The sequence below is a fragment of the Caballeronia sp. LZ024 genome (assembly GCF_031451455.1).
In the GTDB taxonomy this organism is placed as follows: Bacteria; Pseudomonadota; Gammaproteobacteria; order Burkholderiales; family Burkholderiaceae; genus Caballeronia; species Caballeronia telluris.
The window spans coordinates 565,396-623,066 of record NZ_JARUXL010000003.1 but is presented as its reverse complement, the minus strand read 5'-3'; the positions used below and the strand labels follow the sequence as shown (position 1 = coordinate 623,066).

Annotated in this window: 46 protein-coding genes and 1 pseudogene (1 of these 47 running past the window's edge); 22 read left to right on the top strand and 25 right to left on the bottom strand. The window is 64.7% G+C overall.

Annotated features, from left to right (window positions below; translation table 11 throughout):
* The 3 genes in view from QCE48_RS20350 to tauA are tightly spaced (at most 47 nt apart) and all read right to left on the bottom strand, a layout consistent with a single transcriptional unit that may run on beyond the window.
* Positions 1-719: the 5' portion of an ABC transporter permease subunit gene (locus tag QCE48_RS20350; protein WP_309784983.1), read on the bottom strand. Its footprint begins 193 nt before the window's first position; 719 of the gene's 912 nt are visible here — the first part of the coding sequence; its start codon is at positions 717-719; its stop codon lies beyond the left edge, outside the window.
* Complete coding sequence (locus tag QCE48_RS20345; protein WP_309784982.1) at positions 712-1,527, bottom strand: taurine ABC transporter ATP-binding protein; 816 nt, start codon at positions 1,525-1,527, stop codon at positions 712-714. The genes QCE48_RS20350 and QCE48_RS20345 overlap by 8 nt, the downstream gene beginning before the upstream one ends.
* A gap of 47 nt (positions 1,528-1,574) precedes the next feature.
* The gene (gene tauA, locus QCE48_RS20340) at positions 1,575-2,582 is read right to left on the bottom strand and encodes a taurine ABC transporter substrate-binding protein (RefSeq protein WP_404982634.1); all 1,008 of its coding nucleotides are present in this window, start codon (positions 2,580-2,582) and stop codon (positions 1,575-1,577) included.
* 277 nt (positions 2,583-2,859) lie between these two features.
* Between tauA and QCE48_RS20335 the strand changes: the two genes are divergently transcribed.
* The 4 genes from QCE48_RS20335 to QCE48_RS20320 all read left to right on the top strand — a co-directional run bounded on the left by QCE48_RS20335 (position 2,860) and on the right by QCE48_RS20320 (position 7,972).
* Positions 2,860-4,386 carry a PLP-dependent aminotransferase family protein gene (locus tag QCE48_RS20335; protein WP_309784980.1) on the top strand — a complete coding sequence of 509 codons (1,527 nt, stop codon included), beginning with the start codon at positions 2,860-2,862 and terminating at the stop codon, positions 4,384-4,386.
* Between the two features lie 148 nt (positions 4,387-4,534).
* Positions 4,535-4,960, top strand: coding sequence for a nuclear transport factor 2 family protein (locus tag QCE48_RS20330; protein ID WP_309784979.1), 426 nt, complete (start codon positions 4,535-4,537; stop codon positions 4,958-4,960).
* Between the two features lie 17 nt (positions 4,961-4,977).
* The gene (locus QCE48_RS20325) at positions 4,978-6,396 is read left to right on the top strand and encodes an FAD-binding oxidoreductase (protein WP_309784978.1); all 1,419 of its coding nucleotides are present in this window, start codon (positions 4,978-4,980) and stop codon (positions 6,394-6,396) included.
* A gap of 151 nt (positions 6,397-6,547) precedes the next feature.
* Positions 6,548-7,972, top strand: a complete 1,425-nt coding sequence (locus QCE48_RS20320) for an amino acid permease (protein ID WP_309784977.1) — start codon at positions 6,548-6,550, stop codon at positions 7,970-7,972.
* A 100-nt stretch (positions 7,973-8,072) separates the two neighbouring features.
* Here the strand turns inward: QCE48_RS20320 and QCE48_RS20315 are convergent, their stop codons facing one another.
* Positions 8,073-8,837, bottom strand: coding sequence for an IclR family transcriptional regulator (locus QCE48_RS20315; RefSeq protein WP_116561631.1), 765 nt, complete (start codon positions 8,835-8,837; stop codon positions 8,073-8,075).
* A gap of 244 nt (positions 8,838-9,081) precedes the next feature.
* On the opposite strand from QCE48_RS20315, the gene sauS reads away from it, so the two are divergent.
* From sauS to QCE48_RS20300, 3 genes are all read left to right on the top strand, one after another.
* The gene (gene sauS / locus QCE48_RS20310; RefSeq protein WP_309784975.1) at positions 9,082-10,515 is read left to right on the top strand and encodes an acylating sulfoacetaldehyde dehydrogenase; all 1,434 of its coding nucleotides are present in this window, start codon (positions 9,082-9,084) and stop codon (positions 10,513-10,515) included.
* Positions 10,512-12,098, top strand: coding sequence for an AMP-binding protein (locus QCE48_RS20305; protein ID WP_309784974.1), 1,587 nt, complete (start codon positions 10,512-10,514; stop codon positions 12,096-12,098). Before sauS ends, QCE48_RS20305 begins: the two co-directional genes overlap by 4 nt.
* Positions 12,099-12,224: 126 nt before the next feature.
* Entirely contained in the window at positions 12,225-13,601 is a 1,377-nt protein-coding gene (locus QCE48_RS20300; protein WP_309784973.1) for an MFS transporter, read from the top strand.
* Between the two features lie 60 nt (positions 13,602-13,661).
* On the opposite strand, the gene QCE48_RS20295 is transcribed toward QCE48_RS20300, so the two are convergent.
* Together QCE48_RS20295 and QCE48_RS20290 are read right to left on the bottom strand one after the other, a co-directional pair.
* On the bottom strand, positions 13,662-14,990 hold the full coding sequence (locus QCE48_RS20295) for an MFS transporter (protein ID WP_309784972.1): 1,329 nt from the start codon (positions 14,988-14,990) through the stop codon (positions 13,662-13,664).
* Between the two features lie 53 nt (positions 14,991-15,043).
* Entirely contained in the window at positions 15,044-16,675 is a 1,632-nt protein-coding gene (locus tag QCE48_RS20290; RefSeq protein WP_309784971.1) for a choline dehydrogenase, read from the bottom strand.
* Positions 16,676-17,054: 379 nt separating this feature from the next.
* Between QCE48_RS20290 and QCE48_RS20285 the strand changes: the two genes are divergently transcribed.
* A complete protein-coding gene (locus QCE48_RS20285; RefSeq protein WP_087633889.1) occupies positions 17,055-17,858 on the top strand; it encodes an IclR family transcriptional regulator in 804 nt (267 codons plus the stop codon).
* Positions 17,859-17,876: 18 nt separating this feature from the next.
* Here the strand turns inward: QCE48_RS20285 and QCE48_RS20280 are convergent, their stop codons facing one another.
* Complete coding sequence (locus QCE48_RS20280; RefSeq protein WP_309785090.1) at positions 17,877-18,629, bottom strand: IclR family transcriptional regulator; 753 nt, start codon at positions 18,627-18,629, stop codon at positions 17,877-17,879.
* A gap of 274 nt (positions 18,630-18,903) precedes the next feature.
* Entirely contained in the window at positions 18,904-20,733 is a 1,830-nt protein-coding gene (gene xsc, locus QCE48_RS20275) for a sulfoacetaldehyde acetyltransferase (RefSeq protein WP_309784967.1), read from the bottom strand.
* A 200-nt stretch (positions 20,734-20,933) separates the two neighbouring features.
* On the opposite strand from xsc (QCE48_RS20275), the gene QCE48_RS20270 reads away from it, so the two are divergent.
* A complete protein-coding gene (locus tag QCE48_RS20270; RefSeq protein WP_309784970.1) occupies positions 20,934-21,914 on the top strand; it encodes an AAA family ATPase in 981 nt (326 codons plus the stop codon).
* On the top strand, positions 21,914-23,653 hold the full coding sequence (locus QCE48_RS20265) for a cobaltochelatase CobT-related protein (protein ID WP_309784969.1): 1,740 nt from the start codon (positions 21,914-21,916) through the stop codon (positions 23,651-23,653). Before QCE48_RS20270 ends, QCE48_RS20265 begins: the two co-directional genes overlap by 1 nt.
* Before the next feature lie 15 nt (positions 23,654-23,668).
* Here QCE48_RS20265 and QCE48_RS20260 read toward each other — a convergent pair whose 3' ends face one another.
* The 3 genes from QCE48_RS20260 to xsc (QCE48_RS20250) form a co-directional block, all read right to left on the bottom strand.
* Positions 23,669-24,394, bottom strand: a complete 726-nt coding sequence (locus tag QCE48_RS20260) for a sulfite exporter TauE/SafE family protein (protein WP_309785089.1) — start codon at positions 24,392-24,394, stop codon at positions 23,669-23,671.
* A gap of 32 nt (positions 24,395-24,426) precedes the next feature.
* On the bottom strand, positions 24,427-25,488 hold the full coding sequence (pta, locus tag QCE48_RS20255; protein ID WP_309784968.1) for a phosphate acetyltransferase: 1,062 nt from the start codon (positions 25,486-25,488) through the stop codon (positions 24,427-24,429).
* A 72-nt stretch (positions 25,489-25,560) separates the two neighbouring features.
* On the bottom strand, positions 25,561-27,390 hold the full coding sequence (gene xsc, locus QCE48_RS20250) for a sulfoacetaldehyde acetyltransferase (RefSeq protein ID WP_309784967.1): 1,830 nt from the start codon (positions 27,388-27,390) through the stop codon (positions 25,561-25,563).
* Positions 27,391-27,635: 245 nt separating this feature from the next.
* On the opposite strand from xsc (QCE48_RS20250), the gene QCE48_RS20245 reads away from it, so the two are divergent.
* Positions 27,636-28,793 carry a 2-aminoethylphosphonate--pyruvate transaminase gene (locus QCE48_RS20245; protein WP_309784966.1) on the top strand — a complete coding sequence of 386 codons (1,158 nt, stop codon included), beginning with the start codon at positions 27,636-27,638 and terminating at the stop codon, positions 28,791-28,793.
* Between the two features lie 5 nt (positions 28,794-28,798).
* Here QCE48_RS20245 and QCE48_RS20240 read toward each other — a convergent pair whose 3' ends face one another.
* Positions 28,799-29,557: a GntR family transcriptional regulator gene (locus tag QCE48_RS20240; RefSeq protein ID WP_309784965.1), complete on the bottom strand. Its 759-nt coding sequence runs from the start codon at positions 29,555-29,557 to the stop codon at positions 28,799-28,801.
* A 268-nt stretch (positions 29,558-29,825) separates the two neighbouring features.
* Between QCE48_RS20240 and QCE48_RS20235 the strand changes: the two genes are divergently transcribed.
* The 4 genes from QCE48_RS20235 to QCE48_RS20220 all read left to right on the top strand — a co-directional run bounded on the left by QCE48_RS20235 (position 29,826) and on the right by QCE48_RS20220 (position 33,849).
* Entirely contained in the window at positions 29,826-30,095 is a 270-nt protein-coding gene (locus tag QCE48_RS20235) for a UxaA family hydrolase (protein ID WP_062635449.1), read from the top strand.
* A 68-nt stretch (positions 30,096-30,163) separates the two neighbouring features.
* Positions 30,164-31,339 (top strand): UxaA family hydrolase, encoded by a 1,176-nt coding sequence (locus QCE48_RS20230; RefSeq protein WP_116567091.1) that lies wholly within the window; start codon positions 30,164-30,166, stop codon positions 31,337-31,339.
* A 153-nt stretch (positions 31,340-31,492) separates the two neighbouring features.
* The gene (gene dctA, locus QCE48_RS20225; RefSeq protein ID WP_404982616.1) at positions 31,493-32,827 is read left to right on the top strand and encodes a C4-dicarboxylate transporter DctA; all 1,335 of its coding nucleotides are present in this window, start codon (positions 31,493-31,495) and stop codon (positions 32,825-32,827) included.
* Positions 32,824-33,849 carry an Ldh family oxidoreductase gene (locus QCE48_RS20220; RefSeq protein ID WP_309784964.1) on the top strand — a complete coding sequence of 342 codons (1,026 nt, stop codon included), beginning with the start codon at positions 32,824-32,826 and terminating at the stop codon, positions 33,847-33,849. The genes dctA and QCE48_RS20220 overlap by 4 nt, the downstream gene beginning before the upstream one ends.
* Here QCE48_RS20220 and QCE48_RS20215 read toward each other — a convergent pair.
* Positions 33,844-34,872, bottom strand: a complete 1,029-nt coding sequence (locus tag QCE48_RS20215; protein WP_309784963.1) for a LacI family DNA-binding transcriptional regulator — start codon at positions 34,870-34,872, stop codon at positions 33,844-33,846. The genes QCE48_RS20220 and QCE48_RS20215 overlap by 6 nt on opposite strands.
* Before the next feature lie 286 nt (positions 34,873-35,158).
* On the opposite strand from QCE48_RS20215, the gene hisD reads away from it, so the two are divergent.
* The 4 genes from hisD to QCE48_RS20195 all read left to right on the top strand — a co-directional run bounded on the left by hisD (position 35,159) and on the right by QCE48_RS20195 (position 40,095).
* Positions 35,159-36,472 (top strand): histidinol dehydrogenase, encoded by a 1,314-nt coding sequence (hisD, locus tag QCE48_RS20210; protein ID WP_309784962.1) that lies wholly within the window; start codon positions 35,159-35,161, stop codon positions 36,470-36,472.
* 50 nt (positions 36,473-36,522) lie between these two features.
* Positions 36,523-37,290, top strand: a complete 768-nt coding sequence (locus tag QCE48_RS20205; protein WP_309784961.1) for an SDR family oxidoreductase — start codon at positions 36,523-36,525, stop codon at positions 37,288-37,290.
* 64 nt (positions 37,291-37,354) lie between these two features.
* A complete protein-coding gene (locus QCE48_RS20200; RefSeq protein ID WP_404982615.1) occupies positions 37,355-38,722 on the top strand; it encodes an MFS transporter in 1,368 nt (455 codons plus the stop codon).
* Positions 38,723-39,087: 365 nt separating this feature from the next.
* The gene (locus QCE48_RS20195) at positions 39,088-40,095 is read left to right on the top strand and encodes a galactitol-1-phosphate 5-dehydrogenase (protein WP_309784960.1); all 1,008 of its coding nucleotides are present in this window, start codon (positions 39,088-39,090) and stop codon (positions 40,093-40,095) included.
* A gap of 52 nt (positions 40,096-40,147) precedes the next feature.
* On the opposite strand, the gene QCE48_RS20190 is transcribed toward QCE48_RS20195, so the two are convergent.
* The 5 genes from QCE48_RS20190 to QCE48_RS20170 form a co-directional block, all read right to left on the bottom strand.
* Complete coding sequence (locus QCE48_RS20190; RefSeq protein WP_309784959.1) at positions 40,148-41,107, bottom strand: DmsC/YnfH family molybdoenzyme membrane anchor subunit; 960 nt, start codon at positions 41,105-41,107, stop codon at positions 40,148-40,150.
* 21 nt (positions 41,108-41,128) lie between these two features.
* Positions 41,129-41,863, bottom strand: a complete 735-nt coding sequence (locus tag QCE48_RS20185) for a 4Fe-4S dicluster domain-containing protein (protein WP_309784958.1) — start codon at positions 41,861-41,863, stop codon at positions 41,129-41,131.
* 13 nt (positions 41,864-41,876) lie between these two features.
* Positions 41,877-44,798: a molybdopterin oxidoreductase family protein gene (locus QCE48_RS20180; RefSeq protein WP_309784957.1), complete on the bottom strand. Its 2,922-nt coding sequence runs from the start codon at positions 44,796-44,798 to the stop codon at positions 41,877-41,879.
* Between the two features lie 146 nt (positions 44,799-44,944).
* Positions 44,945-47,668: an MGH1-like glycoside hydrolase domain-containing protein gene (locus tag QCE48_RS20175; RefSeq protein ID WP_309784956.1), complete on the bottom strand. Its 2,724-nt coding sequence runs from the start codon at positions 47,666-47,668 to the stop codon at positions 44,945-44,947.
* 138 nt (positions 47,669-47,806) lie between these two features.
* Positions 47,807-48,391 (bottom strand): YSC84-related protein, encoded by a 585-nt coding sequence (locus tag QCE48_RS20170; RefSeq protein ID WP_309784955.1) that lies wholly within the window; start codon positions 48,389-48,391, stop codon positions 47,807-47,809.
* 377 nt (positions 48,392-48,768) lie between these two features.
* On the opposite strand from QCE48_RS20170, the gene QCE48_RS20165 reads away from it, so the two are divergent.
* Positions 48,769-49,515: a glucose 1-dehydrogenase gene (locus tag QCE48_RS20165; protein WP_309784954.1), complete on the top strand. Its 747-nt coding sequence runs from the start codon at positions 48,769-48,771 to the stop codon at positions 49,513-49,515.
* 82 nt (positions 49,516-49,597) lie between these two features.
* Positions 49,598-49,723 carry a hypothetical protein gene (locus QCE48_RS20160; RefSeq protein ID WP_309784953.1) on the top strand — a complete coding sequence of 42 codons (126 nt, stop codon included), beginning with the start codon at positions 49,598-49,600 and terminating at the stop codon, positions 49,721-49,723.
* Positions 49,724-50,168: 445 nt separating this feature from the next.
* Here the strand turns inward: QCE48_RS20160 and QCE48_RS20155 are convergent, their stop codons facing one another.
* The 7 genes from QCE48_RS20155 to tssC form a co-directional block, all read right to left on the bottom strand.
* A complete protein-coding gene (locus QCE48_RS20155) occupies positions 50,169-50,468 on the bottom strand; it encodes a hypothetical protein (RefSeq protein ID WP_309784952.1) in 300 nt (99 codons plus the stop codon).
* Between the two features lie 49 nt (positions 50,469-50,517).
* Positions 50,518-52,698, bottom strand: a complete 2,181-nt coding sequence (locus QCE48_RS20150; protein WP_309784951.1) for a hypothetical protein — start codon at positions 52,696-52,698, stop codon at positions 50,518-50,520.
* A 314-nt stretch (positions 52,699-53,012) separates the two neighbouring features.
* The gene (locus QCE48_RS20145) at positions 53,013-53,189 is read right to left on the bottom strand and encodes a hypothetical protein (protein ID WP_309784950.1); all 177 of its coding nucleotides are present in this window, start codon (positions 53,187-53,189) and stop codon (positions 53,013-53,015) included.
* 38 nt (positions 53,190-53,227) lie between these two features.
* Positions 53,228-53,659: a type VI secretion system baseplate subunit TssE gene (gene tssE / locus QCE48_RS20140; RefSeq protein ID WP_309784949.1), complete on the bottom strand. Its 432-nt coding sequence runs from the start codon at positions 53,657-53,659 to the stop codon at positions 53,228-53,230.
* A gap of 7 nt (positions 53,660-53,666) precedes the next feature.
* A complete protein-coding gene (locus QCE48_RS20135; RefSeq protein WP_309784948.1) occupies positions 53,667-54,329 on the bottom strand; it encodes a DotU/TssL family secretion system protein in 663 nt (220 codons plus the stop codon).
* Between the two features lie 20 nt (positions 54,330-54,349).
* Positions 54,350-55,699, bottom strand: coding sequence for a type VI secretion system baseplate subunit TssK (gene tssK, locus QCE48_RS20130; protein ID WP_309784947.1), 1,350 nt, complete (start codon positions 55,697-55,699; stop codon positions 54,350-54,352).
* Between the two features lie 43 nt (positions 55,700-55,742).
* A complete protein-coding gene (tssC, locus tag QCE48_RS20125) occupies positions 55,743-57,053 on the bottom strand; it encodes a type VI secretion system contractile sheath large subunit (RefSeq protein ID WP_404982633.1) in 1,311 nt (436 codons plus the stop codon).
* A 342-nt stretch (positions 57,054-57,395) separates the two neighbouring features.
* Here tssC and QCE48_RS20120 point away from each other — a divergent pair.
* Positions 57,396-57,671 (top strand): annotated as a pseudogene (locus QCE48_RS20120) (type VI secretion system tip protein VgrG); the annotation flags it as partial.

The following is a 57,671-nucleotide window of genomic DNA, read 5'->3' as shown; positions in this document are numbered from 1 at the left end:
CAGCCCACGCCGATGCCGATCCGCATGCCCGTGAAGATCTCCGGCAGCGCCGATTTCATGATGACGTGAAACACCACCTGCGTGCGCGACGCGCCCATCGAATAGGCGGCGTGGATCTGCTCGATGGATACCGAGCGCACCCCGGCGCGCGCGGCGATGGCGAGCGGCGCGAAGATCGCGAGATAGATCAGCAGCACCTTCGAGAATTCGCCGATGCCGAACCAGATGATGATGAGCGGCAGGTAAGCGAGCGGCGGCAGCGGACGATAGAACTCGATAGGCGGATCGAATGCGCCGCGTGCGAAGCGCGAGACGCCCATCATCACGCCGACCGGAATCGCGGTCGCGCACGCCAGCGCGAACGCGCCGAATACGCGTAGCAGGCTGATGCCGGTGTGCTGCGCGAGCGTCGAGTTGGCGAAGCCGTCGGTGGCGACGACGAGGAACTTCGCGTACACCGCCTGCGGCGAAGGCAGAAAGAGCGGCTTGATCAGATGCAGGTTCGTGACCGCGAACCACAGTCCGACGAACGCGACGATCGTGATGACGCTCGTCACGAGGCTGCTGCCCTGGCCCGGCACGCCGAACGAATCGCCGGGCTTGACCGGGCGCTTCGCCAGCACGCGCGGACGGCGGCGTTTGGGCGGCGTGTCCGGCGGCGCATCCGGCGGTTCGGCGGAGTGGTGAAAGATCGCGTGGATGGCTTTGGACTCAGACATGCGACACCTCTTCTCGTGCGCCATGCAGTTTTTCATCGCCGTAGATGATGCCGAGCACGCGCTCGCGCATCTCGATGAAATCGGGACTCGACTTGACCGCGCGCGCATCGCGCGTTTCCAGAAAGCGCCGGTTGAAGTCGAGTTCGTAGGTGTGCGTGATGCGCCCCGGGCGCGGCGACATCACGATCAGCCGGCTCGCCAGAAACAGCGCTTCCTCCACGCTGTGCGTGATGAAAAAGAACATCTTGTTCGTCTTCTTCCACACGTCGAGCAGCAGTTCCTGAATGGTCTCGCGCGTGAGGGCGTCGAGCGCGGCCATCGGCTCGTCCATCAGCAGCATCGCCGGGTCGCAGGTGAGCGCGCGGGCGATGCCCACGCGCTGCTGCATCCCGCCCGAGAGCTGATAGATCATGTGCTTGTGAAAGTCCTGCAGGCCGACGAGCGCGAGATTGCGCGCCGCGATCTCGCGGCGCCGCGCCTTCGCGACGCCCTGCAGCTTCAGCCCGAACTCGGCGTTGTCGATGACGTTGAGCCACGGCAGCAGCGCGTGCTTCTGGAACACGACGCCGCGATCCGCGCCCGGCCCCGCGACTGGCTCGCCGCCGAGCAGCAACTCGCCGCTCGTCGGCGCGATGAACCCGGCCATCAGCGAGAGCAGCGTGGTCTTGCCGCAGCCCGATGCGCCCAGCGCGACGACGAAGTCGCCGGAGTCGATCGTGAGATCGATGTTGTCGAGCGCGTGGACCTGCTCGCCCGGACGACGCCCGGGAAACACCACGCTCACGTTTCTGACCTGCATGCTTTCCATATGGCCTCCTTGTGGGCGCAACGCGGTTGCGCCCGGGCTTCAGACGATCACTTGAGCTTCATCGCCGCTTCGGCGTACACCGGCGTCACGAACTTCGAATAATCGGGCGCGAGCGCGCTGATGCGCTTTTGCTCCTTCAGGAACGCCGAAGTGTCCTTCAGCGCCGCCGCCGCGCGGCCCGACGAACCGCCGCCGAGCCATTGCGGCGACGCCTGTTCGGCAAGCGTCGGATATGCATAGAGCGACAGCGACTCGGGCACGTCCGCCGCGGTGCCGCCGATCATCTTCGCGATCGTCGCCGCCTGCGGGGACGTCGCGCTCCATTGCGACGGATTGCGGCGATACTGGTCGTCGGCGTCCGCGATCGCTTTTACGAGCTTCGCCATGAAGTCCTTGTGCTCCTCGCCCCACTTGCGATCGACCGCGATGCCGTCGAAGGTCGGCTTGCCGAGCTTCGAGAGGTCGCCCGAGGTGACGAGCACATGGCCGCTCTTCTTGAGTTCCGCGAGCGCCGGGTTCCAGACGTAGGCCGCGTCGATGTCGCCGCGCTCCCACGCCGCGACGATCTGGTTCGGCTGCATGTTGAGGATCTTCACGTCCTTCGGGTCGATGCCCCAGTGCTGGAGCGCGAACATCGTGTGATAGTGCGTGGTGGAGACGAAGGGCACGCCGATCGTCTTGCCCTTCAGGTCGGCGGGCTTCGACACGTTCGACGCGTTGCGCACGACCATCGCCTCGGCCTGGTTGATGTTGTCGAGAATCCAGAAGAGCTGCAGGTCGAGACCCTGGCTCACGGCGGCGGTGAGCGGGCTGGAGCCGATCACGCCGACCTTGACGTCGCCCGAGGCCATCGCGGTCGCGACCTTCGCGCCGGACTCGAACTGGCGCCAGTTGATCTTGTAGCCGGTCGCCTTTTCGATGGAACCGTTGGCGATCGCGACGACCCACGGATCGACGATCTGCTGGTACGCGATCGTCACTTCCTTGTCCTCCGCGTGAGCGGGCGCCACGACGAGCGGCACGAGCGCCGCCAGCGCGACGATGACGCGCTGCATCGAACCGATGAGCCGCAGGGGCAATTTTGGTCGCTTAAGGTTTTGCATTTCGGGTCTCCAGGGCAGGTTGCGTGACGGACGTGTGCTCGTCTTTCGAAAGGCGCCGGGCTTGTCCCGATCGCCGATGCACTGTCGATTCGAGTATCGTCAACTAAAAATCGGGCGAGTTAGTACCAGACGCCGGCGATCGTTGAGTCCACATTTCACCGGTCCACGCTTTGGGCGTGCACCGTCGTTGCGCATCGCAACACGAATCGAATCACTTCAAGGAGGAAGCATGGCAAGCCGGATGTCCTCGGCAATGTGGACGCAGCGGTTCCAGCGTCCGGCGGAATCGACTATCAGCCTTCAGGGCCAGATCCGGCAGATGCTCGTCGCCGCGATCCTCGACGGCCAGATTCCCGCCGACACCGCATTGCCGTCGAGCCGCGAACTGGCCGACCAGTTGAGCGTCGCGCGCAACACGGTGGTTCTCGCGTACCAGCAGCTGGTCGAGGAGGGCTATCTGATCTCGCGCGAGCGCAGCGGCCACTTCGTCAACCCGACGATGCTCGAAGGGCAGCACGGCTTCACGCCGCTCGTGACCGTGCCGCAGCACGCCGGCAACGAGGCGCTCGCGCGGCCGGACTGGAGCGCGCGCATGGGGCGCGTTCCGTCTGCGCAGCGCAATATCGTCAAGCCGGCGAGCTGGCAGAACTACGAGTTTCCGTTTATCTACGGCCAGTTCGACCAGGCGCTCTTTCCGACGAGCGACTGGCGCGAGTGCTGCATGAAGGCGCTCTCGGTGCTGGAGATCCGCAACTGGGCGCCCGATCTGATCGAACGCGACGACGACACGCTCGTCCAGCAGATTCGCACGCGCGTGCTGCCGCGCCGGGGCGTCTTCGCGATGCCCGACGAGATCGTCGTGACGATCGGTGCGCAGCAGGCGCTGTATCTGATCGCCGACCTGCTCGCGAACGAGCGCACGACCATCGGCTTCGAGAATCCCGGCTATCCGGACGCGCGCAACATCTTCGAGAACCGCGACGCGCCGCTGTTGCCGCTGCCTGTCGATGGCGGCGGCATGCGGCCGCTGGAAGACCGCGCGTTGCTCGCGCGCTGCGACTACGTCTACGTGACGCCGAGCCACCAGTGCCCGACATCCGTGACGATGCCGCTCGAACGCCGCCACGCGCTGCTGGCGATGGCGCAGGCGCACGATTTCGTCGTGATCGAGGACGACTACGAGAGCGAGAACAACTTCTCCGGCGCGCCGCATCCCGCGCTGAAGAGCCTCGATACGGCGGATCGCGTGATCTATGTCGGCAGTCTCTCGAAGAGCTTCGCGCCGGGCTTGCGGCTCGGCTATGTCGTCGGGCCGCGCGAACTGATCCGCGAATTGCGCGCGCTGCGGCGGCTGATGGTGCGCCATCCGGCGGCGTATATCCAGCGGGCGTTCGCGACGTTTCTCTCGCTCGGCCATCATGACGCGTTGCTCAGGCGCCTCGCCTACGCGTACAAGGAACGCGCCGAGGCGCTCATGACCGCACTCGATACGCATTTGCCCGAAGCGCGCCACGTGCCGATCACGGGCGGCGCCTCGTGCTGGGTCGAAGGGCCGCCGTGGCTCGATTCGCGGCGCCTCGCCGCCGACGCCGAGGCGCGCGGCATCCTGATCGAACTTGGCGATGTCTTCTTCATGACGGGCATGGCGCAACGCAACTGCTTCCGGATGGGTTTTTCGTCGATCCGGCTCGAAAAGATCGACGCAGGCGTGCGCTTGCTCGCGGAACTCGTGCGCGCGCAAAAGCCTGCCGCGTGAGGCGCGCGCGGCTGGCCCAAGCGAATGCCGGTATCTGGAACTACCGTCGGACGTAATGGCTGATTAACGTGTCAGTAACGATCCCGCATGCTCAGCGATGCATGCGGCTCACGATTCATCTGACACAGAAATCTGACCAGGAGACAGCATGTCCGACACGCTTTCGCAGACGCCCGCCGTCACGGCATCCACGCTCGCCGCGTTTTCCGACGCGTTCAACCGCCACGACGCCGACGCGCTCATGACGTTCATGACCGAGGACTGCGTCTTCGACGCCGCCGGCGGCAACGACATCCACGGCACGCGCTTCACGGGCCGCGCGGCAGTCAAGGCGGCGTTCGAGGCGGTCTTTCGCACGTTTCCCGATGCGCACTGGGGCCAGGGCCGGCATTACGTCGCGGGCGAGCGCGGCGTATCGGAATGGGTGTTCTCGGGGACGCACGCGGAAGGCTGGCGCATCGAGGCCGAAGGCTGCGACCTGTTCGAATTCCGCGACGGCCTGATCGCGGTCAAGCGCGCGTTCCGCAAGGAGCGCCCGAAGCAAAGCGCCGCCACGCAGGGCGCGGCCGCCTGATCCCGAGGAGAATCGCCATGAAAAACGGTGCGATCCACCTGGAAGCAGCGGGGCCGTTCGCCCGCGAGGCGGGCGCCGACACGCGCTACGACCCGACCTACGACCCGCTCGTCTCGCCCGGCCCCGGCCGCGGCAAGCAATATGCGCCGACCTACTGGGCGGCGACCGCGGGCACGCCCCCGCCCGACGACGGCCCCGTCACGCAGGATATGGACGTCGATGTCGCGATCATCGGGGGCGGCTTTACCGGACTCGCGGCGGCGCTCTTTCTCGCGCGCGAGCACGGCATCAAGGCCGTCGTGCTGGAGGCGAACAAGGTCAGCTGGGGCTGCACGAGCCGCAACGGCGGACAGGGGCAAAACGCGTCCGGCCGCCTGTCGCGCTCGCAATGGATCGAGCGCTGGGGCAAGGACGTCGCGCTCAAGATGCATCACGAGATCTACGAGGGCTTCGATACCTTCAAGTCGCTCGTCGCGCAGATCGACTGCGATCCGCAGCCGGGCGGCCATTTCCTGATCGCGCATCGTCCGCGCATCATGGAGAAGCTCGCCGCCGAAGCGAAGGTCTGGAAAGACGTGTTCGGCTATCCGTCCGAACTGCTCGATGCCGAAACGTTCCGCCGCGAATATTGCGGCGACGCGGAATCGTGCGGCGCGCTGCACGAGCCCGAAGGTGTCGGCGTGCATCCGCTCAAGCTCGCTTACGGCTACGCGAAGATCGCCCGGGAGCACGGCGCGAAGGTGCATCCGGGCAGCCCCGTGATTGGCTGGGAAACCATCAACGGCGTGCATCATCTGCGCACGCCGGGCGGTATCGTGCGCGCGCGCGCCGTCGGCATCGCGACGGGCGCCTATACCGCGCCCGGCCTGCATCCGACGCTCACGAGCCGCATCATGCCGATCCTGTCGAATTCGATGGTGACGCGCCCGCTCACGCCCGCCGAACTCGCCGCGTGCAACTTCCGCACGACGCAAGTGCTCACTGACACGCGCACGCTGCGCTTCTACTATCGACTGCTGCCGGACAACCGCGTGCAGATCGGCAGCCGCAGCGCGATCACCGGCGCCGATGCGCCGAACGAACGCCACTTCGAATTGCTGCGCAACGGGCTGTATCGCAAGTTTCCGGCGCTGCGCGGCATCCAGATCGATTATTCGTGGTGGGGCTGGGTCGATGTCAGCCACGACATGATGCCGCGCGTCTTCCAGCCCGATCCGAAGCAGACCGTGTTCTACGCGCTCGGCTACGGCGGCAACGGCGTATCGTATTCGTCACAGGCGGGAAGGCGGCTCGCGGAGCGCATCGCCGGACGGGGCGCGCACCAGACACTGCCCATCTTCACGTCGCCGCTGCCCGGCCACATGTTCGCGCCGTTCAGGCGTGTCGGACAGCGGATGCTCTATCACTGGTATTACATGCGCGACGAAAAGAACTAGGCGCGCGCAAGCAGTTCTTTCTTCTTAGATAAAAAACGGGCGGGGTGCGGGGCGCAAAACGTTTGCGTCCGCGCGCTCACGCCCGTACATGGACGGCGTCCGACGCACAACGCGTGAGGATGCCGTACCGGTCAGGATACGGAGGCGACACATGCAACAACCAGTCAACGGAAGTGAGCTGAAATGCGGGCTCAAGCAGCGGCACATGACGATGATCGCGCTTGGCGGCGTGATCGGCGCGGGACTCTTTGTCGGCAGCGGCGTGGTGATCAGGCAGGCGGGACCGGCTGCGATCATCTCGTTCCTGCTGACGGGCGGACTCGTCGTGCTCGTGATGCGCATGCTGGGCGAAATGGCGTCGGCGATGCCTGCCGTCGGATCGTTCTATGAATATGCTCGGCTCGCGTTCGGCGAGCGGCGCAAATCGGGTGAACTCGCCGGGTTCCTGACCGGCTGGATGTACTGGTACTTCTGGGTGATCGTCGTCGCGGTGGAAACCGTGGCGGGGTCGCATCTCGTGCAGTTCTGGCTACCGGACGTACCGGCGTGGCTGATCGGCCTCGTGCTGCTCGTCACGCTGACGATGACCAATCTCTTTTCCGTCGGCAGCTACGGTGAGTTCGAGTTCTGGTTCGCGTCGGTGAAGGTGGCGGCGATCATCGTGTTCCTGTTCCTTGGTGCGCTTTTCGTGTTCGGACTCTGGCCGGGCGCTGCCGGCCACGCGAGCCTGCCGATCGCCTCGATCGCGGCGCACGGCGGCTTCATGCCGAACGGCGTCGGGCCGGTGCTCGCGGGCGCGGTCGCGGCGACGGGCTTCTACTTCGGCGCGGAGATCGTGACGATCGCCGCTGCGGAGGCGCACGAGCCGGAGCGGGCGGTCGCCAAGGCGACCAATTCGGTGATCACGCGCGTGCTGGTGTTCTATGCGGGATCGATCCTGCTGGTGGTCGCGATCGTGCCGTGGAACTCGCCGGGCATGGCGACGCCGTATGTCAGCGCGCTCGAAGCGATGCGCATTCCGGCTGCCGCGCACGTCATGAACGCGATCATCTTGACGGCGGTGCTGTCCGCGCTGAATTCGGGGCTTTACGCTGCATCGCGGATGATGTTCGCGCTGACACGCCGTGGCGATGCACCGCGTGCGCTTGCCAAGGTCAGCCGGCGCGGTGTGCCGGTGCGCGCGATTCTGGTGGGCACGCTGTTCGGCTATGTATCGGTGGTGATGTCGTATGTATCGCCGGATACGGTGTTCGCGTTTCTCGTCAATTCGTATGGCACGGTGGCTATCTTCGTCTATCTGCTGATCGCGCTGTCGCAACTGAAACTGCGCGCGCGGCTCGAACGCGAGGCGCCGGGCGAACTGCGCGTGAAGATGTGGTGCTTTCCGTATCTCACGTGGGTCGCTATCGCGGGGATGGTGTCCATCATCGTTGCGATGGCGTTCATTCCGGATCAGCGCAAGCCGCTGTGGTTCGGGGTCGCGAGTCTTACGGTGCTGCTTGTGGTGTTCTGGCAGCGTGGACGCTGGCGCAAAGGCGGTGATGTCGAGTTTGAGGCGCAGCCTGCGCGGAGGTAATCGTGGGCGTTGGACGGGGCTGGTTGTTGGACACCGTCAGATGCGCTTGTGCTCCACAAGAGCCCAAGCGCACCAAACGAAGGCACGAACTCCCAGTCCCTCAAGTCTGAAACGTCTTGGCAGTCTCCTCGGCGGCATGCCTGAGATCGGGCACGAACGCGAGCAGATCGTCGAGCGTCACCCGTCCGACCGGCGCCTGCACCGCAATTGCCGCACAAGCCCGATTGCGGTCCAGCATCACGGGCACGGCAATCGCGATCAACCCCTGCAAATGCTCCTGATCGTTGATCGCGAGCAGCCTGCGCCGCGTCGCCGCCAGTTCGCGCCGCAACGCCTCGCGATCGGTGATGGTCCGCTCGGAGTAAGCACGCAACGGCAGCGTATCGATCATGCGCTCGCGACGCTCCTTCGGCATGAAACTGAGCAGCAGCTTGCCGCTCGCCGAGCAATGCAGCGGCACATGCGAGCCCGCCTGCAAATGCATGCGCAGCGGCCACTCCGTCTCCACGCGATCCACATAGACCACGTCGTTGCCGGCAAGCATCGTCAGATTGCAGGTTTCGCCGACCTTAGCGACAAGCTGTTCCAGCAGCGCATGACGCGCCGCAGCAGGTCCCGCGTGCATCAGCACGTTGACCGCGAGCGAACGCACGCGCGGCGAGCATTCGTAGAGCCGGTCGCCGGCGCCGCGCGTGACGAGCCAGGCATCCATCAACTGCACGAGAATGCGATGGACCGTCTGCTTGGGCAACCCGAGCGCGCCGACGAGTTCGGTCATGGATAACGGATGACCCGCCTCGGCAAGCGTTTCGAGCACGCGAAACGCGCGCACCGCGGCGGCATTGGACTGATTCGAAGCCGACATTCTGTCTCCTGAATATCGTGTGCCGTCTTCGGGTGGGTCGCGCGCATCGTCCGCGACGTATCGAGTGACGGCTTTCCTTTTGCATCGACTTTATCGTTTTTCGGGACTCGCACAAGTCCCGAAAATCGCAGTTTCCGCTGCTGCGTTTCGCAGAGCGATGGATTTCGAACAAAACGGGACCGCGTGGTTCGCGCCGCTGGCTAGATTGAAGCCATCTTCAATCCAGTCACGCGGAGTCAACCGTATGAACGTAAGAGCCACAGTGGCAGAAGTGACGAAGAGCGACGTCGAGCAGGTTGTCGCCGAGCTGGTCGCACGGGCGCGCGCCGCGCAACGCACCTTCGAATTCGCCGGCCAGGATGCACTCGATGCCGCCGCCAACGCCGCCGCGTGGGCGATCATGGAACCCGCGCGCAACCGTCGCCTGGCGGAACTCGCGGTCGCCGACACCGGTCTCGGCAACGCCGACGACAAGTTCCGCAAGAACTATCGCAAGACGCTCGGCCTTCTGCGCGATCTGCGCGACCAGAAGACCTGCGGCGTGATCGCGCGCGACGAGGCGAACGGCATCGTCGAGATCGCGCGGGCCGTCGGTGTGGTCGCGGCCGTGACGCCTTCGACCAACCCCGCCGCGACGCCCGCCAACAAGATCATCAACGCGCTGAAGTGCGGCAATGCGGTGATCGTGGCGCCGTCGCCGAAGGGATACACGTCGTGCGCGCTGCTCATCGGCTTCATTCACGAGCAACTTGCGAAGGCGGGTCTCTCGCCCGACCTCGTGCAGGTGCTGCCGCCGCCCATCAACAAGGCCGCGACCGCCGAACTCCTGCGTCAATGCGATCTCGTCGTCGCGACCGGATCGCAGGCGAACGTGCGCATGGCCTATGCGAGCGGCACGCCCGCGTTCGGCGTGGGGGCGGGCAACGTCGCGTCGATCGTCACGGCGTCCGCGCCGCTCGACGGAGCCGCGCGCAAGATCGCGCTCTCCAAGACCTTCGACAACGCGACGAGCTGTTCGTCCGAAAACAGCGTGGTGATCGAAGACGCCATCTATCAGCCGATGCTCGCCGCGCTTGCCGCGCACGGCGGCGTGCTGCTCACCGACGACGAGAAAGCGCGCCTGCAGGCCGCGATGTGGCACGACGGCAAGCTCGCGGCCGACTGCACGGCGAAGTCGGCAACGCAGATCGCGCGGCTTGCCGGCCTCGATGACGTCGCCGCGCGCGAGCCCGCGTTCCTGATGGTCGAGGAGACGGGTTTCGGCGCCGATCATCCGTTCTCGGGCGAGAAGCTCTCGCCGGTGCTCGCGGTCTACCGCGCGCGCGACTTCGACGATGCCGCCGGTATCGTAGGCTGCATCTACGGCTACATGGGCGCGGGTCATTCGGTCGGTCTGCATTCGAACGATCCGGAACAGGCCGTGCGACTCGGCACGAGCCTGCCGGTGGCGCGCGTGATCGCCAACCAGGCGCATTGCCTCGCGACCGGCGGCAACTTCGACAACGGGCTGCCGTTCTCGCTCTCGATGGGCTGCGGCACCTGGGGCCGCAACAACTTCTCCGCGAATCTGGGCTTCCGGCAATACCTGAACACGACGCGCGTCGCGTTTCCGGTCGAGGAGCGCGTCCCCGAACTCGACGACCTGCTCGGCGATTTCTTCGCGAGGTACGGCCGATGAACACGCCCGCCACGATCCGCGCGTTGATCGACGAACGCGCACGGCAGTTCCCGGACAAACCGTTCCTGCTCGCGCCCGTGGAAGACGGCGACGCGTCGGCCCGTCCGCGCGCGCTCACGTTCCGCGAACTGCGGGACGCGTGCATCGCGCTCGAAGCGAGTTTCGCCGAGGCGGGCCTTGTTCCCGGCGATGTCGTTTCCGTCTACATGGGCAACGGCCTCCAGACCGCGACGCTGCTGCTCGCCGCGATGTACGGCGGCTACGTCGCGAATCCGCTGAACCTGCTGTGCCAGCCGTCGCAGGTGCGATACATCGTCGAGCATTCGGACACGCGCGCGATCTTCGTGTCGCGCGATTCGCGCGAGGCGATCGAGACGGCGCTCGCCGAGCTTCGGGCGCAGGGCTTCGAGCGCGACATATTGCTGGTCCAGACGCAGGCCGACGCGGTCGAGACGCTGTCGTTCGCCAGGGCCGAACTGGCTTTTGCGGATGCGCCGGGCGCCGCTCCAGCGGAACACCGACACGCCGAGCCCCACGCCGACGTCGCGCTGTTGATGTACACCTCGGGCACGACCGGGGCGCCGAAAGGTGTGCTGCTCACGCATCGCAACCTGCTCGCGAATGCGCACAACATCACGGCCGAGCATCGCCTCGGATCGGGCGATCGCGTGCTCGCGTCGTTGCCGCTCTATCACATCAACGGGCTGGTCGTGACGCTGATCGCGCCGCTGTTTCACGGCGGTTCCGTCGTGATGGCCGAGCGCTTTTCGGCACGCACCTTCTGGCGCTACGCCGCGCGCTACGCCTGCACGTGGATCAACGTCGTGCCGACGATCGTCGCGTATCTGCTCAATCACGACGAAGAGCAGGCCTTCGATCTCTCCGCGCTCAAGTTCTGCCGCAGCGCCTCGGCGGCGTTGCCGGCGGAGCATCATCGCGCGTTCGAGGCGCGCTTCGGGATCGGCGTGATCGAAACGATGGGCATGACCGAGACCGCTGCGCCAGCCTTCAGTAATCCTTACGACGCGGCGCGGCGGCGCATCGGCAGTATCGGGCTGCCGTCGGGCGGCGAGGCGCGCGTGATCGACCCGGAAGGTCGCGACTGCGCGCCGAACGAATCCGGCGAACTCGTCCTGCGCGGCGAGCAGGTGATGAGCGGCTACTACAAGCGTCCCGACGAGACGCGCGCCGCGTTCACCGCCGAAGGATGGCTGCGCACCGGCGACCTCGGCTATCGCGACGCCGATGGCTACTACTACATCAACGGCCGCGCGAAGGAACTGATCATCAAGGGCGGCGAGAACATCGCGCCGCGCGAGATCGACGAGGCGTTGCTGCGCCATCCCGGCGTGCTGGAGGCGGCGGCGGTCGGCGTGCCGGATGCGGCCTACGGGCAGGAGATCGTGGCATTCGTGGTGGCGCGCGAAGCGGCTGGCCCCAACGCGCTCGACGCCGCCGGTCTGCGCGAACACTGTCTGCGCGAACTCGGCCGCTACAAGACGCCGAAGGAGTTCCGGCTCGTGACCGAACTGCCGCGCGGACCGTCGGGCAAGGTCCAGCGGCTGAAACTGCTGCAGACGTAAGGAGCACCGCCCGCCATCCTTCGAAGCGATCCGCTGAACCACCGAGACGGCCGTCGACGAACGCCGTCCAAACTTGGGACCGGAGCGAGCGCTGAAGCGCCAGATCTGGTCGACACAGGAGACAGCATGGAAAAGCGCACCCGGCGCGTGAAGACGCGCCATATCATCCTCGCAGTCATGTGCCTGATGTATTTCATCTCGTACATCGATCGCGTGAACATCGCGGTGGCCGGGCCGATCATCCGGCACGAGATGGGACTGACTTCCGGCCAGCTCGGCCTCGTGTTCTCGGCGTTCGCGTATCCCTACGCGGTGATGCAGATCGTCGGCGGCTGGCTCGCCGACAAATACGGGCCGAAGCGCGTACTCACGATTCTCTCGCTGATCTGGGGCGTCGCCACGCTCGCGACTGGATTTGCGGGCAGCGTCGCGATGCTGGTGGGCCTGCGCTTTCTGCTTGGCATCGGCGAGGGCGGCGCGTTCCCGACTGCGACGCGTGCGTTCACGTACTGGATGCCGGTGGCCGAACGCGGCTTTGCGCAGGGCATCACGCATAGCTTCGCGCGTCTCGGCGGCGCGGTGACGCCGCCGCTCGTGCTCGCGGTCGTCGCGATGGGCGGCTGGCGCGATGCGTTCCTGCTGCTCGGCGTCGCGAGTCTCGCGTGGACCGTGCTCTACATGTGCTGCTTCACGAATTCGCCGGAGCAGCACAAGCGCATCACGCCGGAGGAGACGGCGGAGATCGGTTATCGCAAAGGCGACTGCGATCGCGCGAAACACGCGGCCACGCCCTGGCGCAAGCTGATTCATCGCATGTGGCTCGTGACGGTCGTCGATTTCTGCTATGGCTGGCTCCTGTGGGTCTATCTGACGTGGCTGCCTTCGTACCTGAAGGAATCGCGCGGCTTCGATCTGAAGCAGCTTGCGCTCTTCACCGCGCTGCCGCTCTTGGCAGGCGTGGTCGGCGATACGCTGGGAGGCGTCGTTTCCGACAAGCTCTACAAGGCGACCGGACGTCTGCGGTTCGCGCGCTGTTCGGTGCTGGTGGTCGGCATGGGCGGGTCGCTCGCGTTCCTGCTGCCGATGCTCTCCGCCACCGACCCGATCGCGGCCGTGATGTTCCTGTCCGCGTCGTTCTTCTTCCTCGAGATCACGAATCCGGTGCTCTGGACGTTGCCGCTCGATATCGCGGGCAAGTACGCGGGCACGGCGGGCGGGATGATGAACACGGGCTTCGGCGTCGCGGGCATGGTGTCGCCGGTCGCGTTCGGATTTCTGATCGAATCGACTGGAAGCTATGACGTGCCGTTCACGATTTCGGCTTGTCTGCTTGGGGTGGGGATCGTGGCGGCGCTGTTCATCGATACGTCGAAGACCGTCGAAGCCGATGAGGACCGCGAGCGTCACGTTCTGATGGGCGGGGAGCCCGCGTTTGCGCATGCGGGGCAAGGCGTGGGTTTGCAGCGGCATCCGTTGCGCAGGCCGCTGCGGTGGAAGAAGTAGGACGGAGGTGGGTCGGGGGCGTTGAAGAACCACGCCCCCGACCTCCAGCGAAAAATCCCCTCACGAAGCCCACTCAACCTGACGCTTCGCCGCCCGAGCCCGGCGCCCGATCCACGCGGCCGACAGCGCGCTCACCAGCGCCGAGATCAGCACATAGATGCAGATGAGCCAAGGCTCGCCGTCACCCTTCTTGAGCAGGAAAGTCGCGATGATCGGCGTGATGCCGCTCGCGAAGATGCCCGAGAACTGGTAGACGAACGAGATCCCCGAATAGCGGACCTTGGCATCGAAGAGTTCGGCAAAAAGCGCCGCCTCCGGGCCGTACACCGACGCATAAAAGATGCCGAACGGAATCACGATCGCAATCCACACGAGCGCGATACTGCCGCCGCTGTGCTTCATCAGCCAGAAGCCCGCGAACGCCGACAACCCCGTCAGCAGCGAGCCCCAGAAGTAGGTTCGCGTGCGCCCGATGCGATCCGACAGCCGCCCGAAAAGCGGAATCGAAAACATCATCACGACAGCCGCGGCCATCACGCCGAGCAGCGCCTGCGTGCGCGGGACGTTGAGCGTCTGCGTCAGATAGACGATCGAAAAGACGCCGAACACGTTGAAGAAAACGCCGTCGATGAAACGCGCGCCCATGCCGGCGAGCACGTTGCCCGGATATTCGGCGAGCACTTCCTTGATCGGCAGCTTGATCTGTTCGCCCTTTTGCTTGACCTTCGCGAACTCGGGCGTCTCCATTACGTTCAGGCGGATATACATGCCGATCGCGACGAGCACGATCGAGAGCAGGAACGACAGGCGCCAGCCCCACGAAAGAAACTGCTCGTTGGTCAGGAACGACGACAGGATCGCCACCACGCCCGACGCGATGCACAGTCCGAGCGCAAGGCCGATCTGCGGAATGCTCGCGTAGAAACCGCGCTTGTTTTCAGGCGCATATTCGAATGCCATCAGCACGGCGCCGCCCCATTCGCCGCCAAGCCCGATGCCCTGCGCCACGCGCAGCAGAAGCAAGAGCGACGGCGCCCACAGCCCGATCTGGTCATAAGTGGGCACGAGGCCGATCAGCACGGTTGCGGCGCCCATGATCATCAGCGTCATCACGAGCATGCTCTTGCGGCCGAGCTTGTCGCCGAAGTGGCCGAAGATCACGCCGCCGAGCGGCCGGCTCAGGAAGCCCACGGCGAAGGTGCCGTAGGCGAGCATCGTCGAGACGAGCGGATCGCCGCTCGGAAAGTACAGCTTGTTGAACACGATCCCGGCGACCACGCCGTATAGAAAAAAGTCATACCACTCGATGGTCGCGCCGATCAGGCTTGCCGTCACTACGCGCCGGATCTGACGCGCATCGTTTCCTTGGGTCGCTGCAGTCTGCTGCATTTTCGTCTCCTGTAGGTGGCCGCGTGGTTTTCCACGTCGGCATCAAATCGCTATCAAACGGTTTCCTCTAGCACCGGAGCTTCAACCAGCCCCTTCCGGTCGGCCTTGATCATGTCGGCGGCTTTCTCCGCGATCATGATCACGGGCGCGTTCGTATTGCCCGACACGAGATCGGGCATCACCGACGCGTCGACCACCCGCAGCCGCGCGAGGCCGCGCACGCGCAGACGGTCGTCGACGACCGCCATCGCGTCGCTTCCCATGCGGCAGGTGCACGCCGGGTGATAGATCGACTGGCTGTAGCGACGGGCGGCGTCGAGCAGTTCGTCGTCGGACTGGAACTGCGCGCCCGGCACGAACTCGGAGAGGATGTGCGGCGCGAGCGAGGGCGCCTGTGCAATGCGCCGCGCGACCTTGATTCCGCCGATCACCACCGGATGATCGCGCGCGTCGGACAGATAGTTAGGCTGGATCGCCGGATACTGCAGCGGATGCGCCGACTTGATCTCGACGCTGCCGCTGCTGAAGGGCCGCAACTGGCACACCGACGCCGTGAACGCCGAGAACGGATGCGCGCCTTCGCCGGGCTTGTCGGCGCTCAGGGGCTGCATGTGGAACTGGATGTCGGGGCGATCGACGTCGGGACGCGAGCGCGTGAAGATCGCGACCTGGCTCGCCGCGAGCGTCAGCGGACCGGTTCGGCAGAGCGCGTATTGCAGCCCGATCAGGACCTTGCGAAGCGGGTTGTTCACTTCGTCGTTGAGCGTGCGTTCGCGTGTCTTGAAGACGAGCCGCACCTGAAGATGGTCCTTGAGGTTTCGGCCGACGCCCGGCAGTTCGTGATGCACGCGCACGCCGGCGCGGCCCAGTACATCGGACGGACCGACGCCCGAATTCTGCAGGATCTGCGGCGAGCCGATCGCGCCCGCCGCGAGGATGACTTCGGCGTTCGCGCGCGCGCGCTTCAGTTCGCCATCGCGCATGTACTCGACGCCGACCGCCTGCGCGCCGTCGAAGAGCACACGCGTGGTCTGCGCGTGCGTCTCGACGATCAGGTTCGGGCGGCTTTTCGCCGGTCGCAGGAACGCCTTCGCGGTGCTCCAGCGAAAGCCCTTGTGCGCGGTCTGCTGAAAATAGGCGACGCCTTCCTGCGTGGCGCCGTTGTAGTCGTCGTTGAACGGGATGCCGATGTCCTGCGCGCCTGCGATGAAGTGATCGGCGATCGGCCGGCGCAGCCGCAGGTCCGAGACTTTCAGCGGGCCGCCGACGCCGTGGTACGCGTTCGCGCCGCGTTCCTGGTCCTCGGACTTCCTGAAGTAGGGCAGGACGTCGGCGTAGCTCCAGCCGCGGTTGCCGAGCGAGGCCCAGTGATCGTAATCCTCGCGCTGGCCGCGCACGTAGAGCAGTCCGTTGAGCGAACTCGATCCGCCGAGCACCTTGCCGCGCGGCCATTGCAACTGCCGTCCGGCGATGCCTTTGTCGGGCTCGGTCTCGTAGCACCAGTCGAGTTGCGGGTCATGCATGGTCTTGAAGTAACCGACCGGGATGTGAATCCAAGGATTGCTGTCCGGGCCGCCCGCTTCGAGCAGCAGCACGCGGTTGTTCGGGTCCTCGCTCAGCCGGTTAGCGAGCACGCAGCCCGCCGATCCCGCGCCGACCACGATGTAGTCCACTTCAAACGACATGGTATTCGCGTCTCCTGAATGTGTCGGACAGCCGCTTCGTCGCGTGGTGCGCGATGCTGCGATTCGAAGCCCTGCCGATCAATTCGAAATTGTTGGAACACTTCGTTCCGTTTTGGTTAAATACAATTTCGTGCAGAATGTGATGAAAGCCAAGAAAAAGACGCGACGGAGGCGAAAACTGAAACGGAAACTGAAGATTTCGATTCAGAAAGGGCGCGTCGGAGGGTTTGCCAGCATGGGCCGCCGGGAAGCATGGCGTCTATGCTTCGGCGTTGCGCGAGATGTCGGGTGTGGAGGGCACGACGCGACGGCCGCTAACGTCCGCGAATCGCGAAAGTGATATATTTTGTTCTGATTTAAATACGGAGACCCGAGCCTGATGAACGACACGAATTCGTCCTCGACCGAAGACAGCCGCGCGCTGCGCGCTTTGTCGATTCTCGATCAATTGGCGGTCGCCGGGCAGCCGTTCACGCTTTCGCAACTCGCTGCGCGTCTGCATATTCCGAAGGCGACGCTTGCGCGGCTCATCGAGTCACTCGAAGCGCAGGGCTATGTGATGCATCTGCCGGACTCGCGCGGCACCGATCGCGGCATCACGCTCGGTCCGCGCGCCGCGCAACTCGCGCTCGCGACGCTCGGCAGCAGCAGCTTCACGCGCGCGTGCCGGTCGCTATTGCGCGCGGTCGTCGAAACGCTCGGCGAGACCTGCAACCTCACCGCGCTCGACGGCGACTCGGTGCTCTATATCGAGCGCGTCGAGACGACCGAACCACTGCGCCTGCACATGCATCCGGGCATGCGCGTGCCGCTGCACTGCACCGCGAGCGGCAAGCTTTTCCTTTCGCAGATGACGCGCGCCGAACGCAGCGCCGTGCTCGCGCGCCTGCCGCTCACGCGCATGACCTACCGCACGCTGACCGACGCGAGCCTGCTCGAAGCGGAACTCGACCGGCTGGCCGCGCGCGGCGTCGGCATCGACAACGAGGAATTCGTGCGGGGAATGGTGGCGGTCGCCGTGCCGGTGCGGGATGCGGAAGGCAAGCACGTGCTGGCGTCGCTCGCGGTGCATGCACCGACCGCGCGCGCGAGTCTGGAAGATCTGCTGAAGGCGGTGCCGAAGCTGAAGGAGGCGTCGCTGAGATTCGCGCCGCTTCTGCACAAGCCGGATGCCGCGCGCTAGGCGACGCGCGGCGGTGGCTCAAAATGTTTTCGCCAGCTCTTTCGCCGCATCCTGAAGGCGCGGCACGAATTCAAGCGCACGCGAAAGCGGCGCGCGCGAGACGGGCGCATGCACGGCGATGGCGGCGACGCACTGGTTCTGATCGTCGATGACAGGCGCCGCCACGCACACGATGCCGACGACGAACTCTTCGTTGTCGACCGCAATGCCCTTGTGCGCGACGCGGTCGAGTTCCGCTTCGAGCAGTTCGGGATCGGTGATGGTGTTGGGCGTGAAGCGCTCCAGTTGCAGCGCGCGCACGAGGATGGAGCGTTGCTGTGCGGGGAGCATCGCGAGCAACAGCTTGCCGCTCGCGCTGCAATACGCGGGAACGTGGGAGCCCGGCTTGAGGTCGAGCCGCAGCGGCCACGGCGCTTCCATGCGATCGAGATAGAGCACTTCCGTCTCGTGCAGCATCGTGAGATTGCAGGTCTCGCCGAGGTCGGACACGAGCCGCGAGAGAATGGCGTGCCTCAGACGCCGCGCGCCCGAATGCATCATCACGCCGAGACCGAGTTGCGCGAGACGCGGACCGATCACATAGGCATTCTTCTGGCCGGGCTCGCGGATCACGAGTCCGCCCGCCTCCAGCGAAGCGAGCATGCGATGCAGCGAAGCCTTCGGCGCGTCGACTTCGTGGGCGATGTCGGCGAGGGAAACGGGACCGTCCGCGGCGACGAGGTGCTCCAGCAGCGCGAACGCTCGCAGGGTCGGGGTATCCGCTTTTTGCATGTCTGCCGTTCCGGAAAATGGATCGGCATCATTGTACTCAAAGCGCTTGTAGAGCGGCGTTTCCGGGACGAAGCGTTCGGTTTTGGCGGCGGTTTCAGCCGCGCGCGGCTTCCGGTTTTCGGAACGCGGCGGGGTTTCGGGCGTGGCGTCCTGGTTCGCGGACGCCTCCGGGCTGTCGGCGGATAGCGGCAAGCCGGTTTCGAAGCTCATGGCGGACCTCTCGAACGGCGGGTGGCGGCGGGTCCCGGCGGAAGCCCGCCGGGACTTGCTTCGATCAGACGTAGTCCTTGTACTTGTCGAGCATGCGCACGGGTTTGGCGAGCGCATCGCGGCGGAACGGATCGCCGAGTTCGCGGGTGCACATGATCTCGATGATGGTCGTCTTGCCGTGGTTCATCTGCAAGTCGATCGCTTTTTTCAGCGCCGGGCCGACGTCTTCGAGCTTGTCCACGACGATGCCTTCGGCGCCCATCGCCTTGGCGATCTCGGCGAAGCTCTGGTTGTCGAGTTCGCCCGCGACGAAGCGGCGGTTGTAGAAATCGACCTGATTTTTCTTCTCCGCGCCCCACTGGCGATTGTGGAATACCACCGCCGTCACCGGGATGTTGTGGCGCACGCAGGTCATGGTTTCCATCAGGCTCATGCCCCAGGCACCGTCGCCGGCGTAGGAGACCGCCGGGCGGTGCGGTGCCGCGACCTTCGCGCCGATGATGGTCGGAAACGCGTAGCCGCAGTTGCCCCAGCTCATCGCCGCGAAGAAGCTGCGCGGTTTGTCGAAACGCAGATAGCTGTTCGCGACCGAGTTGATGTTGCCGATGTCGGTGGAGACCATCACATCTTCAGGCATCGCCTTTTCCAGTTCGCGCAGCACCTGTCGCGGATGCAGATAGGTGCCGCCGCTAAACGGCTGCTCGCTCTTTTGCTCCTCGATCATGTCGAGACTGTACGGATCGCGCTCGTGGGTCCAGTCGTCGAGTTCCTTCTCCCACGCGGCTTTCTCCGACTTGATCTGTGCGGCGCGGTCTTCGCGCGAGGCGTCGCAGGCGAGGGTGCGGCCCGTCAGACGCTGCGTGAGCGCGATCGCTGCGGCCTTCGCATCGCCGCAAATGCCGACCGTGATCTTCTTCACGAGCCCGAGCATCTTGTGATCGGCATCGATCTGGATGATCTTCGCGTTCTTCGGCCAGTAGTCCATGCCGTGCTGCGGGAGCGTGCCGAACGGTCCCAGACGCGAACCGAGCGCGATCACCACGTCGGCGCGAGACAGAAGCTTCATCGCCGCCTTCGAGCCTTGATAGCCGAGCGGGCCGCACCACAGCGGGTGACTGGCCGGGAACGAATCGTTGTGAAGGTAGCTGTTGACCACCGGCGCACCGAGCCGCTCGGCGAACGCCTTGCACTCTTCGATCGCATCGGCCATCACCACGCCGCCGCCCGAGATGATCACCGGGAACTTGGCCGTTGCCAGCAACTCGGCCGCTTCGTCGAGCCGTTGCTCGCCACCGGCACCGCGATCGAGCCGCTGCGGCTGCGGAATCTCCGCCTTGATCTGGCCGTAGAAATAATCGCGCGGGATATTGAGTTGCGTCGGACCCATTTCGGCCATCGCGCGATCGAAACAGCGGCCGGTGAATTCGGCCATGCGCGCCGGATGCGTCACGTGACCCTGATATTTGGTGAATTCCTGGAACATCGGCAATTGTTTGGCTTCCTGGAAGCCGCCGAGACCGATCCCCATCGTGCCCGCTTCCGGCGTGACGATCACCACCGGGCTGTGCGCCCAGTAAGCGGCCGCAATCGCCGTCACGCAGTTGCTGATACCGGGCCCGTTCTGGCCGATCACCACGCCGTGACGTCCTGAAACACGCGAATAGCCGTCGGCCATATGTCCGGCGCCTTGCTCGTGCACGACCGGAATCAGGCGGATGCCGGCGGGCGCGAAGATGTCCATCGCGTCCATGAACGCCGAGCCCATGATGCCGAACATGTCGGTGACGCCGTTGGCGGCGAGGGTTTCGACGAACGCCTCGGAGGGCGTCATGGCTTGCGGGCCGTCGGGGGCAGTGGAAGAGGCGGGGGCGCGGGTGGGGTCGAGTTCGCTCATGGTGTTGATGTCTCCGGTGTTTGAATAAAACGGAACGTATGGTTCCGAAAACAGCGTGTTGAATCAAATGTAGACGATCGACCCGACCAACGTCAACCGATAAAATCTATTATTCGGGATGATTTGTATCTAAAAAAGAATGCGTCTATGATGAGATATTGGACGAAAAAGCGTCGGCGAAAAGCGAAGGGAGACGAGAAGTGACAGATATCGTGAGTGGCAAGCCGGACCGGACGGTGTCGGTGCGCAGTGTTTTCGGCATCGATTCGGACTTGACCGTGCCTGCCTTCAGCGAACGCGACGACCACGTTCCGGAAATCGACGAGGCGTACCGCTTCAATCCCGAAGTCACGCTGGCGATCCTCGCGGGATTCACGCGCGATCGCCGCGTGATGGTTCAGGGCCTGCACGGCACCGGAAAATCGACCCACGTCGAGCAGGTCGCCGCGCGCCTGAACTGGCCTTGCGTGCGCGTGAATCTCGACGGGCACATCAGCCGGCTCGATCTCGTCGGCCGCGACGCGATCGTCGTGCGCGACGACCTCCAGGTGACCGAATTCCAGGAGGGCATCGTGCCGTGGGCGCTGCAACGGCCGGTCGCGCTGATCTTCGACGAATACGATGCCGGCCGTCCCGACGTCATGTTCGTGATCCAGCGCATCCTGGAACGCGACGGCAAGTTCACACTGCTCGACCAGAACCGCGTGATCGAGCCGCATCCGTCGTTTCGCATGTTCGCGACGACCAATACCATCGGCCTCGGCAACCTGAACGGGCTCTATCACGGCACGCAGGTGCTCAATCACGCGCAGATGGACCGCTGGAACGTCGTCGCGACGCTCAACTATCTGCCGCGCGAGGATGAGATCGGCATCGTGCTGGCTCGCGTCCCCGAACTCGCCGGCGATTCGGGGCGCGCACTGATCGAATCGATGCTGAGCGTGGCCGAACTCACGCGCAAGGGCTTCGCGGCAGGCGATCTATCGACGCTCATGTCGCCGCGCACGGTCATCAGCTGGGCCGAAAACTGCCAGATCTTCCGCGATCCGGCGATGGCGTTTCGTCTCACTTTCCTGAACAAGTGCGACGAAGCGGAACGTCCGGCCGTCGCGGAATATTTCCAGCGGTGTTTCGGCCGCGAGCTGGACGTCGAGCGCGAGCGCCGCGCTGCGCAAACCTGATGGCGTCGCCGACGCTGTCCGAGCGCCAGGCCGCACGCCGCGCGGACGAGCGCGAGCGCCTTTGCGCGGCGGCCGTGCGCGCGCTGACGGGCGACGCCGCGCTGCATTACCGCGACGGCCGTCTGTGTCGCGGCTATCGGCTGTTGCCGTTGCACGCGCCGCACTTGCGCACCGACCGCCATGCCGACGATCTCGCGTCGCTGCGCGGCGCCGCCGACGGCGCGGCCCTGCGCCTGATCCATTCCGATGCGGCCCTGCATCGCCGCCTGTGTCCCGTTGATCCGGTCGCGCGGCTCGTCTTCGAACTGCTCGAACAACTGCGCTGCGAGACGCTGACGCCGCCCGGCATGCCGGGCGTCGTGCAGAACCTGCATCTCCGATTCACGGCGTGGTCGCGCGCGTTTCATCGCTCGGGCTTGATAGACGGGCATCTTGGCTTGCTTGTCTACACCGTCGCGCAGATGAGCTGGTCGCGGCTGACGGGCGAGCCGGTGCTGGAGGAAACCGAGGGTCTGATCGAAGCGACGCGCGCGGGCATCGCGCCCGCGCTCGGCGTGCCGCTCGCCGGCCTGCGCCGGCATTGCGGCGATCAGTCGGCCTTTGCGCAGCATGCGCTCGACATCGCGCGGAGGGTCAGCGAGATGATCCGCGCGGCACGCGGCCAGCACGCCGATGACGCCGCCGACGACACCGACGACGAAGACGAAGCAGCCGCGCGCGCCGCGTTCACGCTCTGGCTCGGCTCGGACGACGACGAGCACAAGGAAATGGGCGTCGCGGCGACGGGCGAGAGCCGCGTGCTCGGCGCGTCGGGCACGGGCTACCGCATCCATACGACGCGCTACGACGAAGAGATCCGTCCCGCCGCGCGCGTGCGTCGCGAGTTGCTGCGCGAGTATCGCGAGCGGCTCGACGAACGCATCGCCGCGCTGGGCCTCAACGTGAGCCGGCTCGCGCACGCGCTGCGCGCGGCGCTCGCGAATCCCGAGCGCGACGGCTGGTCGTTCGGCGAGGAGCACGGACGCATCGACGGGCGCAGGCTCGCGCAACTCGTCTCGTCGCCCGACGAGCGGCGCATTTTCCGGCTCGAACGCCGCACGCCGATCGCCGACTGCGCGGTGAGTTTTCTGATCGACTGCTCGGGTTCGATGAAAGCGCACATCGAACCCGTCGCGACGATGATCGACGTGCTGACGCGCGCGCTCGACCAGGCGGGCGTGACGACCGAAGTGCTCGGCTTCACGACGGCCGCGTGGAACGGCGGACGCGCGCGGCTCGACTGGCTTGCGCGCGGCCGGCCGCGGCATCCGGGGCGTCTGAACGAAACGTCGCATCTGATCTTCAAGGACGCATCGACGAGCTGGCGGCGCGCCCGCACCGACATCGCCGCGTTCTTCAAGGCCGATCTCTTCCGCGAAGGCGTGGACGGCGAGGCGGTCGAATGGGCCTGTTCGCGACTGCTCGCGCGCGCCGAGCCGCGGCGCATGCTGATCGTCGTATCCGACGGCAGTCCGATGGACAGCGCGACCGCCCAGTCGAACGATGCGTTCTATCTCGACGGTCATCTGAAGGAAGTCGTCGCGCGCCACGAGGTCGCGGGCGATGTCGAGATCATGGGGCTCGGCGTCGGGCTCGACCTGAGCCCGTACTATCGGCGCTGCCTGGCGCTCGATCTCTCGACGCCGCCCGCCATGAACACGTTCGGCGAGATCGTTCGCTGGATCGGGGCGCGGCGCTAAAAGGCCGGTCTGTGGTCATCGGACCCAGACCAGCGCCGCGCTCACCATCAGATAGCAGCCGATCCCGACCAGCACGCCGAACGCGATGCGCCGCGTCGCCACGCCCGAGATCGGCGGCGGGTAGCGTCTCGCGGCGATCGTCGCGAGCGCCACGATCGGCACTGCGAGCGCGGACTGCACCCAGATCGCGCGATCCAGCTGGCCTTCCCATGCGCTGAAGACCGTGCGGATGACCGCCGTCGCCGCGAAGATCACGATCAGCGCGCAACGGATCTCGACGAGCGCCATCGGCTGGCGATAGAACTGGAACACGAGCGGCGGTCCGGAAATGCCGAACATGCCGGAGAGCAGGCCGCCCGAAACGCCGCTCAGGAAGAAGCCGCGATCGTCCGAGCGTCGTTCGAGCGGCTCCGGCCGCAGCGCGGCGCCGAGGCCGCCATAGAGAATCACGGCGCCGAGCAGGAATTGCAGGATGCCGGACGCGCCGCCGCTCAGATAGCCGAGCAGCAGGACGCCCGCGCCCACCGACGGCAAAAGCCCGAGCGTCGCGGCCCGCACCGCGCGCCAGTCGACGTGATGCAGCTTGCCGGGCAGCGCGATCGCGCTATTGGCGAGCGTCACGAGGCTCACGACCGCCGCGACGCTCGCCACCGGCGCGAGATTCAGGCCGCTCGCCGCGCCGATCACGATCATGCCGAGCCCGAAGCCGGTGACGGTCTGGAAGTAGCTCGCCGCGCCCATCAGCACGAGGAGCGCGAGCGCCTGCGCGACGCTCACGATGCATGCGCGGCCGGGCGAGCATCCTCTTGGCTGGCGGCGCCCGGAGGCGCGAGCGTCGGCGCGGCCTGCGCCTGCACGCTCGTGACGGCGATGACGTAATAGATGTCGTCGGCACTGCAGCCGCGCGACAGGTCGTTCGCCGGTTTCTGCAAACCCTGCAGGAGCGGGCCGATCGCCTTTGCGCCGCCGATGCGCTCCGCCAGCTTGTAGCCGATGTTGCCCGCTTCCAGGCCCGGGAAAATCAGCACGTTGGCGTGGCCGTCGACCTGCGAGTGCTCGACCTTGCGCCGCGCGATTTCCGCGACGATCGCGGCATCGAGCTGCACGTCGCCGTCGATGGCGAGCGACGGCCGCAGCGCCTTGACGCGCGCGGTGGCCGCGACCACCTTGTCGACGGCCGCATGACGCGCGCTGCCGCTCGTCGAAAACGAGAGCATCGCGACGCGCGGCTCGTCCATCAGGAGGCTCGTCGCGCTGTCGGCGGCGGCGAGGGCGATGTCGGCGAGTTCGTTCGCGTCCGGTTCCACGACGAGCGCGCAGTCGGAGAAGATCAGGCCGCCTTTCATCGTGTGGAACGGCTCGCAGAGCATCATCAGGAAGAAGCTCGACACGAGTTTGAAGCCGGCACGCACGCCGATGATCTGGATCGCGGCGCGCACGACGTCGGCGGTGGTGTTCACCGCGCCCGCGACCGAGCCGTCCGCGTGGCCGAGGCGCACCAGCAAATTGGCGAAACACAGCGGTTTCAGCACTTCGCGCTGCGCTTCTTCGCGTGTCATGCCTTTCTTGCCGCGCAGCGCGAAGAGTTCGTCCGCGCAGGCTGGCGCGAGCGGCGAGGTGGCCGGATCGATCAATTCCATGCCGGCGAGGTCGATCTGTTCGTGTTTGGCTGTGTCGTGTACGCGCGCCGCGTCGCCGATCAGCATGACGCGCGCGATCCCTTCGCGTGTGACGCGCGACGCCGCTTGCAGCACGCGCGGGTCTTCGGGCTCGCACAGGACGATGCGCATCGGCGTCGCGCGGGCCTGCTCGATGATGCGGTGGATGGCTTTCATGTTCTGGATCGCTTTATGTGGCAGGGAACGCGCGAGGCCGTGTGCGCTTTGGCACCCGGCCTCGCGCCGCGATCAGACGTAGTCCTTGTACTTGTCGAGCATGCGCACGGGTTTGGCGAGCGCATCGCGGCGGAACGGATCGCCGAGTTCGCGGGTGCACATGATCTCGATGATGGTCGTCTTGCCGTGGTTCATCTGCAAGTCGATCGCTTTTTTCAGCGCCGGGCCGACGTCTTCGAGCTTGTCCACGACGATGCCTTCGGCGCCCATCGCCTTGGCGATCTCGGCGAAGCTCTGGTTGTCGAGTTCGCCCGCGACGAAGCGGCGGTTGTAGAAATCGACCTGATTTTTCTTCTCCGCGCCCCACTGGCGATTGTGGAATACCACCGCCGTCACCGGGATGTTGTGGCGCACGCAGGTCATGGTTTCCATCAGGCTCATGCCCCAGGCACCGTCGCCGGCGTAGGAGACCGCCGGGCGGTGCGGTGCCGCGACCTTCGCGCCGATGATGGTCGGAAACGCGTAGCCGCAGTTGCCCCAGCTCATCGCCGCGAAGAAGCTGCGCGGTTTGTCGAAACGCAGATAGCTGTTCGCGACCGAGTTGATGTTGCCGATGTCGGTGGAGACCATCACATCTTCAGGCATCGCCTTTTCCAGTTCGCGCAGCACCTGTCGCGGATGCAGATAGGTGCCGCCGCTAAACGGCTGCTCGCTCTTTTGCTCCTCGATCATGTCGAGACTGTACGGATCGCGCTCGTGGGTCCAGTCGTCGAGTTCCTTCTCCCACGCGGCTTTCTCCGACTTGATCTGTGCGGCGCGGTCTTCGCGCGAGGCGTCGCAGGCGAGGGTGCGGCCCGTCAGACGCTGCGTGAGCGCGATCGCTGCGGCCTTCGCATCGCCGCAAATGCCGACCGTGATCTTCTTCACGAGCCCGAGCATCTTGTGATCGGCATCGATCTGGATGATCTTCGCGTTCTTCGGCCAGTAGTCCATGCCGTGCTGCGGGAGCGTGCCGAACGGTCCCAGACGCGAACCGAGCGCGATCACCACGTCGGCGCGAGACAGAAGCTTCATCGCCGCCTTCGAGCCTTGATAGCCGAGCGGGCCGCACCACAGCGGGTGACTGGCCGGGAACGAATCGTTGTGAAGGTAGCTGTTGACCACCGGCGCACCGAGCCGCTCGGCGAACGCCTTGCACTCTTCGATCGCATCGGCCATCACCACGCCGCCGCCCGAGATGATCACCGGGAACTTGGCCGTTGCCAGCAACTCGGCCGCTTCGTCGAGCCGTTGCTCGCCACCGGCACCGCGATCGAGCCGCTGCGGCTGCGGAATCTCCGCCTTGATCTGGCCGTAGAAATAATCGCGCGGGATATTGAGTTGCGTCGGACCCATTTCGGCCATCGCGCGATCGAAACAGCGGCCGGTGAATTCGGCCATGCGCGCCGGATGCGTCACGTGACCCTGATATTTGGTGAATTCCTGGAACATCGGCAATTGTTTGGCTTCCTGGAAGCCGCCGAGACCGATCCCCATCGTGCCCGCTTCCGGCGTGACGATCACCACCGGGCTGTGCGCCCAGTAAGCGGCCGCAATCGCCGTCACGCAGTTGCTGATACCGGGCCCGTTCTGGCCGATCACCACGCCGTGACGTCCTGAAACACGCGAATAGCCGTCGGCCATATGTCCGGCGCCTTGCTCGTGCACGACCGGAATCAGGCGGATGCCGGCGGGCGCGAAGATGTCCATCGCGTCCATGAACGCCGAGCCCATGATGCCGAACATGTCGGTGACGCCGTTGGCGGCGAGGGTTTCGACGAACGCCTCGGAGGGCGTCATGGCTTGCGGGCCGTCGGGGGCAGTGGAAGAGGCGGGGGCGCGGGTGGGGTCGAGTTCGCTCATGGTGTTGATGTCTCCGGTGTTTGAATAAAACGGAACGTATGGTTCCGAAAACAGCGTGTTGAATCAAATGTAGACGATCGACCCGACCAACGTCAACCGATAAAATCTATTATTCGGGATGATTTGTATCTAAAATAGAGACATGCGCCTGCGCCGCCCGCGACGCGTCGAGCCGACAAACCAGCGCAACCGGGCCGATGTCGTATACCCTGACGACCGATCTCGCCACGACTTCTGACGAAACCATGTCCCATTCCAAGCCAGTCACGCCTTTTGCTTCCGAAACCGGCGATCCGTTTCTCCTGACGCCGGGTCCGCTGACGACGTCGCGCACCGTGAAGGCCGCGATGCTGCACGACTGGGGTTCGCGCGATGCGAACTTCGTCGCGATCAACCAGTCCGTGCTTGCGCAGTTGCGCGACATCGCCAATGGCGGCGACGACTACGTGACGGTGCCCGTGCAGGGCTCCGGCACCTTTGCGGTCGAGGCGATGCTGACGAGCCTCGTCCCGCGCGACGGCAAGGTGCTCGTGCTGATCAACGGCGCGTATGGGCTGCGCGCCAAGCGCATTCTGGATATCGCCGGACGCAAGACCGTCGTTCATCAGACGGCCGAAGACGCGCCGCCCGACCTGAAGAAAGTCGAGTCGATCCTGAAGCGCACGCCGTCGATCACGCACGTGTTCGCGGTGCATTGCGAGACCACGTCGGGCATTCTCAATCCGGTCGCGGACATCGGCGCGCTCGCGGCGCGTTACGGCAAAGGCTTCCTGATCGATTCGATGAGCGCCTTCGGCGCCGTGTCGCTCGATGCTCGCGCGGTGGGCGCCGATGCGATCACGGCTTCGTCGAACAAGTGCATCGAGGGCGTGCCGGGGCTCGGGTTCGTGATCTGCCGACGCGCGGCGCTCGAAGCGTCGCAAGGCAATGCGACGACCCTCGTGCTCGACCTGCACGACCAATGGTCGAATTTCGAAAAGACCGGCCAGTACCGCTTTACGCCGCCGACGCATGTGATCGTCGCGCTGCATCAGGCGCTGCGTGAATTCGAGGACGAAGGCGGTGTGGCGGGGCGCGGCGAGCGTTATCGCGACAACTGCCGCGTGCTGATCGAAGGGATGACGGCGCTGGGGTTCAGGCCGCTCCTGAAGGAGGATTTGCAGGCGCCGATCATCGTGACGTTTCACATGCTCGACGATGCGCGTTTCGACTTTCAGCGCTTCTACGACGGTTTGAAGGAACGCGGCTTCGTGATTTACCCCGGCAAGCTGACGGTCGCGGATTCGTTTCGCATCGGCTGTATCGGCAGGATTGGGGAGCGGGAGATGCGCGCCGCGCTCGACGCCGTGCGCGAGATGCTGCAGTCGATGGGTGTCGCCGGTACGTCGGCGCAGGCCGCCTGAACGTTCTAGCTGCCGTCCGTCGGGCGCGCGTAGCTCGACACGTAGTCGTATTCGAGCGTGTTGACATGCGAGATCCGGTACTCGACCGGCTGATGGTGGTACGAGTACGCGACGCGCTCGACCTCGAGCACCGGCGCGCCGGTCGCGAGGCCGAGCAGTTTTCCTTCGAGTTCGTTCGCCTGCCCGACGCGCACGCGTTCATCTGTGCCGACCACATTGATGCCGAAGGCATCCTGATAGAAGTTGTAGAGCGTATTCGGGCGATCGCGCAGCGCGGCTTCCGTCAGTCCGGCAAAGCGCGTCTCGGGCAGCACGATGCTCTCGACGATCACGACAGCGTCGTGCAGCGAGAGCATGTTCGTGAACTGAAAGACGCGCGTACCTTCGGCAATCTGCAGCCGCGCCGCCACGTCGCGTGAGGCTTTCGCCCTGCGAAAATTCACGAGACTCACGACGGGGTAGGTCTTGTCCCCGTCGCGGCGCACGATGCGAAAGAAGCGAAAGAAGTGGCGATCGCGCTGATGCATCGCCACGAAGGTCCCGAGGCCTTGATGACGCACCAGGATGTTCTCCGCGCACAGTTCATCGATGGCCTTGCGCAGCGTGCCAATCGACACGCCGAAGCGTTCTGCCAGCCGCTTCTCGGAGGGAATGGCCTCGCCGCCTTTCCATTCCTGCGCCGCGAGCGCCCCCAGCACCGCGCTCTTTACTTCCTTGTACCGCGTGCCGCCGAGGGCTGTCGGCATCTCAGTCATCGTGCTCATGGCCTTCCCTGAAATCCTTTTAATGATGTGAACCGATTCTACGCCATCTTCAGATCATGTAACACATATAGATGAGTTAGTTGACATGGATGATATTGCCGCCTAAGATGATCTCACTGATGCGGCGACATGCCGTCGCCACCGGCGGGAAAGCCGGCCACGATTGAACTCAACCGAGGAGACGCAAATGAGTCAGGCAGCAGCAGGTACGAACGGCGCCGGAGTCGCGGCGGCAAAGGCAGCAGGCGAGCGCAAGACCATTCACATCGTGCTGCACGAGGCGAAGGACACCGTGGGTGTTGCCGTCGTCGAGGGCATCAAGGCGGGCACGCAACTGAACGCGTGGATCATGGACGAAGACGAAGTCGTAACCGTCGCCGCAAAGCAGGACATTCCCATCGGTCACAAGGTCGCTCTGAAGGACATGGCGGTCGGTGACACGGTGTTCAAATACGGCGTCGATATCGGCAAGGTCGTCGCGCCCATCACGGCGGGCGAGCATGCCCACGTGCACAACATCAAGACGAAGCGCTGGTAAGCCGCCCGCGCGGCAGCGACAAACCAGCGTAGCGACCCAGCTTCCCCATATCGAGAGAGACAAACATCATGAGCGTGATTGACCTGGACACCACTTTCCGCGGCTATCGTCGCGACAACGGTCGCGTCGGCGTGCGTAACCACGTGATCATCCTGCCCGTCGACGACCTGTCGAATGCGGCCGCACTGGCGGTCGAAAGCAACATCAAGGGCACGATGGCGCTGCCGCATCCCTACGGCCGCCTGCAGTTCGGCGCCGACCTCGACCTGCACTTCCGCACGCTGATCGGCGCGGGCAGCAATCCGAACGTGGCTGCTGTCGTCGTGATCGGCATCGAGGAGGGATGGACCAAGCGCGTCGTCGACGGTATCGCGAAGTCGGGCAAGCCGGTGATGGGCTTCGGCATCGAACTGCACGGCGATCACGATACGATCATGCGCGCCTCCAAAGCGGCCAAGGAGATGGTGCAGTACGCGACCTCGCTCGACCGCGAAGAATGTCCGCTGAGCGATCTGTGGGTCTCGACGAAATGCGGCGAGTCGGACACGACTTCCGGCTGCGGCGCGAACCCGACCGTCGGCAATGCGTTCGACAAGCTGTATGGGCATGGCACGACGCTCGTGTTCGGTGAGACGTCGGAACTTACGGGCGGCGAGCAGATCGTCGCGGCGCGCTGCGCGAACGACGCTGTGCGCGAGCGTTTCAACTTCATGTTCGACCGCTATCAGGACATGATCAACCGCTGGAAAACCGACGACCTGTCGGAATCGCAGCCGACCAAGGGCAACATCGCGGGCGGCCTGACGACGATCGAAGAGAAGGCACTCGGCAACATCCAGAAGATCGGCAAGAAATGCATGGTCGACGGCGTGCTCGATAAAGCCGAAACGCCGACGCACCCGGGCCTGTGGTTCATGGATTCGTCATCGGCAGCGGCCGAGATGGTCACGCTGTGCGCGGCATCGGGCTTCGCGGTGCACTTCTTCCCGACCGGACAGGGCAATGTGATCGGCAACGCGCTCGTGCCGGTCATCAAGATTTGCGCGAATCCGCGCACGGTGCGCACGATGAGCGAACATATCGACGTCGATGTCTCCGGCATCCTGCAGCGCGAACAGAATCTCGACCAGTCCGGCGATCGCCTGCTCGAATGCATGCTCGCCACCGCGAACGGCCGCTGGACCTCGGCGGAAACGCTCGGTCATCGCGAGTTCGTGCTCACGCGTCTGTTCGAAAGCGCCTGAACGAATCGCGCAACACCGCGTCATCGATAGAAGCAAGGCAATTGAAGTCCCCGTCCGGTGCGCGCGCCGGCACGACGCCCCTCAAAGAAGCGGCGCGTGCCGCGCAGCGCGCCCGCCCAACTTCTGGCAGCAGCGAGTGGAGGAGACACCATCTTGCGCGTGCTCAAGCATCTATACGTGCAGGTCCTGATCGGACTTGCGGCCGGCATTCTCGTCGGCTATATCGCGCCGTCGCTCGGCGTCCAGTTCAAGCCTCTCGGTGACACGTTCATCCGCCTGATCAAGATGCTGATCACGCTCTTGATCTTCTGCACGGTGTCGATCGGCATCGCGCGAATGGAGAGCCTGAAGCAGGTCGGACGCGTCGGCTTCAAGACCATCCTGTACTTCGAAGTGGTCACGACGATCGCGCTCCTGATCGGTCTCGTCATCGCGAACGTCGTGCATCCGGGCGCTGGCCTGAATATCGATCCGAAGACGCTCGATGCCGGCGCAGTTACGCACTTCGTGACCGAAGCTCACACGCAGGCGAAGGCGGGCCTTCTCGACCAGATCGTGCCGAACTCGGTCGTGGGTGCGTTTGCGCGCGGCGACCTGCTTCAGGTGCTGCTCTTTTCGGTGCTGTTCGGCATCGCGCTGTCGATCATGTCCGATCGCAGCAAGTTCCTGGCGCAAGGCATCGAGCAACTGGGCGACGTGCTGATGCGCATCGTCGAGATGATCATGCGGCTGGCACCGCTCGGTGCATTCGGCGCGATAGCCTTCACCGTCGGCAAGTACGGCATAGCAAGCCTGCAGCAGCTCGGCATGCTGATCCTGTGCTTCTACATCACAAGCATCCTGTTCGTCGCGATCGTGCTCGGCACTGCCTGTCGCTGGGCGGGTGTCGGTCTTTGGCCGCTCTTGCGCTACCTGCGCGAGGAATTGCTGATCGTACTCGGCACCTCGACGACCGAATCGGTATTGCCGCGCCTGATGGAGAAACTCGAACGGCTCGGCTGTCCGAAGTCGGTCGTCGGGCTGGTGCTGCCGACAGGTTATTCGTTCAACCTCGACGGCGCCGCGATCTATCTGACGATGACCTCGCTCTTCATCGCACAGGCGACCAACACGCATCTCACGCTGATGCAGCAGATCGGCCTCCTCGCGATCCTGATGGTGACATCGAAGGGCGGCGCGGGGGTGGCAGGCGCGGCGCTCGTCGCGCTGACGGCGACGCTCTCTTCGCACGACATCATTCCGGTTGCGGGCATCACGCTCATCATCGGCATCGACCGCGTGCTGAACGAAGTGCGCGCGCTCGTGAACATGATCGGCAACGCGGTGGCGACGCTCGTCGTCGCTCGCTGGGAGGGCGTGTTCGACGTGGAAACCGCGCGCGCGGTGCTGGCGGCGCCGCGTGAGCAGGAGCCGCGGGAGCGCTCGGGCGAAGCGGGCGGAATCATGCAACTTCCGCCGCATCAGGCGATGCAGGAAGGCCGAAAATGAGCGACGCGGGCCTTCGCACTTTCAGCGCCGCCGAATTGTCGACGCTCGCGCAGTCCGCGCTGCTCGCGACGGGAACCACGCGCGAGACCGCCGCCGCCGCGGCGCGCGCGCTCATCTACGCGGATCTGCACGGGCTCGCTTCGCACGGCGTCGCCCGGCTGCCGATGTATGTCGCGCAACTGCGCAACGGCCGTGTCGATCCGCTGGCGGTGCCGCGAATCGCGAAGGACAAAGGTGCCGCGTTTCTCGTCGATGCCGCCGACGGCCTCGCGTTCGCCGCCTGCGATCTGGCAATCGCGACGGGCATCGAGCGCGCGCAGCAGTTCGGCACAGCGACGGCGAGCATCGTGCGCAGTCATCACTTCGGTGCGGGCGCATATCACCTCGAAGCGGTTGGCGAGGCAGGGCTAGTCGCGCTGGCGTTCAGCAACGCGCCGGCGTCGATGCCCGCGTGGGGCGGCAAGACGCCCCTCTTCGGCACGAACCCGATCGCGGCCGTGTTTCCGCGTGCAAAGGGCCGGCCGCTCATGATCGACCTGTCTCTCTCGCAAGTCGCGCGCGGCAAGATCATGGTCGCGGCGCGCGACGGCAAGCCGATCCCCGAAGGCTGGGCGACGACCGCCGACGGCCAGCCGACGACCGATCCGCACGCCGCGCTCGCCGGCATGATGCTGCCCTTCGGCGGCGCGAAGGGCGCGATGCTCGCGCTGATGGTGGAGTTGCTGGCGGCGGCGCTGTCGGGCGCGCAGTTCGGCGCCGAAGCCGGTTCGTTCCTGACCGCCGAAGGCGCGCGTTCGCGCATCGGCCATCTGTTCTGGATCATCGATCCGGGCGCGCTCGCGGGCATGGATACTTATCGCGAGCGCATCGAGACCTTGATCGAACTGATGCTCGCGGATGAAGGCGTGCGCCTGCCCGGCTATCGGCGACACGAAGTGGCGGAACATGCGGCGCGCGACGGCATCGCGATTCCTTCAGCGCTCCATGCGCAACTGAAGCAGCTCGCCGCCGATGCGTCATGAGGGAGGCGGCCCGCTCGTGCCGCGCACGACGAGTTCGATGGGCAGGCATTCGCTTTCCGGCACGCGATCGAGCGTGAGCCAGTCGAGCAGCGCCGAGGCGACGCGCTGGCCCAGTTCGTATGTGGGCAGCAGCACGGTGGAGAGGCCCGGCGTGATCTGCGAGCAGATCGGCAGGTTGTCGCAACCGACGATCGAAAGCTGCCGTGGCACCGCGATGCCGAGCGACTGCGCTTCGAACAGGCAGCCGAGCGCGAGCACGTCGTTGCCGCAGAAGACGGCCGTCGGGCGCGGGTTGAGTTGCATCAAATGCTTGAGGCCGGCGCGTCCGCCGTCGAAGCCGAACGGTTCTTCGATGACGTTCGCCTCCGGCAGCCGGAAGCCAGCGCGCGACAGTTCGTCGCGAAAGCCTTCGATGCGCTGGCGTGCGCGGTCGTTGTGGCGAGCGAATCCGGAGATCATGCCGAAGTCGCGATGGTCGAGCGAGATGAAGTGCTGCGCCGCGAGCCGGCCGATCAGGCGATTGTCGAATCCGATCAGCGGTGCGAGTTCGCCCGTGCTGGAGGCAGTGTCGGTCCAGGTGACGAGTAGCGGGATGCGGCTTGTGCGCACGAGTTCCCAGGTCTCGCGCGAATGCTCGGCGCCGACCAGCACGAGGGCATCGACGGCGCGTTCCAGCAGCGCGCGCGCCGCCTCGGTCTCGGCGACGAGGTTGTACTCGTGCGCGGCGATCAGCAACTGATACCCCGCGCCCGCGAGCGTGCCCTGCAGGCCCTGCACGGCGCGCGCGAAGATCGCGTTGTCGAGCGTTGGCACGATCGCGCCGATCATGCGGGCCCGTCCGAGCGCAAGCGCGCGTGCCGCGCCATCGGGCACGTAACCGAGCCGCTCGACGGCTTGCAGGATGCGTTCGCGCGTGCGCATCTTGACCATTTCAGGATTGGAGAGCGCGCGCGAAACGGTAGCGGTGGAAACGCCGGCAAGCGCCGCGACATCGGCGATGCGCGGACGCGCAACAGTGGTCATGCGATGTGATCGGAGGCCCTTGAAGCCTTCATTGTAGATGCGCGGCAAGGTTCGGACCATCGCGGCATGCGCGAAGCGTAGGTGCAAGTCCCGATGTGATGCATGTCGCATCGATTTATAGTGAAATGCAAGCGGTTGCAGTCGGCTTGAAATAGCGAATCGACGCCATATTCAACCTAATTAATCGTCGGACAGGAACGAGCATCCGACACCGATTCGAACCGAAATGTAAGCGCTTGCATTCGAGCGCTTGACCAGTCCATCAGGCAAGTGACAGGAGCAGACAATGAGCGTGTTCTACGTAAAGAAGGCTACCAAGACGCCGGAGACAGAAACGGCGACGGCGCAGAAAGTCGTGGGCGAGATGCTGGCGGAGATCGAGGCGAACGGCGAGGCCGCCGTGCGGACCTACGCCGCGAAGCTGGACCGTTGGGAAGGCTCGATCATCGTCTCGCCCGAAGAAGTCGAGCGCCGCGCGAGCGAAGTGCCGCAGCACGTGCGCGACGATATCGACTTCGCGGTGAAGCAGGTGCACGACTTCGCGGCGGCACAGCGGCGTTCCATCGAAGACTTCTCGGTCGAACTGCATCCGGGCGTGATCGCGGGCCAGCGCGTCGTGCCGGTGAACGTGGTCGGCTGCTATGCGCCGGCCGGACGCTATGCGCACATCGCGTCGGCCTACATGGGCGTCGCGACGGCGAAGGCGGCGGGCGTCAAGACCGTCATCGCGTGTTCGAGCCCGTTTCGCGGCGGCGGCATGCACCCCTACGTGCTGTACGCGTTCAAGGCCGCCGGCGCCGATGTCATCATGACGCTCGGCGGCGTGCAGGCGATTGCATCGATGGCTTATGGTCTCTTCACCGGCAAGCCCGCGGACGTGGTGGTCGGGCCCGGAAACAAGTTCGTCGCAGAAGCGAAGCGCGCGCTCTTCGGCAAGGTCGGCATCGACGTGTTCGCGGGTCCTTCGGAAGTTGCCGTGATCGCAGACGGGACGGCCGATCCCGCTATCGTCGCAAGCGATCTGGTCGGGCAGGCCGAGCACGGACACGAATCGCCGGCGTGGCTTTTCACGACGTCGAAGGCGCTGGCGGCCGAAGTCATGGCGCTCGTGCCGCGCCTCATCGACGACCTGCCGCCGACCGCGCGCGATGCAGCCGCCGCCGCGTGGCGCGACTATGGCGAGGTGATCGTGTGCGACACGCGCGAGGAAATCGTCGAGGTGTCGGACCGCTATGCATCGGAACATCTGGAAGTGCAAGCCGCCGACCTCGACTGGTGGCTCAATAACCTGACGTGCTACGGCTCGCTCTTCCTCGGCGAGGAAACAACGGTCGCATTCGGCGACAAGACGAGCGGTCCGAACCATGTCCTGCCGACGAAGGGCGCGGCACGCTATTCGGGCGGACTCTCGGTGCACAAGTTCGTGAAGACGCTGACCTGGCAGCGCATGACGCGCGATGCCGCGAAGCGGATCGGCGAAGTGACGGCGCGCATTTCGCGTCTCGAAGGCATGGAGGCGCACGCGCGTACCGCCGACGACCGGCTGCGCAAATATTTCCCCGACGAGGTGTTCGAGCGAGGCGAATCCGTGCAGGTGTAGTCGCGCGACGGCGTTGGCAATCGCGTAGTACACAACAATCGGAGACGTCGATGGAAGCTTTGAAGATGTTCAGCCTCGCGGGCCGCACTGCGCTCGTGACGGGCGGCAACGCGGGCATCGGCCTCGCGATGGCGCGGGCGCTCGGACTTGCGGGGGCGCGTGTCGTGCTCGCGGCTCGGCGGGAGGATGCGCTGCGCGAAGCGGCGGCAAGCCTCGATCGCGATCGAATCGAAACGGGCTGGGTCGCGTGCGACCTCGTCGATGCGCATGCGGCAAAGGACTTCGCAAAGGAAGCGCTTCAAAAACACGAGCGGATCGACATCCTCGTGAACGCGGCGGGCGTGAACCTGCGCCAGCCGTTCGAGGAAATCACGCCCGAGGCGTGGCAGACGCAGCTCGCGCTGCATCTGGGTGCGCCGTTCTTTCTCACGCAGGCGCTCGCGCCGCAGATGAAGGCACGCGGCTGGGGACGGATCGTCAACATCGCTTCGCTGCAATCGTACCGCGCGTTTCCCGACAGCGCGCCGTACGGAGCGGGCAAGGGCGGCGTGGTCCAGCTGACGCGAGCGATCGCGCAGGCCTGGGGCCGCCACGGCATCACGTGCAACGCGATCGGCCCGGGCTTCTTCCCGACCGCGTTGACGGCCGCCGTGTTCGCCGACGAAGCGCTCGCAAGAAAACACGCCGAGCAGACCTGCATCGGACGCAACGGACGCCTTGACGACCTCGCCGGCCTCGCAGTATTCCTCGCGAGCGACGCGTCCGCCTATATCAGCGGTCAGACAATCATGGTCGACGGCGGATACACCGCGCGCTGACCCACGATGGGAGACAAGCATGCTAATTCAGGACAGTCAGGCCCGCGCTCGCGCGGAGCTCCAGGTGCCCGCGCATGACGCGGCGCGCGCGAGCGCGCACACATCGCAGGCCTCGCGCAATCTGCGGGCCGTTACCGTGTCGAGCGTGCTCGGCGCGATCATCGAGTGGTACGACTTCTTTCTGTATGGCGTCGTGGCGGGCGTGGTGCTGAACCGCCTGTACTTTCCACAGGCCGACCCGGTCGTCTCGACGATGCTCGCCTATGCGACCTTCGCGCTCGGCTTCGTCGCGCGGCCGGTGGGCGGCGTGATCTTCGGGCATTTCGGCGACCGCCTTGGCCGCAAGAAGATGCTGATGCTCACGCTGATGCTGATGGGCGGCGCGACGGTGCTGATCGGCTGCGTGCCGACGTATTCCAGCATCGGCGTGGCGGCGCCGCTCCTTTTGCTTGCGTGCCGGATCGTGCAGGGCATCGGACTCGGCGGCGAATGGGGCGGTGCCGTGCTGATGACCTACGAATCGGCGCCGCCCGAAAAGCGCGGCTTCTATGCGAGCCTGCCGCAGATCGGCATGTCGCTTGGGCTCGTGCTCGCGTCCGGCGTGATCGCGCTGCTGTCCTATCTGCTCGACGATGCGCAATTTCTCGCGTGGGGCTGGCGGCTCGCCTTCGTCGCGAGCGGCGTGCTCGTCGTGGTGACGTTCTACATGCGCAAGCATGTCGCCGAAACCGACGACTTCAGCAAGGTGAAAAAGCACGAGAAGCCCGCGAGCCTGCCGATCGCCGACGTGTTCAGGCGCTATCCGCGCACGGTGCTCGCCTGCATGGGAGCACGCGTGATCGACGGCGTGTTCTTCAACGTCTTCGGCGTCTTCTCGATCAACTATCTGACGCAGACGCTGCACTTCGCCCGCACGACCGCGCTTCTCGGTGTGGTGTTCGGCGCGCTGGTGATGACGTTCTTCATCCCGCTGTGGGGGCGTGTGTCGGATCGTGTCGGGCAGCCGGTGGTCTACGGTCTTGGGGCGCTGCTGGCTGGCCTGTCCGCGTTCCCCGCCTTCTCGATGATGCACGACGCGAACGGCGCGGCGTTGCCGGTCTGGATCGCGATCATCATTCCGTTCGGCGTCTTTCATGCGGCGGTGTTCGGCACGATGTCGTCGCTCTTCTCGGAGTGTTTCGAACCGGACGTGCGCTATAGCGGCATTTCGTTCGTGTATCAGTTCGCGGGCGTCTTCGCGGGCGGTCTCACGCCGGTCGTGGCGACCTGGCTCACCGGCATCCAGTCCGGCAAGCCGTGGATGCTCTGCGGCTATGTGCTCTTTGCAGGCGTGCTGAGCGCGGGTTGCGCGGCATGGCTTGCGCGTCATCGCCGCTCGCCGGATTGTGAACGCAAGCGTGCTGCCGAACTGGCGTCGGCCGGCGTGAGTTGAGTGCCGCAATCCATTTCGATCATGCGGCATGCCGGTGCCGCTTGAAGCAACTATCTTGCATGGACCGGAGTAAGGCACTGAAGTGCCAACTCCGGTCGACCGCAAAAGCATGGGACCGGAGTAAGGCACTAAAGTGCCAACTCCGGTCGACCGCAAAAGCATGGGACCGGAGTAAGGCACTAAAGTGCCAACTCCGGTCGACCGCCAAGCATGGGACCGGAGTAAGGCACTGAAGTGCCAACTCCGGTCGACCGCCAAGCATGGGATCGGAGTAAGGCACTGAAGTGCCAACTCCGGTCGACCGCCAAGCATGGGATCGGAGTAAGGCACTGAAGTGCCAACTCCGGTCGACAGGAGACAGACTGATGAAAGCGCTCGTCTATACCCAGCCCAACGAAATGCAACTGCTGGATCGCCCCGATCCCACGCCCGACGTCGGTGAGGTCGTCCTGAAGATCGATGCGGTCGGCATCTGCGGGTCCGACATGCATGCCTATCACGGCCATGATCCGCGCCGCAATCCAGGCCTCGTGCTCGGCCACGAGTTCGCGGGAACGATAACCGCAAGCCGTTCGTCACAGTGGCGCGAAGGTGCGCGCGTGACGGGCAATCCGCTCATCACGTGCGGTACCTGCGAGTTCTGCGTTCAGGGCCGCGACAACCTGTGCGCAAACCGGACGATGGTCGGCATGACGCGCCCCGGTGCATTCGCCGAGTACATGTCGATCCCGGCGGCAAGCCTCGTCGCGATTCCGCAAGACATGCCCGCGCGCCACGCAGCCGTAACGGAACCGGCGGCGACCGCGCTGCATGCGGTCAACCTGTCGATGCGCGGGCTCGCCCGTCCGCTCCCCGAATGCCGCGTGCTCGTGATCGGCGGCGGGGCGATCGGGCTGTTGTGCGCGCTCTTGCTGCGCGCCTACGGTTGCCGGGAGACCGTGCTGGCGGAAACCAACGCATCACGCCGGTTGTCGGCCAAGACGCACGCGGGATGCCGGACGATGAATCCGCTGGAGAGCGCGGTCGAGGCGGATCGCTATGACCTCGTGATCGACGCAGTCGGCGCGAAGGCCACGCGCGCGAGTGCGCTGGCGGGCGTGAAGCCGGGCGGCGTGGTGATGCACATCGGGCTGCAGGACTGGGCGAGCGAGATCGACATGCGCAAGCTGACGCTCGCGGAGATCACGCTGCTCGGTACCTATACGTACACGATGGCCGATCTGCGCGCGACCGTGAAAGCGCTGCATGAAGGCGCGTTCGGTTCGCTCGAATGGCTCGAAGAGCGGCCGATGTCCGAGGGTGCGAAGGCGTTTTCCGATCTGCATCAGGGGCTTGCGGCTTCGGCAAAGGTGCTGCTTGTTCCGGACGCCTAGATCCGAATGGTGCTGCCCGGTTATGTTGCATGCGACATAACCGGGCAATACATCACGAAGCGCGCGCGTAATAAATATTCTGCGGATGCCGCGCTTCGGCGAAGAAGAACCACCGCTCCGCGACGAGCCCCGAATACTGCGTCACACAGGCCGCGCAAAACAACGCGATGGACACCCCGACCGACGAAGCACCCGCCCCCAGCACCATCAGCACGAGCGGCAAAGCGAACGCACCGACGAGAAACGTCCACTTGATCCGCCGCAGCGCGCCGGGCGTCTGTCCATGAAAGAATTCGCGCAGGTTGAACGCGCCGGCAGTGAAGCCACGCGATTTCTGCACGACGTTCGCCCCCTTGATGCCCGTCGCACTTTGCACCGTCGACTTCGGACGCAGGCGCGCGTTGCGCCTCAATGACGCGATGCGGCTCGCGCAGCCCGCGAGCGTGAGCGTGCAGGCGCAGGCGGCGAGCGCGGCGGTGAGCGTCGGCGCGAGCCACGCGGCGCACGCGGTCGCGAGCGTGAAGCCCGACGCGCAGCCAAGCAACACGAAGTTGACCATCGTGAGCGGCGTCGCCCATTCCTGCAAAAAGCGCAGGCACGCATAGATCATCGCGGTGCAAACGAAGAGCGCGCCGCAAGCGATCACGCCGAGCACGCCGATCGCGAACGACCACGGCGAGCCGAACCAGTGCGCGACGCCATAAGCCGCCGCACACGCGAGGAACGCGGGCAGGCAGAGGCACTCGCGCGAGAGCCACGACGTGCGCCACATGGCGATCGCGCGCCAGGCGCGCTCGGGATGCCCGAGATGGAAGAACGACGCGAGCAGCCCAAGCCCGCCGAGCACGACCGCAATCGCCGCGCCGACGATGAAGAACACCTGCGACGACGCTGCGCTCGCGGACAGGAGACCCAGCCGGAGCGCGGCCTCCACGCCGACGAGCGCGATGAGCAAGCCTTGCGCGGCGCCGCTCAATGTCGTGAGGAACACGACGGAAAATGCGGGTTTCATGTGTTGCTCCGAAAAGAATGATCAGACGCGCACGGCCATCGATGCCAGGTTGATTTCACCGCGCTCCATCTGTGTGTCGAGCGGCATGGATTCGACGTTCTCCGGCTGGCACGAACAAGAACCGCCGCTGCTGCACGAATTCACCGGCTGGCGCGGCAGGTAGTGGTTGGCGGGCTTCGTGTCCCATTCGGGCATCAGCTGATAGCCGCCGCGCTCGCGAATCGCTTTCGATACGACCGACTCGGGATCGTGAATATCGCCGAAGAGCCGCGCCGACGTCGGGCAGGCCAGCACGCACGCGGGCTTGCGATCGCGCTCGGGAAGCGCCTCGTTATAGATGCGATCCGCGCAAAGCGTGCACTTGGTCATCTCCTTGCGCTCTTCGTCGAGTTCGCGCGCGCCGTATGGGCACGCCCACGCGCAGTACTTGCAGCCGATGCACTTGTCGAAATCGACCAGCACGAGGCCGTCCTCCTTGCGCTTGTAGCTCGCGCCGGTCGGGCAGACCGGCACGCACGGCGGGTCCTCGCAGTGCAGACACGACTTCGGAAAATGGATCGTGTCGGCGAGCGGAAATTCGCCGGCTTCATAGGTCTGCACGCGGTTGAAGAACGTGCCGGAAGGATCGGCGTCGTACGGACGCGAATCGGCAAGACTGCCTGCCTCGCCCGACGTGTTCCACTCCTTGCAGCTCGTCACGCATGCGTGGCATCCCACGCAGACGTTCAAGTCGATTACGAGCGCCATCTGGGTCATGTTGGTCTCCTCGTCAGTTGCGCTTGACGGTGTTGCGAAGACGCGCCGCAAATTCGCCGCGTCCCGCGAAGTAGGTCTGCACCACGCGCTGGATCACGCCCGTCATGCCGGGCACGTCGTGCATCGGCGCGAACTGGGGCAGCGTGTGATCGGCGTCGGCCTCGGCGGGATAGACGCGCACGCGCACGTCGTACCACGCGGCCTGTCCCGTGATCGGATCGGAGTTCGAGTAGCGCGCGTCGTTCGGCGTGGCGCCCGGCAGTTCGTCCGTGATGAGATGGTTGAGCAGGAAGCCGCGCTGCGATTCGTTGGCGTCGGCGCCGAGATTCCACGCGCCCGCCGCCTTGCCGATCGCGTTCCAGGTCCACACCGTGCCGGGCTCGACCGTTTCGCTGTAGCGTGCCATGCAGCGCACCTTGCCCCATTGCGATTCGACGTAGATCCAGCCGCCGTCATCGATGCCGTTCTCGCGCGCCATCTTCGGGTTCATGTACAGCATGTTCTCGCCGTGAATCTGGCGCAGCCACGCGTTCTGTGAATCCCACGAGTGATACATCGCCATCGGCCGCTGCGTGACCGCGGCGAGCGGAAAGCGCGCGAGATCGGTGGAGTCGCGTTCGAGCGGCGCGTACCAGAACGGCAGCGGATCGAAATACTGTTCGACGCGCGCGCGCAGATGATCCGGCGGCTGCCGCCCCTTCGTGCGCCCTTGCGCGGCGAGGCGGAATTTCTGCATCACGTCGGAATAGAGCTGGATCAGGATCGGCTCTTTGAACTTGCGAAAACCCTTCTCGACGGCCCATTGCAAATACGGCCCGTTGCAGTTGCGCATGTACTGGAGCGTCTCGGGCATCGTGTAATGGAAGACGCAGTCGTGCTTCGCGTATTCCTCCCACTGACGCGGATTCGGCTCGCCGACGAGCGCGTCCTGCCCGTCCTTGCCGCGCCAGCCGATCAGAAAGCCGACGCCCGAACCCGGCGCCGTCTGGTGATTGACGATGAAGTCGGGATAGTCGCGATACTTGCGCTTGCCTTCCGGCGTCATGAACGCAGGCAGCTTCAGGCGACCCGCCAGTTCGACGATCACTTCCTGGAACGGCTTGCATTCGCCCGTCGGCGGCACGACGGGCACGCGCACCGAATCGACGGGACCGTCGAACTCGGAGATCGGGCGATCGAGCATCGACATCGCGTCGTGCCGTTCCAGATACGTCGTGTCCGGCAGGATCAGATCGGCGAAGGCGGTCATCTCCGACTGGAACGCATCGCACACGACGATGAACGGAATCTTGTACTCGCCGTTCTCGTGCTTGTCGGCGAGCATGCGGCGCACTTCCATCGTGTTCATGGACGAATTCCACGCCATGTTCGCCATGAAGATCATGAGCGTGTCGATGGGGTACGGATCGCCGCGCCACGCGTTCGTGATGACGCTGTGCATCACGCCGTGGACCGCGAGCGGATACTCCCACGAGAACGCCTTGTCGATGCGCACCGGGCCGCCCGCGTCGTCGATGAAGAGATCCTCGGGCGCGGCAGGCCAGCCGAGCGGACCGTTGGCGAGCGGCGTATTGGGCTTGACCTGATCGGGATGATTCGGCGGTTTCGCCGACGGCGGCACCGCGCGCGGAAACGGCGCCTTGTGGCGAAAGCCGCCCGGCCGGTCGATGGTGCCGAGCAGCGACATCAGCACGGCCAGCGCGCGGATCGACTGGAAGCCGTTCGAGTGCGCCGCGAGCCCGCGCATCGCGTGAAAGGCGACCGGGTTGCCCGTCACGGTCTCGTGGGTCTTGCCCCATGCGTCGGTCCAGCGGATCGGCAACGTGATCTTGTGGTCGCGGCTCACCTGCACCATCTCGGCGGCGATGCGCCGGATCGTCGCGGCGGGGATGCCGGTGATCGCCTCGGCCCACTCCGGCGTGCAGTCCGCGACGCGCTCCTTGAGCAACGCGAACGACGGACGCACCGGCGTGCCGTCGTCGAGCGTATAGCGGCCATCGAGCGCGGGCTGCGCGTCGGGCGCGTGGTGCGGCACGGCACGATTGCTCGCGCGATCCCACCACAGGTGATTCTGCGGAAAGAGCGGATTGCCTTCGTCGATGTGCGGATCCTTGACGAAGAGACCGAAGCTCTCGCTCGTTTCGTTTACATCGAGCAGCTCGGCCGCGTTCGTGAAGCGCGCGACGAACTCGTGGTCGTAAGCATCGGCGGCGATCAGTTCGTGGATCAGCGCCATGAAGAGCGCGCCATCGGTGCCCGGGCGGATCGGCACCCATTCGTCGGCGATCGCGGCGTAGCCCGTGCGGATCGGATTGATCGCGATGAACCGTCCGCCCGCGCGCTTGAACTTCGAGAGGGCGATCTTGAGCGGATTCGAGTGATGGTCCTCGGCCGTGCCGATCATCAGGAAGAGCTTGGCGCTGTCGAGATCGGGTCCGCCGAATTCCCAGAACGAGCCGCCGATCGTGTAGATCATGCCCGCCGCCATGTTCGCCGAGCAGAAGCCGCCGTGCGCCGCGTAGTTGGGCGTGCCGAACTGCTTGGCGAAGAGCCCGGTCAGCGCCTGCATCTGGTCGCGGCCGGTGAAGAGCGCGAACTTCCTCGGATCGGTGGCGCGCAGGTGGGAGAGGCGCTTTTCGAGCGTGGCGAACGCGACGTCCCACGAGACCGGTTCGAACTGCGCGCTGCCGCGCTCGGCGTTCTGCTTGCGCATCAGCGGTTGCGTGAGTCGCGCGGGGGAATACTGCTTCATGATGCCCGACGCGCCTTTCGCGCAGATCACGCCCTGGTTGAGCGGATGATTCGGGTTGCCGTCGATGTAGCGCACTTCGCCGTCGCGCAGATGCACGCGGATGCCGCAGCGGCATGCGCACATGTAGCACGTGGTGGTCTTGACTTCGAGCTTCTCGTCTTGCGTGCGAGCGCCGTGTTCCATGTCTGCCTCCTGAACGGGCGTCGGCGGCGGGCGTCGCCCAGCCGACGATGCCGATGCCTGGATGCTAGGAGGCGCGGATACAGAAGTAAAATCGCTATTTCAGATCAGAAGCATCGGCTGGGCCGATGGTTCGCTGTGAGCGAGCGTCAGTCTGGCCTGGCGACCGGCGTCTCGGCGAATGCGGCGACCCGGCCCATCTGCAGAAGCTGCTCGGGCGTGGTGGTCGCGAACAGATGCATCGCGCGGCTGACGATGCCGGTCCATCCGGTCTGGTGGCTCGCGCCGAGTCCCGCGCCGTTATCGCCGTGAAAGTATTCGTAGAAGAGGATGTGATCGCGCCAATGCGGATCCTCCTGAAACTTGCGGTTGCCGCCGTGAACCGGGCGGCGGCCGTCCGCGCCGCGCAGGAAAATGCGCGCGAGCCGGTTCGTGATTTCTTCGGCCACTTCATAGAGCGTCATGAAATGCCCCGAACCGGTCGGGCATTCCACCTTGAAGTCGTTTCCATAGAAGCTGAAATACTGCAGCAGCGCGCGGATGATCAGACCGTTCACCGGCATCCAGACGGGACCGCGCCAGTTGGAGTTGCCGCCGAACATCCCCGTATCCGATTCCGCCGGCAAGTACGACACGCGGTATTCCTGCCCGCCCGAGCGGTAGGTGTACGGGTGATCCGCGTGATGGCGGGACAGCGAGCGGATGCCGTAGGGGCTCAGGAATTCGTTCTCGTCGAGCATTTTCGCGAGCACGCGGCGCAGCTTGTCTTCGTTCAGCACGGCCGCGAGCCGCCGTCCGCCGACGCCCTTCGCGGTCAGGTCGTGGATGGAAGCGACGATCTCCGGGCGCGCTTCGATAAACCGCTTGAGGTTTTGAAACGCTTCGGGTTCGCGCTCGACCAGTGCGCCATCGAAGGAGGTGACGGCGCAAAGCGGCAGAAGCCCGACCATCGAGCGCACCTTGAGCCGTTCTGCACGGCCGTCGGGCAGACGCAGCACGTCGTAGAAGAAGCCGTCCTCTTCGTCCCACATGCCGGTGCCCTGGCCGGCGCGCAGCATCGACGAGGCGATCCACAGGAAGTGCGACACGAACTTGACGCACATGTCGACGTAAGCCGGGTTGTGCAACGCGAGCTGCGCCGAGATTTCGAGCATGTTCTCGCAGAAGAGCGCCATCCACGCGGTGCCGTCCGCCTGTTCCAGATAGCCGCCGGTGGGCAACGGGGCGCTGCGATCGAAGACGCCGATGTTATCGAGCCCGAGAAAGCCGCCTTCGAAGACGTTGTTCCCTTCGCGATCCTTGCGGTTCACCCACCATGTGAAGTTGAGCAGAAGCTTGTGGAACGCCCGTTCGAGCCAGACCAGATCGCCCTGACCGTGGCGGAATTGTTCGAGACGAAAGGTGAAGATCGTCGCCCATGCATGCACGGGGGGATTGACGTCGCCGAAATTCCACTCGTAGGCGGGAAGCTGCCCGTTCGGATGCAGATAGCGTTCCCTTAGCATCAGGTCGAGTTGCTGTTTGCCGAAGTCCGGGTCGACGAGCGTTAGCGCGAGCACATGGAACGCCAGATCCCACGCCGCGTACCACGGGTATTCCCACTTGTCGGGCATCGAGACGATGTCCGCGTTGAACATGTGGTGCCAGTGATCGTTGCGCGGCGAGCGCCGCTGCGGATTGAACGGGTCGGCGCCGCGCTCGGTCAGCCATCGGTCGACGTCGTAGTAGTAGAACTGCTTGGACCACATCATCCCGGCGAGCGCCTGACGCATCACGTTCCTTGCGTCGTCGTCGAGCGACGCGGGAATGACCGTGGCGTAGAAGTCGTCCGCTTCCTTGCGGCGGGTGTTCAGGATGTCGTCAAATTCGTCGCCGAACGCGGCTTCAATGGATGCCGCCTGTTCCGGCGCTTCGCGGCGAAGTCTCAGTCGAACGGTGCGGGATTCGCCGGCGTTCACCTCGAATGGATAGTGCGCCGCCGCCTTCGTTCCGCGCTTCTCCGGATTCACCGCCCCTTCGGCACGGTGCACGACGGCACTGTCGATGCCGTCCTTGACGAAGGGCGTCCGGTTCGGCACGCCGGCGAGGCGCTCGGTGTTGGTGTCGTTTTCCGTGAAGAGCAGGGCGGCGGCGCCTTCGCAGTACAGCGACCACGCCCCGAGTTCGCGATGAGCGGCTGCGACGATGCAGCCGGCGTCGTCGGCTGCGGACTGCGCGAGCGACGGCCGCAACGCTTCGTCGCCCCAGGACCAGACATTGCGAAACCACAGCGTCGGCAGGACGTGCAGCGCGGCCGGTACGGGACCGCGATTGAACGCGGTGATCCGGATCAGGATGTCTTCGGGCGACGCCTTCGCGTATTCGACGAAGACATCGAAATAGCGATCGTCGTCGAAGACGCCGGTATCCATCAGTTCATATTCGAAGTCCTGGCGACCGCGCCGGCTATTCGTCGCGACGAGATCGGCATACGGATACGCAGACTGCGGATACTTGTACAGATACTTCATGTACGAATGCGTCGGCGTCGAATCGAGGTAAAAATAATATTCCTTGACGTCTTCGCCGCGATTGCCTTCGCTGTTGGTGAGACCGAAGAGCCTTTCCTTCAGGATCGGATCGTTGCCGTTCCAGAGGCTCAGGGCAAAGCACAGGATCTGCTGGTCGTCGGAGATGCCGGCGAGTCCGTCTTCGCCCCATCGATACGCTCGCGAGCGAGCCTGGTCGTGATTGAAGTAGTTCCAGGCGTCGCCGGAGTCGCTGTAGTCTTCGCGCACCGTGCCCCATTGACGCTCCGACAGATAGGGTCCCCATGCCTTCCACGGCGCGTCGCGACGCCGCGCCTGATCGAGCCGGTCGTGCTCAGCGGTCACCTGACACCTCCTGCCTTCGGACAACACCCGGCCCGCGCCGCAAGCACCAGCGTCCGGCACGTCTTGCGAAGCCGGACGGTCCGGTGCCTTGGCGTGGCATGCACGCCAAGGACTTTCAGCACCGCGCTTTCGTCGGATCTAGAGAGGCGAGACCTTCGTCCCCGACAGTGAGACGTCCGCCATCAGGCCCGCATTCGTCAGGATGAATGCTTCGACCGGGGCGGTCGCGGTCGTGGAGTCGATCGCGCCGTTCGCTCCGACCTTCACGACTGCAACCGAAGCGTCGACGCCCGCCGACCAGCCTTTGGAATTGCGCAGCTTGTCGAGTGCGTCCTGAGTCATGAAGAGGAAGATCAGCGCCTTCGACTGCGCACCGGCCTGAAAGCCGAACGAGGCCGACGTCGTGCTGTAGTAGCCGACCGTCGCGCCGCCGACTCTCAGCGATCCCTTCCCGTACTGCGCGCCGACGATGAATCCGGCCTGAATCACCGACGGAAACACCAGAATGCCGCGCGATTTCGCGACCAGCTCCTGCGAGCCGCGAACCGTGGCGTAAAGGCGCTGGATGGTTGCGTCGACGTCAGAGTCGATGGAGCGGCGTTCGTCGGTGTCGCCAGCGGTTTTTTGATCGCCCTTGTCCGTCGTGGTCGTGCATCCGGCAAGCGCGAGCCCGCCCAGCGCCAATGCGGCCGTCGACTGAACCATGAAGTCTCGTCTTTGCATTCCTTTTCTCCATCGTCAGGTTGAACGACCCCTATTGCCGTAGCGCCCGGATCGGTGGGGTCGGGCCGCATGTCCACACCGCATTTCCATTTCCACGCCTCATTTCCACACTATCCCTAGCGTAAGACGCTTGTCGCAGAACATGTATTGGGCTTTGGTCCAATACGCGCGGCGCGATTTACGTCCATTGCGCGCCAGTTCGCGTATTAAGTAAGCCCATGCAGCAGTGCGCCGCGTCGATTGTTCGTCAAATCCCGCCAATCAATTCGCTCCAGACGGCTTTATCGCGACCGAAGAGATGACTACATTTGCACCATCGCAGGACGGCTGGTTAAGCGTCATGTTCCAAGTAAGACAATCTCTTCAGGGAAACCATCATGAGCAAACTCGCAGGCAAGGTCGCAGTCGTCACGGGCGCGTCGAAGGGCATCGGCGCGGCTATCGCCAAGGCGCTTGCAGCCGAAGGTGCATCGGTCGTCGTCAACTATGCAAGCAGCAAGGCAGGCGCCGATGCCGTCGTCGCAGCGATCACCGCGGCCAACGGCCGTGCAGTCGCGGTGGGCGGCGACGTGTCAAAGGCGGCGGACGCGAAAGGCATCATCGACGCGGCGATCGAAACGTACGGACGCCTCGACGTCCTCGTCAACAACTCGGGCGTCTACGAGTTTTCGCCGATCGAGGAAATCACCGAAGAGCATTTCCACAAGCAGTTCAATACGAACGTGCTAGGCGTTCTGCTCACGACGCAAGCCGCCGCGCGCCACCTCGGCGAAGGCGCGAGCATCGTCAACGTGAGTTCGGTCGTCAGCACCATTACGCCGCCGGCGAGCGCGGTCTATAGCGGCACGAAGGGCGCCGTCGATGCGATCACGGGCGTGCTCGCGCGCGAACTCGGAGCAAGGAAGATTCGCGTGAACTCGATCAATCCCGGCATGGTGGTCACGGAAGGCACGCATAGCGCGGGCATCATCGGGTCCGACCTCGAAACGTCGGTGCTCAGTCAGACTCCGCTCGGCCGCCTCGGACAGCCCGACGACATCGCGTCGATTGCCGTGTTCCTCGCATCGGACGACTCGCGCTGGCTGACGGGCGAGCATCTCGTCGCAAGCGGCGGCTTGCGCTGACATGCGCTGACACACGCGGCGGCGCGCATATCGTGCCGGATTGCCCTAACGTCCTTGTCAGGATGTCGAAGAGAGTGTTCACATGGCAAAGGAAGGGCGCCGCTGGTATCCGCTGGCTCCGGACAAGCCGCAAGTCGCAGAGAGCGCCGCCGACCGCGCGCGGTCCGTCCCCCAGCCGATTCGCTCGGGACTCGCGCAGCCTTACTGATCGCGCGGGATGCTTGCGTTCCAGCGCTGAAAAGGGCAAAGCCCCGCCCGGTTGAACCGGTGCGGGGCCATGCGTCTTCGTCTGCTGCTGACAACTCCGATGAGTATTGCGTTACGGCCACAGCGAAACTGCGTTGCGTCGCTACTGACATCGGATACCACTACGTCTGCTGCTACAACTTCGGATCGAACCTGGTACGTAACTGCATTACGGTTAGGTTTGAAGGTAAGACCGTTTGCTCAGTCGACCGCTGTTTCTTTCCGCGCGGTGTGTTGTTCTGCACCACGGAAACCAGTTTAGCGCCGTCCCCACAATTCCAATCGTTCTATCTGAGGCGTGGTTCGGCTGCAATTCGGCGAATCGGCGGCTGTTCAGTATCACAATCAAGCAATCCCGAATCGTCACGAATTTGCAGCGTCAATGTCCTGTCCACCAGATGCTGCGCTCAACGCTCGCGCGTATAGCCCACTTGGCAACCCGAAGCGTCCGTCACGATCAAGTCGTCGCCGTCGAGGGCGTAGACGTATTCAATCACCGCATCGTTCGCGATCGACAGCGCGAGACGCCCCGGCGCCGGTACTCGCCAAGTGCCGCCGTCCCACCAGGTAAAGGCGCCGGGCGGCTCCGCTTCACCGAAGTAGAGACCGTTCGGCTCGAAGCGCAGACGCGCGGCGTACTGACTCGCGCATGCTTCGGCGCCCGCCTTGTGCCATACGCCGACGAGCCGCGCGTCATCGATTGTCATCGCCGCTTTTCTCCCAGCAAGAGCGTGGTTGCCAGCGCCAGAGAACGACTCACAGCGCATCGACGTTCTTTCTTGCCGCGTTCGACAGCGTTACCTTCTTCGCCTTCGACTTGAGCGTCTTCGCGAGTCCCTTCGCGGCCGCGCCGGCCTTCGCGTCATTTTGCACGATGGCCGCGAGCTTGCCGAGCTCGGTACCGCTCATCACGGCATCGTCGTCGATGAGGGCGGCCACCGCCTTCACGTCCGGCTTGCGATGCCCGAAGCGGCGGCCGACGCGTTTCGCCTCGACAGCGGCGAAATGCGGCCGCAGGACGGGGCACGCAAGCGCGGTCTGAATGGCCGCGATGCCATCGGTCAGATGATCGCCGCCGATAGCGAGCACGAGATGCGCGTCGGGCGTCGCGAGCACCGCGTGCGCGGCCGCCGCATGATCCGCGTCGGTCGCGCCGGTGACCATCACGGTCGCGCGTCCCTCGACGTGCGCGATCATGTCCTCCGCGTCCCAGTGCACCTCGACGCGAACTTCATGCACGCCCGGCACGGCGAAGAGCGCGCCCTCGGCGCCGCGCATGAGCGTCATCGAATCCTCGATCGACTCGCCGGGTTGGAGCATCGCGAACGCATGGTCCTCGATGCAACGCACGACAGTGCGAAACGAGCGCCTGTTGCCCGTCGGATCGATCACTTCGCCGCTGACGAAATCGCCCTTGAGGGCGAGGTCGGCGGGCACGCGCATCGGTTGCGCGCTGCGATTCACGAGCGCAATGCCGACGCGCACCGGCGCGCCGATCGGCACTTCACCGAGCAGCGGCGTCACGACGAGCGCGAGACCATCGACGTCGACTTCGAGATCGGTCGGCGTGATCGCGGGCGTGGTGCTCGAAGCACCGCCGAAAGCCACGGCGCCAGGACGCACGAATGGATCGGGATAGTGGCGCAACTGCTTCAGGTTGTCCGTGTGATACGACCACTGGATGTTGTTCGGAAACGGATTGGAGGGCGTGCCCGCTGCCGCGATCACGTCGCTCGTGCACATGAAGCCGAAATCCGCGAAGTTGTGGACGAGCCCCATCGCGTGGCCGATCTCGTGAATCGCCGTGCGGAAGTAGGGCGCGAGAGCCGTGCCGAAGCGCTGGCCGCTTACCGTGCCCCAACCCGAATCGATGGTCCAGTGCGACGCGATGCCGATGCCCTCGCGCGGGACGTTGTTCGAATCGGTGCCGGCTGCGTCGTACATGATGCCGCGCGGCGTCGAGTCGATGTTCTTCACGGCGAGCACGTGATAGCGCCATTCGCGGTCGAGATTGACAACGTCGCGGCGCGCGAGCATGGCCGCATGCATTTCGGCATCCGACCACGAGTCGCCGCTCGGCTCGGCCACGTTGGTGTCGCTCAGACGCACGTCGACCTGCCAGCCGAGTTCGTCCATCACGCTCTGCCAGGTGTGACCTGCGCTGTCGGTGGTCGGCTGCTCGGAGCCGTTCACGGTGTCGATCTCGACGGAGCACCGGCGGTAGTGCGGACTCAGCCAGCCCATCGTCAGCCGCCCGACGACGGAGCCGGTCGCGCTCTTTACGTCGCCTTCAGCATAGTCGGACGGTGACGGGTAGCCCGTCGGCGCGGCCATGCGGATCATGCGCGCGCTCACCGTCGATTCGAGCGCCCAGCTGTTCGGCGCGGTGTAGCGCCACAACTCGAAGCCGAGCGTGAAGCCAGTGCCGCGATAGAAGAGTTCGGGCAGCGACGTCACGCGCACGTAGTAGCGATAGCGCGAGCGACGCAGGATCGGGATGCCGCTGGCGGGGTTCGGCGCGCCGCTCAGGATCGGCATCAACGGTCCGAAATCCTCCATCGACGTGGGAATCTCGACAGGACCGGGCGGCACCGGTACGGGATCGAATGGCGGGATCGGCACGAGCGGGGGAATCGGGTCGATCGGCGGCAAGGTCAGCATGCGCACTGTGCGCTGGTAAAGATCGCCGCTCGCGGTGCGGCCCGCGTTGTGGCACTCGACGCGCAGCGTCCCGTCATACACGACGCGCCGCGAGCCGGCGGGCCGGTAGTTGAGAAGCCAGCAGCCGCAACGCACGGTGCGGAACTGGGTGACCACGGGGCCGAGCAGGCCATCGGCGGTGAGCGGTGTTCGCGCGGTGTCGTCGACGGGCGTTTCGGTTGCGGGAGGAAGATACTCGGGGAGCGGCGGGATCGGGGAAGACAGGACGGACATCATGAGTACTCCGCGTGGATGTTGCGTTCGAGCGCATGCAGCCATTGCGGCTTCGAGTCCTTCGGCGATGCGCTCGGTTGCGTTGCATCGCGGCGCATCATGGCGTCGGGCGCGGATCATCGTCGGGATGTCCGGCTGGATCGGCTGCTGTCACGCACGTACCCTCGTGTAAGGGGGAATGAAGTGCGATGTAAGCTAAAGATAGTCCGCGAAACCGCTGCGGCAAGCAGTTCTGTACGGTACTGTGGGGTGGCTAACAGTCGTGTGCCGGTTGGTGGAAGATGAAAAGTGTCCCGCGATTGGCTAGAATCGGTCCGTCAGGCCCAGCCTTTTGCTGTGCCCAACATCGGGCACGGGTGTCCATAACGCGCGCAAGAAGCAAGTCCGCCATCTTTCGCAAGCGCTCCGTTCGCATCCGAGAACGACTCGTCACCGTCCAGTACCTCGCCTCCGGTCGTCGTTTTGTTGCCCTTGATCGCCAGCATCGTTCCCACGTCATTCTCCTGGTCGTTTTGAAGTCGTCACTACCGCGTCAATACCGGTCGAGCGCCGCCTGAAGCATCTTCAGGCGCGTTTTACCGTCGGGTGTGAACACGGTGTCGAAACGCACTAGTCCTTCCTGGTGCAAGCGGCACGCCATCGTAAAGCCGACCATCATGCCGGGCTCCGGAGCGTGCACCTGGATTTCAACCGCCTTCAGGCGCGGTTCGTACTTCAGCAACGTCGCTTCGATGGCATTCCTGAGCTTGTGCGTCGACGAGGGCAGATGCCGGTAGATTTCCGACAGGTCATCAAGACCATAGTCCGGCAGATGCGCAAGGGAGCGGCGTCGGCTGTTCAGAATGCGCTCGATGTTGTCCCGCACGGAGAGGAACGTCTGATTCTCCGGCGTGAAATCGCTCACGGTCGATCCGTCGGCGAAATGCCCTGTGATCCGCTCGAAGAGTCCAGGTCCTGTACGCATATATTCCTCAATGTGCGATGCCGGCGATCGACGCCAGCAGCCACCGGTCGATGGCGAACCACGCGAGCCCCGCCGCGACGCACGCGAAGAGCACCCAGGCCAGCGGTGACAAAGGACGTCGGCGAGCACGCGACGGGTTCACCACCACCGGGCCCGACGCATCCGGCGCATCCCTCAGCGCGTCCCTGCTCGTATTGCCGCGTGCCGCTCGCGCGAGGCGTTCGTCGATTTCGCGCACAAGCGTTGCGCGCGCATCGCCTGCCTTCACGGCAAAGCGCCCCGTGAACCCGAGTTCGAGCACGGCGGCAAAGATTGCCAGCAGCGGCAGCACGGGCTTGGGCTCGCGCAGTCGCTGGGTGATCCGGCGCAGCAACTCCTCGCCTGCATCGTTGCGCCCGAACGCGCGCACCTGCAACGGCTCGCGTTCCCAGGCGTCGCGCGCGTCTGCACTGAGTCCCTTGAGAGCCGCCTCGTCGAGCAGGGCGCATTGCGCGTACAGCGCATCATCGATCACGTCGCGCGGCTGACCGCGCCGCTGCAGTTCGTCGCTCAGACCCGCGAGTTGCGCATCGCAATCTCCGCGCAGCGTCTCCACCGATGGCGGGTTGTCGCTGCGCAGCTTCACGATGGTGCGCGCCGTATCGCGTAGTGCAACCGGCAGCAGATCCACCGGGCGTGTTGTGACGACCGTCATGACGGCAGCACCGCATAGAGTTCAAGCTCGGCCTCCGGAATCGAGCCCGGCAGATAAATCTGGCAAGCACGCGCGGCAATCATCCGCGCAAATGCCGGGTCCGCGCTGTCCACCGCGAAATACTGGTTCTCGATGCGCACCGGGATGGCGGCCGGAAGGCGTGACACGGGACGCAACGCGATGCCTGGCAGCGCGGAGTTGACGATGTGCTCGACCTCGTCGGGTGCCCCCATCTTGCACAACTCCGGCAGGCGCTCGAGCAGCGCGTGGGCGGGCATGGCCGCGCGCACCGACAGGTAATAATCGGCGTCTTCAGTGAGCCGTTCGTCGTTGATGTGGCCGAGCCACACCGAGGTGCGCAGGCGATCGAGCGCAATGGGGACGACCCGCGACGGAATCACGGCATCCAGCAACGCGCGGATCAGGGATTCGAGTTCCGCAAACACGGGCTCCGGTGCGTCATGATCATAGGCGGGGATGGCTTGCAGCGTTTCGGTGGTCGAGAACGTGAGAAGCGATCCAGCCAGGCGCGCGAGCACGGCATACAGCCGCTCGGGATGCTGGTCGGGCGCCTGGGCCAGGCGCGCCAGTTCCGGCCATGTACTGTTCACCGAATGCAGCAGCCAGAAAAGCGCGACATCGGACACCGCATAGTCGGCGATCTGGTCCGAGCGCTCCTTGCGACGCACCGCGAGGCTCGCGCTCTTGGCGGTCAGGATCTCGGACAGACGCCGCATGCGTTGCGTGAGCCGCGCGCTCGCCGACAGGAAGAGACACGGCGGCACAAACGACTCATCCGCTTCGAAGCGGCCCTGCGGTGTGCGCACGAGTCGCGCGACGGGACACGTCACGTAATCATCGGCCTTTTCGAAATCGAACAGCAGCGCCACGACCTGTCGTTCGACACTGATCTCCTCGTTTCCGTCCCCGTTGATATCGACGACATGGAGGAATTCGCGGGTCACGCGCCGCGGCCGCGCCGGCTTCTCGCCAGGTTCCACACAGTTGCCGCCCTGCACATCGACGAGCGCCACGCCGGCGAGCACCGTGACCGCCCCCCCGACGCCGGCCGGCACGTCGGCCAGGCTGCGCGCTGCGGGTAGCCAGTCGGCCGTTTCGCTGTCGATGAGCGTGCCGTCGCGCAGACGCGCGTTCAGCCTCGTGAGCCGCAGCCGGTCGACGGTAAGCGCCTGTGTATCCAGTGCGACATCGATCACGCCCCACGCGTCGGGACTGGACATGCGGGCAATCTGCTCATTGGCGAATTGTTCCCACAACGCCTGCTGCTGGAAGTGCTGCGGGGTCATGAAAATGCCGCGCGCCCACAGGGGTTTTGTTATCTTCATCGTTGGTGCTGGTCGGAGTTCAGGTTGAGAGAGTGGGCAACATTCAACGTTTTGCCTTGGGCATCTGCGACATGAGCGACAGGCTCACGTCCATGCCCTCGATCTGGAAGTGCGGAACAATGAAAAGCGCGATGCGAAAGAAGCCCGGATTGTCTTCGATGTCTTCCACCACGACCCGCGCTTCACGCAGCGGGTGCGACGCTTGCAGGTCGTCGCCCGGTGTCGTCATGGCCGTGACGAGCCCCTTGATCCAGTTGTTCAGCTCGAGTTCGAGCAGTCTGCGATCCTTGGTCGTGCCGATATTCTCGCGCTGGATCAACTTCAGATAGTGCGCAATGCGCGAGAGCAGGAAGATATACGGCAGCCGCGCGTTGATACGGCTGTTGGCAGCGGCGTCCCGTGTATCGAAGACGGCGGGCTTCTGCGTCGAATGGGCGGAATAGAAGCACGCGTGGTCGTGATTGCTGGTGTACGAGAGCGTAATGAGGCCACGTTCCGCGAATTCGAACTCGCGGGCTTCGGGAATCAATGCGTCGGTCGAGATCTTGCCCAGATGTCCCGTATCGAGGTCATAGAGGTGGACCGGCAGGTCCGGGATCAGACCGCCCGCCTGTGGGCCGCGGATCTGCAAACACCAGCCATTGCGCACGAAACTCCTGACGACGTTCACGGCAAAGGCAAATGCCGCGTTCGCCCATAGATAAGCGTTGCGCCCGCCACCGCGGACATCTTCGGTGTAGTTGAAGGCACGTACGGGATTCGTCTCGGGCCCATACGGCAGACGCGCGAGAAACCGGGGCAGCGTGAGCCCGACATAGCGTGCATCCTCGGTTTCGCGAAACGCCTTCCATTTGAAATAGGCCGCGCGTTCGAAGTAGCCGGCGAGATCCCGAATTCCCGCCACGTCCTCCATGGCTATGCAGCCGAAGAAAGCGGGCGAGACAGCGCCGATAAATGGCATGTGCGCTGCGGCCGCGACCTTCGAAAGATTGCGCAGTAGCGCGATATCCGCGGCGCTCGCGTCGAACTCGTAGTTCGCGATGATGGCCGCGATAGGGTGGCCGCCGGGCGTGTCGTATTCCTGGACATACGTGTGCTGGAACAGGCCGCTCTGGATCAGTTCAGGTGCATCCTCGAAGTCCTCCCGCAAAGTCTCCTTCGAGACATCGAGTAGTTCGATGCACACGTTGCTGCGAAAGTCCGTGCGGTCGACCAGAAACTGCAGGCCACGCCATGCGGACTCCAGGGTCTGGAAGGCAGGGTGGTGAAGAATGGCGTCGATCTGCCGGCCAAGCATCTGGTCGATGATGGCGAGGCCGTGATCAAGGAGTAGTGAAGCCTCTCCCGCGTGCAAGCCCACTTGCGTCTGCGCATGTGGGCTGGATGCGGACTTCGGGTCTCGGTGCGTGCTGGTCTGCAAACTTGCGCTCATCGTTCAGTTCTTGATCTGTCCAAGCATCGCTTAATCTGAAACATTTAGCATGCCAGACATCTCAAAAACAGAATTGATGGTTAATGATTGTCAGCGTTTGATTAAAAACAACAGACAACCATCGTTACCGCTTTGGCTCCTTCATCGAACGGGTGAAGAAGCGTATCGTTACTTCCCCAAATAACTATCGTTTGCGCACGTATTTATTTGCCGCTCATAACCGTTGTGAAGCAGTGCTGATCAGCTGAGGGGATCGATAAGAATATGGCAAGCCTGTACGACGAAGCGAAGACGTTTATATCGAGCGTGACAGCGATTCCGGGGCGACAGCAGTATTTTCTGGACGTGCCGGGCACCGATAGCGCGGCACAATTGTCGGTCGTGTCGTTCGAGGCGACCGAGAAGATGGGCGAGCCCACCGAGGTGTGCATCGAACTGACCCATCCGCAACAGTTGGGGCGCGCCGAGTATCTGAACTGCGATGCGACCTTCTCGATGGTCCCGGAGGACGGTGCGCCCAGGAAGTTCTCCGGCTACATC

Coding starts and splice junctions, on each gene's coding strand:
- QCE48_RS20345 (WP_309784982.1), bottom strand. CDS start 1,527: ATGGAAAGCATGCAGGTCAGAAACGTGAGCGTGGTGTTTCCCGGGCGT.
- tauA (WP_404982634.1), bottom strand. CDS start 2,582: ATGCAGCGCGTCATCGTCGCGCTGGCGGCGCTCGTGCCGCTCGTCGTG.
- QCE48_RS20335 (WP_309784980.1), top strand. CDS start 2,860: ATGGCAAGCCGGATGTCCTCGGCAATGTGGACGCAGCGGTTCCAGCGT.
- QCE48_RS20330 (WP_309784979.1), top strand. CDS start 4,535: ATGTCCGACACGCTTTCGCAGACGCCCGCCGTCACGGCATCCACGCTC.
- QCE48_RS20325 (WP_309784978.1), top strand. CDS start 4,978: ATGAAAAACGGTGCGATCCACCTGGAAGCAGCGGGGCCGTTCGCCCGC.
- QCE48_RS20320 (WP_309784977.1), top strand. CDS start 6,548: ATGCAACAACCAGTCAACGGAAGTGAGCTGAAATGCGGGCTCAAGCAG.
- QCE48_RS20315 (WP_116561631.1), bottom strand. CDS start 8,837: ATGTCGGCTTCGAATCAGTCCAATGCCGCCGCGGTGCGCGCGTTTCGC.
- sauS (WP_309784975.1), top strand. CDS start 9,082: ATGAACGTAAGAGCCACAGTGGCAGAAGTGACGAAGAGCGACGTCGAG.
- QCE48_RS20305 (WP_309784974.1), top strand. CDS start 10,512: ATGAACACGCCCGCCACGATCCGCGCGTTGATCGACGAACGCGCACGG.
- QCE48_RS20300 (WP_309784973.1), top strand. CDS start 12,225: ATGGAAAAGCGCACCCGGCGCGTGAAGACGCGCCATATCATCCTCGCA.
- QCE48_RS20295 (WP_309784972.1), bottom strand. CDS start 14,990: ATGCAGCAGACTGCAGCGACCCAAGGAAACGATGCGCGTCAGATCCGG.
- QCE48_RS20290 (WP_309784971.1), bottom strand. CDS start 16,675: ATGTCGTTTGAAGTGGACTACATCGTGGTCGGCGCGGGATCGGCGGGC.
- QCE48_RS20285 (WP_087633889.1), top strand. CDS start 17,055: ATGAACGACACGAATTCGTCCTCGACCGAAGACAGCCGCGCGCTGCGC.
- QCE48_RS20280 (WP_309785090.1), bottom strand. CDS start 18,629: ATGCAAAAAGCGGATACCCCGACCCTGCGAGCGTTCGCGCTGCTGGAG.
- xsc (WP_309784967.1), bottom strand. CDS start 20,733: ATGAGCGAACTCGACCCCACCCGCGCCCCCGCCTCTTCCACTGCCCCC.
- QCE48_RS20265 (WP_309784969.1), top strand. CDS start 21,914: ATGGCGTCGCCGACGCTGTCCGAGCGCCAGGCCGCACGCCGCGCGGAC.
- QCE48_RS20260 (WP_309785089.1), bottom strand. CDS start 24,394: ATGGGCGCGGCGAGCTACTTCCAGACCGTCACCGGCTTCGGGCTCGGC.
- pta (WP_309784968.1), bottom strand. CDS start 25,488: ATGAAAGCCATCCACCGCATCATCGAGCAGGCCCGCGCGACGCCGATG.
- xsc (WP_309784967.1), bottom strand. CDS start 27,390: ATGAGCGAACTCGACCCCACCCGCGCCCCCGCCTCTTCCACTGCCCCC.
- QCE48_RS20245 (WP_309784966.1), top strand. CDS start 27,636: ATGTCCCATTCCAAGCCAGTCACGCCTTTTGCTTCCGAAACCGGCGAT.
- QCE48_RS20240 (WP_309784965.1), bottom strand. CDS start 29,557: ATGAGCACGATGACTGAGATGCCGACAGCCCTCGGCGGCACGCGGTAC.
- QCE48_RS20230 (WP_116567091.1), top strand. CDS start 30,164: ATGAGCGTGATTGACCTGGACACCACTTTCCGCGGCTATCGTCGCGAC.
- QCE48_RS20220 (WP_309784964.1), top strand. CDS start 32,824: ATGAGCGACGCGGGCCTTCGCACTTTCAGCGCCGCCGAATTGTCGACG.
- QCE48_RS20215 (WP_309784963.1), bottom strand. CDS start 34,872: ATGACCACTGTTGCGCGTCCGCGCATCGCCGATGTCGCGGCGCTTGCC.
- hisD (WP_309784962.1), top strand. CDS start 35,159: ATGAGCGTGTTCTACGTAAAGAAGGCTACCAAGACGCCGGAGACAGAA.
- QCE48_RS20205 (WP_309784961.1), top strand. CDS start 36,523: ATGGAAGCTTTGAAGATGTTCAGCCTCGCGGGCCGCACTGCGCTCGTG.
- QCE48_RS20195 (WP_309784960.1), top strand. CDS start 39,088: ATGAAAGCGCTCGTCTATACCCAGCCCAACGAAATGCAACTGCTGGAT.
- QCE48_RS20190 (WP_309784959.1), bottom strand. CDS start 41,107: ATGAAACCCGCATTTTCCGTCGTGTTCCTCACGACATTGAGCGGCGCC.
- QCE48_RS20185 (WP_309784958.1), bottom strand. CDS start 41,863: ATGACCCAGATGGCGCTCGTAATCGACTTGAACGTCTGCGTGGGATGC.
- QCE48_RS20180 (WP_309784957.1), bottom strand. CDS start 44,798: ATGGAACACGGCGCTCGCACGCAAGACGAGAAGCTCGAAGTCAAGACC.
- QCE48_RS20170 (WP_309784955.1), bottom strand. CDS start 48,391: ATGCAAAGACGAGACTTCATGGTTCAGTCGACGGCCGCATTGGCGCTG.
- QCE48_RS20165 (WP_309784954.1), top strand. CDS start 48,769: ATGAGCAAACTCGCAGGCAAGGTCGCAGTCGTCACGGGCGCGTCGAAG.
- QCE48_RS20160 (WP_309784953.1), top strand. CDS start 49,598: ATGGCAAAGGAAGGGCGCCGCTGGTATCCGCTGGCTCCGGACAAGCCG.
- QCE48_RS20155 (WP_309784952.1), bottom strand. CDS start 50,468: ATGACAATCGATGACGCGCGGCTCGTCGGCGTATGGCACAAGGCGGGC.
- QCE48_RS20150 (WP_309784951.1), bottom strand. CDS start 52,698: ATGATGTCCGTCCTGTCTTCCCCGATCCCGCCGCTCCCCGAGTATCTT.
- tssE (WP_309784949.1), bottom strand. CDS start 53,659: ATGCGTACAGGACCTGGACTCTTCGAGCGGATCACAGGGCATTTCGCC.
- tssK (WP_309784947.1), bottom strand. CDS start 55,699: ATGAAGATAACAAAACCCCTGTGGGCGCGCGGCATTTTCATGACCCCG.